Source organism: Mucilaginibacter gossypii (genome assembly GCF_900100945.1).
GTDB lineage: Bacteria > Bacteroidota > Bacteroidia > Sphingobacteriales > Sphingobacteriaceae > Mucilaginibacter > Mucilaginibacter gossypii.
The window spans coordinates 1-57,671 of the sequence record NZ_FNCG01000024.1; the positions used below are offsets into that span (position 1 = coordinate 1).

Genomic DNA, 57,671 nt, shown 5'->3' on the forward strand with positions numbered 1-57,671 from the left:
CCATTTCTTAAAAGAACTTGCTCGCTTCATCATCCGAATCAGCTATTATGTCGTCGCAATTTTCATCGCTTAACTTGTCAGTTTGTTTCCCCGAAAATCGCTTTCGGCTCTTTTGTTTTACTCATTAACTATTGTTAACTTTCTTCCTTCTCTTATTGACTGAACTCGCTCAGCCTCAACTTCTTTCGCTCTTTCAAGCTCCCTTCCGTTTGGGTCTGCAAAGGTAGAAAACCTTTTCTTATTTCCAAAACTTTTTTATTTTTTATTTTTCAAAGTTTCAGACCCGCTTCGCTCTCTCCTTTTCCTCTTTTGCGGGCTGCAAAGGTGTGGATTTCATTTTGATTTAGCAAGTGAAAATTTCACTTTTTTAATCTTTTTATTCGCTTTTAATTTTCAAAAAACAACGCCTCTTTTTCTAAAGCGGTCACAAATGTACACAGAAAACCAGCTACCAACCAAGATATATTTTCAAATAATTAAACCTATTTTACAACTACCTGTAAATTAAGGCAAAATACATCCCCAAACACCTTCATAATTAAGTAAAGACGGGCATTTAGCTAATGTGTATATTTGAAATGTATATGAACGAGCATAATTTCCCTCCGCATTTCATCGCATCATTGAGCGCGGAAAACGGCTTCGATGAAGAAAATTTTGTAAAAGCGCACCGGTTTGAGGAGGCTCCAACCTCTATAAGGGTTAATCCTTTTAAACCATCTGCCTTAAAAATTACACAAAATGTACCCTGGTGCGCCAACGGATATTATCTTGAAAGCCGCCCGTCGTTCACATTCGATCCTCTTTTTCATGCCGGCTGCTATTATGTACAGGAAGCATCATCAATGTTTATTGATCATATTTTTAAAACCATCAACCAAAATAATGATGATACGGTAAAAGTACTTGACCTTTGCGCGGCACCCGGAGGTAAAAGCACCTTGCTTAATTCGGCCCTGCAACCTGCCGATTTATTAGTGGCAAACGAAATCATTAAAACGCGTGTACCTATATTAACAGATAATTTGAACCGGTGGGGTACAGCCAATACCATTGTCACCAATAATGACCCTAAAGATTTCGGGAGGTTGAAAAGCTTTTTTGATATCATACTCGTTGATGCCCCCTGCTCGGGCTCGGGCATGTTCCGAAAAGATCCGGACGCGATGAGCGAATGGTCGGAAGGGAACGTGAACCTTTGCCATCAGCGACAGGAACGCATACTAGCTGATATTTACCCAGCCTTAAAAGAAGATGGTTACCTTATATATAGTACTTGCTCCTACTCACATCAGGAAAATGAAGATATCCTGGACTGGCTTTGCACCGAGTTTGAGCTGGAAAGCATCCGCATACCTATTAATAAGGAGTGGGGCATTGTTGAAACCCAGTCGCCGGAGAAAAAAGCCTGGGGCTACCGTTTTTACCCGGGTAAGATAAAAGGCGAAGGCTTATTTGCCGCCTGCCTGCAAAAAAAAGAAAACAGCGGCGATCTGGCCTCCTTTAAAAATAACACCCAGCAAAAATTGCCAGGCAAGGAACTTGACCAGGTTCGCTCATATATTAATAACCCCGACGAGTTTTATTATTTTAAAGTAAATGACGACTGGATGGCTATTAACCGCTCCCATAAAGAAAGCCTCAATATACTACAGCGACACCTCTATATTAAAAAATCGGGAGTAATTATTGGTAAACTTGCCGGTAAGGACCTGATCCCTGATCATGAACTGGCGCTAAGCCTTATAATTAATAAAGATGCAGTTTTGGAAACGCCCCTTAATAAAGATCAGGCTATCCAATACCTGCGGCGGGATAATATCGAACTATCCACAACAGATAAGGGCTGGACGCTCATGACCTTTGAGGGGCATCCGCTTGGCTGGGCCAAATTATTGCCAAACCGGATCAATAATTATTATCCTAAAGAAATAAGGATTCTCTCGGCACATCCCCCGAGAGAATGGTAATATTATGCCTTTGTGTTAGATTGAAGCGGGTACCGGCCAATGTGGCTAAGGCCCTGCGCAGTATGAGCGGAAAGCCCGGCCGAAGGCAACGCCTAAATAAATAAAGATCGAACTTAAACTCACAAAAAAAGCTAAGCCGTAAAGTTTTGGAATCTCTTCCCCTTTGCGGCTTAGCATATTTGCATAAAAGTAAATGCTACATTAAAGTAGCTGTGATCAATTACCGTACTCCATTATTTATTATTGAAATTTAAACCCTAAACCAATTTGCCAAACCTGGTTACGGTAATCGGGCAGGTTTTGATCAGCATAAGGACGATTTTCGCCAAGGTCGATATTATAACGGCCGCGGATCTCCACATTGCGGTTAATATCAAAGCTTACACCAACTACGCCGGCTACGTAGCTATGACTGGCATCGTTATCAATATGATCGACACTGGTGCCCAAAGCGCTTTCGTAAGTATTTTTGGTTGAAGTTAAAAAGGTAAGCTGTGGACCAATCAGCAGGTTAAAGCCCCGTACCACCCTAAATTTAGCCAGCAAAGGCACATCAATATAATTGGTGCGCTGTGTAAATTTCCCGTCCCGGTCATTCACCTCATATCCTTTTTGCGAAAACAATACTTCGGGAGCAAATGACAGCGGGTAGATAATAGGCACATCAAAGGTTAAACCTGCGTGCCAGCCCGCAAGTGAACTCGAACTATAATTGCTGTTATAAGCATCAACCGTGTTTGAAACGTTTAAACCAACCGCCAAACCAACTTTGGGGGTGTAAAAATCATCATAACGGTGTTGGGGCTGAGACCTTTCAACGACCCGGCGGGGCGGGCGGCGATGACGCGGTCCATAGTAATACCCCTGCGCACTAACTGTCCCTACGGTAAAGAGGCACATTGCCAAGAAAAGTAATTTTTTCATCGTATTTGTCTGTTTTAAATAAGTGGCGGAAAAGTCGTTAGCCCGTTAGTTACCGGTTACCGCCGGCTTTTCCTCGTATGTATGTTAATAACGTGATAGATTAATAAAAAACACAAAGGTTTATTAGCGGTTTGATTTTTATAATAGTTATAACATCATTTTCATCAAAAATTCAGAATAACGCTACATTTGGCCTATGCAAGCTTCTAAAAACCGCATTTTCTACCCGCTGATTATCATCTTCACATTTTTCACCGCCGATGTTTTTGCACAAAAAGAAAGTTATATCCAATTGTTAGGCAAACAAAACCGCTGGGTAGATTCGGTGTATCATAAAATGAGCCGCAAGCAGCGGGTTGCACAATTATTATTTGTACGGGCGCATACCAATAAAGGAAAAGCCTATGAAGATTCGGTTGGGCAGGTGATTAAAGAGCAGCAATTGGGGGGCGTTGTGTTTTTTCAGGGCGGACCGGTGCGCCAGGCCAACCTAATCAATAAATACCAGAAACTGGCCAAAGTACCTTTAATTATAACTATGGACGGCGAATGGGGCCTGGGTATGCGCCTGGATTCTACGATATCATACCCATACCAAATGACCCTCGGTGCCATACAGGATGATAACCTGATTTATAAAATGGGCCAACAGGTAGCTTATGATTTTAAACGCCTGGGCATGCAAATGAACCTTGGCCCCGATATGGATGTGAACAACAATCCTAATAACCCGGTTATCAATTACCGCTCTTTTGGCGATAATATGTATAACGTGGCCAAAAAAGGTATTGTTTATTTTAAAGGCATGCAGGATGCAGGCTTGCTTACTTCGGCCAAGCATTTTCCGGGGCATGGGGATACCAATGTCGATTCGCATTTTGATTTACCGCTGCTGCCTTATAGTCGTAGTCGATTAGATTCTTTAGAGATGTATCCCTTCCGGGAAGCCATCAATGCGGGTATCAGCGGGGTAATGATCGCTCATATGGGGATCCCTTCTTTAGATAATACGCCAAAACTACCCTCAACCCTTTCGCGCCCTATTATTACCGGAATCCTGAAAGATTCGTTAAACTTTAAAGGCCTGGTGATATCCGATGCGATGGAAATGAAAGGGGTAACCAAATATTTCCCCAACGGTGAAGCCGATGTAAAGGCATTTATTGCCGGCAATGATATCATTGAACTATCTGAAAACTCAGACCGGGCTATACTCTTGATCCGTAAAGCTGTGAGGCATGGCAGCGTTAGTGCTGTTGAGTTTGAAGCGCGGATCAAAAAGATCTTAGTTGCCAAATACTGGGCAGGGCTTAATCAATACAAGCCAACTACTTTAACCAATTTAAGCCAGGACATTAACAGCGATGCCGCCAAAGCACTGGTACAACAACTAAGCGATGCCGCGGTAACCCAATTGAAGAACAATAATGTAAAGCTTAATCCATTTTTAAAAACAGCCATCGTGAGTATAGGCGTAAGCTCGCCAACGCTTTTCCAGATGGAGGTTGTAAAAAGTTTCCCGAACAGTCGCATTTTTATAATTAATAAAGATGCACCGGCGATTGCAGTTACCAATATCCTGAACTGGCTTAAACAGTACCAGCAGATTATTGTAGGCATACATGATACCCGCCTCCGCCCGCAGAGCAAGCTTGATTACAGCAGCGATGTAAAACTGATGATTGCCGACCTGGCATCACGCAAAAACACAGCATTCAGTGTGTTTGCCAATGCTTATACCATAGCGGGTTTGCCGGGACTTGAAAACGCTGGCAGTTTATTGGTTTGTTACCAGATGTCGCCCGAACTGCAACAGTCGGCAGCCAAAGTACTTGCGGGACGCTTAAAACCTACGGGTAAGTTACCTGTAAGCGTGAATGCTTTTTTTATTACAGGGATGGGGTTGTAGTCGCCCCCCGGCCCCCTAAAGGGGGAGTTCAAGTATAATATTAACGGGAGGCAATCAATTTCCATTTTAAGTCCTAATTTTGATATCGGTGGTTTTGGGGTTCAGATAAGTATCCTAAGAACGCCCGACTATCAAGCATCAGAATACTAAGAATTTTAATAACCAAATTAGAAGTCTTCCCCTTCAGGGGGAGATTTAGAGGGGGCTTATGCAATCTACATTCAATAAATATAACGCTAAATTCCAGGAAGCCTTAGCCGGTTTAAACCCCGAGCAATTGGCCGCGGTTAACAAAATGGATGGCCCTGTACTTGTAGTAGCGGGCCCCGGTACAGGCAAAACGCAGATCCTGGCAGCGCGGATAGGTAAAATCCTGACTGATACAGACGCTTTACCCAGCGAAATCCTGTGCTTAACGTATACCGATGCCGGTGCAGTGGCCATGCGTAAACGTCTGTTCGAATTTATCGGCCCCGATGCTTACCGTATTAATATATATACGTTCCATGCGTTTTGTAATGAGATCATCCAGGAAAACCTGGAATATTTCGGCAAGCTGAATTTGGAGTCGCTTTCAGACCTGGAATCGGCTATGCTATTCCGGGAACTGGTTGATGAGTTCCCGAACGATCACCTGCTGAAGCGTTTTACGGGCGATATTTATTATGATGTTCCCCGGCTTAAAAACCTGTTCAGCACTATGAAGCGGGAAAACTGGAACGCCGAAATGATTGAGCAGGCGGTAAATGACTATCTTGAAGACTTGCCTAACCGCGAGGAGTTTATTTATAAACGGGCTAATGCCAAAGCGGGCATCAAGATTGGTGATCCGAAACAAAAAGATATTGACGCCGCGCATGATGTGATGAAAAAACTGCTGGCGGCTGTTGGAGAGTATCAAAACTATACAGAAAAAATGAAAACGCGCGGCCGCTATGATTATGACGACATGATTATTTGGGTGTTGCGCGCTTTCCGCGATAATGAAGAAATACTTCGTAAATACCAGGAACGTTATCAGTATATTCTGGTAGATGAGTTCCAGGATACCAGCGGATCGCAAAACGAGTTGCTGCGCTTTTTGCTTAATTATTGGGATACCCCGAATGTTTTTGTGGTAGGCGATGATGATCAGTCGATCTTTAAATTTCAGGGAGCCAACATGAAAAACATCCTTGATTTTGCCAATGACTATGTAGATACACTATACACCGTAGTGCTAAAACATAACTATCGCTCCAGTCAGCAGATCCTCGATATTTCAAAAGCGCTTATCGACAACAATTTTGAGCGATTAACAAGTCAGCTCAATTTAGATAAAGCTTTAAAATCATCTCATCCGCGTTTTAATAACCTGTTGGTTGAGCCGGTGATCCGGGAGTACGAGAACCCTGATAAAGAACTGGTTGATGTATCGCTGCAGATAAAACAACTGGTTACTGACGGTGTACCTCCGGGCGAGATAGCGGTAATTTACCGCAACCACAACCAGGTTGAGGAGATGATCAAATTTTTGGATGTGCAAAAGATCCAGGTAAACACCAAACGCAAGATAGACGTGCTTACCCAACCCTTTGGTGAAAAGATCATTAATATCTTGCGTTACCTTGCCATGGAGCTCGATTCGCCATACAGCGGGGATGAATTGTTGTTTGAGATCATGCACTATGATTTCTTTAACATCCCCCCTATTGAAATTGCCAAGGCAAGCGTTGCAGTGTTTAAAGAAAACTTTGGTACCCTGGCTTACAATCAGCCTAAAACTTCTATCCGCCGTTACGTAAGCGAGATGAGGCCACCCAAACAAGCAGACCTTTTTCACCCCGACCAGCAGCAAGAGATGCGCTACCTCATCAGCAATATTGATTACCTGCTCAAAGAGGCGGTAAGTGTTACACTGCAGCAGCTTTTTCAAAGTGTGATAGCCAAAATGGGCATCCTGAAATATATTATGCAGCAACAGGATAAGGGCAGCTACATGCAAATGCTTACCAGTTTTTTCGACTTCCTGAAAGATGAAAGCCGCAAAAGGCCCGACATCAGCCTGGATGATTTGATCTCGACCATCGAAATGATGAAGAAACATCAGATCCGCCTGGAGCTTAACCAAAGCATCTTTTCGGAGAATGGTGTCAACTTCCTCACGGCACACGGCTCAAAAGGCCTTGAGTTTGAATATGTGTATTTTATTGGCTGCGACAAACGTACCTGGGACAGCAAAGGCCGTAACAGCGGTTTCAGCTATCCCGACACACTTACCCGTTCCGCCGCTGATGAAATTGCACAGAAAGAGGAAGCGCGCCGCCTGTTTTATGTGGCAGTAACACGTGCCAAGCAGCACCTTATGATCTCATACGCCGCTAAGGACAGGAAGGACAAAGACCAGGAGGCAAGCCAATTTATAGGCGAGATATTAGCCAGCACCAATATGCAGGTACAATACCCTAAAGTGGATGCCATGGATATGATCGAGTTCCAGGCAACCCAATTCAGCGAAGCCGAAAAACCAAAGGTTGAGTTGCTGGATAAAAACTACATCAACCAGCTGCTGCAAAATTACACGCTATCGGTAACCCACCTGAGCAGTTACCTGGACTGCCCGCTGCGGTTTTATTTTCAGTGTTTGATCAGGGTGCCATCGGGTAAAAGTCCGGCGGCTACTTTTGGACAGGCGGTACACTGGGCACTCAACAAAACTTACAGGCAGTTGAAGGATAATGACAACGAGTTTTTGAGTACGGAAAATTTCATGCGCGAGTTTAGATGGTATATGGCCCGCAATCGCGATTCATTTACTAAAGATGAGTTTAAGCTGCGCTCAGCCTACGGCGAAAAGATCCTGCCGCCATATTATGAACAAAACGTACCGCATTGGAACAAGATAGCTGTTACCGAACGATCTATAAAAAACATTGAAGTAGCAGGTGTTCCTATTAAAGGTAACCTGGATAAAATAGAGTTTGACGGCAAGCAGGCTACCGTTGTTGATTACAAAACTGGTAAGCCTAAAAATGCAAAAGATAAACTACTGCGCCCAACCAATGATTTGCCCAACGGCGGCGATTACTGGCGACAGGCTGTTTTCTATAAAATACTGATAGATCATGACCGCACTACCGACTGGCAGGTGATCAGCACCATTTTCGATTTTGTTGAACCCATAAGCGATGGTGAATATTACCGCGAAAAATTTGTGATAACACCGGAAGACGTAGAGACAGTAACCGGGCAGATCACCGAAACTTACGCCAAAATCATGGCGCACGATTTCAGCACAGGCTGCGGCAAAAAAGAATGCGATTGGTGCCATTTTGTAAAAAGCAATTTTAAACAAGCTGATGAGATTTTAGGGATTGTTGCGGAGGAGGAAGGAGAATAAAAGATGCTGATGTAGAGACGCATAATTGCGTCTCTCGCAGGACAGAAACAATTGCATTATAATCCTCACAATATAAATGGAAGAAAAATATCAAAATAAATATCGCACGTCATCACCTCGTTTAGCTGGATGGGATTATGGGGCTCATGGTTTATATTTTGTAACCATCTGTACCCTTAACCGTGTACCATATTTTGGAGATATCCTCCCAAATGAAAATAATGAAGCTCTATTTCTACAATCCTCAATTATGGGTGAATTCGCTCATATCAACTGGTTAAAAATTCCAGAAATTAATCCATTTGTCGAATTGGATGAATTTGTGGTAATGCCAGACCATTTGCATGGGATATTGTTTTTTAACAAGCCTGATAAAAATCAATTGGGAAGCAAATAAATTCGGTGTTCAAAAAGATAACGTGGCTTCTGTATTGCGTGGCTATAAATCATCCGTTAAGAAATATGCGAATGACAACAACATCGATTTTGCTTGGCAGCCTCGTTATTATGATCGGGTAATTAGAAATGATCGTGAGTACAATAACATAAAGCAATACATTCATAACAATCCCAACAACTGGTTTACTGAAAGAGATAGGTTTGAAAATTTATATATCTGACCCAAATCATCAAGGTTGACCTGTATGGTCGGAGACGCAATTATGCGTCTCTACGGGAAAAAACATCATCATCATATGAAACACATCTTCTTATTCCTCCTCCTTATCCTTACCCTCCCGGCCTCCGCTCAAACCATCGTAAAGCAGGACACGGGCATTAAGCAAATGGTTGATGAGGTATCAGCCAAAAACATTGAGGCTACCATCCGCAAACTGGTTAGCTTTAAAAGCAGGCACACGCTGAGCGATACCACCAGCAAAACCACCGGCAGCGGTGCAGCACGCAACTGGATCAAGGCCGAAATGGAAAAATATGCGACTGAGTCAAACGGGAAGATGACCGTGCAGTTTGATACGTTCACACAGCCTAAAGGTACACGTATCGATAAACCCATCAAACTCAAAAATGTACTGGCTATATTAAAAGGTACCGATCCGAATGATACCCGGGTGTATCTGGTATCGGGACATTATGATTCACGCATCAATGATGTGATGGACGCCAACGGGGTTGAACCCGGTGCCAATGATGATGCTTCAGGCACTGCACTTTCGATGGAACTGGCCAGGGTGATGGCTAAAAGATCGTTCCCTGCCACTATTATTTTCATGACAGTGGTTGGTGAAGAGCAGGGTTTGTATGGATCTGCCAACGTAGCCAAACGGGCCAAAGCCGAAAACTGGAATGTGGATGCCATGCTGAATAATGATATCGTTGGCAATACTTACGGCATAGAAACCGACCTGAAAGATAACCGTAGCGTACGTGTTTTTAGCGATGGTGTACCTACCGCAGCTACCGATAAACAAGTGGCAGCTTTGAAATCATTAGGAGGGGAAAATGATAGTCCGTCGAGGCAGTTGGCAAGGTATACCAAAGAAATTGGAGAGCGTTATGTTGATCAATTAGACGTAAAGCTTATTTACCGGCGAGATCGCTATTTGCGCGGCGGCGATCACCTGCCATTTTTAGAACAGGGCTTTACGGCTGTAAGGTTTACCGAAATGAACGAGAATTTTAACCGTCAGCATCAGAATATCTGCGCCGAAAACGGTGTTGAGTACGGCGACCTGCCTGACTTTGTTGATTTTAATTATGTGCAAAAAGTAGCCCGCATGAACCTTGCAGTATTGGCTAATCTCGCTTCAGCCCCGGCCGGGCCTCAGAATGTAGGCGTGATCACCAGCGACTTAACCAATAAAACTAAACTGAAATGGGAAGTACCTTCCACGGGTAAAAAGCCCGCCGGCTATTATGTACTGATGCGCGAAACCATCAGCCCCTATTGGGAAAAGAAATTCTATGTAACCGATACTATAGCTACGTTGAATTACTCAAAGGATAATTATTTCTTCGCGGTACAGTCTGTTGATGCTGAAGGGCACGAAAGTTTACCGGTGTTTCCGAAGCCTGTTAGATAGTCTGATAAACATGTCAAATATTTCGTCATTCATCGATGCAATTTTCATGGGCTTAGGGCTTTTTATTCCTTTGCTTTTCCTGTTGAAATTCACAAGCCTTTTTCACAAGAAAATAGATATTAAAACGCTGATCATCTCAACAAACTTATTGCTGCCTATAGCTGCAACAATCAATCTGATATTCTTTGTTTCGGAAATATTTGCAACGTATTATTCACAAACAACTATGAACAGATTAGGGTAAATAACCGCATACTTGGCCCGTATTGGTTTGCATTTGCTATGCAAGCTTTTATTTATTTCTTGCTTCCGCAAATGATGTGGATTAAAAAGGTGCGGACATCGATCATTGCAACTATAGTTTGGGGATTGTTTGCATACGCTTTAGCAGCTTTTATTTTTTACGCCGAACATTATTCCGATTATATCACAAGCTTCAAATCTTCAATAAATTTTTAGCTGATTTAAAATCGCTGATGATTTTCATGCTGCTGCTTGTAACCATTTATTTTGGGGAATCTAAAAAGGGCTCGTAATCCGATCAAAACAACAGGCTCAACCTAACTAATCCGATCATTGATATGCGACAATGTTTTTTTGACTAATAAGAGATTTATTGTCATCTTTATAGCTAAAAAAGTCCTAACCTTATGGCATTTAGCTTTACCCCTTCATTTAAGAAACAAATTGATACAAACAACGCCGACCCAAAACATATCCTGGTAATTGCACTCGAAACCGCCCGGCAACTGGATTGGAGAATAATTTATACCGGAAAAAATGGGCTTATAACAATTATAGGCGGAGGCCTTTTTTCACCCATGCAGGAGTTCAGGCTTGTTATTAATCAGTCTGATATTTTGCTGATAAGTAAAAACGCCGACGGAAAAATTACTGATTGGTCGGAAATGAACGAAGAGAATGTAAATACTTTCATCGAAAAATATGATCAGCTTAAAACATCTCTGAACAGCGAATTTATCGAGGAAAAATTGGTCGAACTCACTCCCATATTTGAATCTGAAGAAGAAGATATCTTAAACGCCCCTCCACCAACCCCAAAAGAAAAGTTACTGGGATTCCTTAGTTTCTTTATACCACGGCCTGAATACTTCATAACACCAATAATTATAAATGTTAACATCGCGATTTTTATTATTATGGTTATTCGTGGTGTATCGACGTTCGAACCTACAGTAAGCGACCTCATTAGCTGGGGAGCAAACTTTGGGCCACTCACTTTAGATAATCAATATTGGAGACTAATAACGGCAATTTTTCTTCATATCGGCATCATGCACTTGCTTTTAAACATGTATGCCCTGATGTATATAGGTATGCTACTTGAACCCTGGCTTGGCAAACTAAAATTTGCAGCTGCCTATTTATTGACAGGTTTATCTGCCAGCATAGTTAGTGTTACAACGCATGGGTTTATTGTTAGTGCAGGTGCATCCGGGGCTATATTTGGCATGTATGGTGTATTTCTTTCCATGCTCACAACAAATATTATCGAAAAAAACGTACGAAAGCAACTTTTGGTCAGCATAGGCTTTTTTGTCGCTTTTAATTTATTATATGGTACTAAAGAAGGGATTGACAACGCGGCTCACGTTGGTGGACTGGTAAGCGGATTCATTATAGGATACCTTTACTATCCAAGTCTTAGCAAACCGGATAATACAGGATTAGAAGTTCTCTCTGTAATGTCCATTGCCGTTTTAACACTACTATGCTGTACCGTTACCTACTATCAAACACCTAATCCATTTGCGATGTACCAGAAAAAGATGAAGGATTTTGCCGTTAAGGAGTCAATGGCATTAGAGGTAATGCAAATGCCAAAAAATACGGCTAAAGATGTTTTAATGTCCGAACTGAAGGATAGGGGTATATACTATTGGAATGAAAATATCCAGGTTATCAACTCTGCTGATTCACTCGACCTTCCCGAACCTTATAAGGTTCGCGACAATATGCTTAAAAAGTACTGCCAGCTACGCATCAATAGTTATAATTTATTATATAAGAGGTTACAGGACAGCACGACAGTTAGGCTTCCGTCCATAGATTCGGTTAATCGCGAAATTGCTGAGATCATTGATGACTTGAGTAAACATAACAAATAATCTACTTCACGCTCTTACGCTGCACAATAAAATATCCTGCCACAAATACAACAACTGCTATAGCCATACTTACAAATACATCTTTAGTAAAAACATCTATTTGTAACCGGTTGGATGGATCGCCATGATTGTTTTTCAGCATGCTACTGATAGCTGCCATTGGGTGTGCATATGGAAACAGGTAGCTATACTCCCAGCCTTTTGAAGCCGCCACAACGCCGGCTATAGTACATATAAAACCAATCCCCATCGGCTTTAAAAAATCTGCCCAAAATAAACTGAGTAAAAACTGAATGGAAAGGATACCTAATGATGATAAAAACAGTTTGAAATAGATCTGTGCCAGTTCTTTCTCCATGTGGAAATCGTCGAACCGTAACTCTGGTTTTACTATGCTTAACAAATTGCCGAAACCAATGGTAAACAGCACAAACAACGCAAGGCAAACAAATACAAGGAAAACCGCATAAAAAAATTTAGCCGCATAAACCGACCAGCGGGGGATTGGCAGATTAAACAAGGTTTTCCAGGTATCGGCCCGGTGTTCGATACTGTTTACGGAGTATGCTATAAATATGATATACATTGGCAGCACCAATGAGCCCATGATACCCAAAATAGCACCAGCAAACTGTAGCCAAAGCATCATCGGCGGCATTGACACCAACTTTTCACTTTTGGTATAAAACCCTACGAACAACAAAACACCTATAAATAAAGGAAGCATTACCGAAGCCCAAAAGCCAAGTGTTTTACGGCTTTTGTAAAACTCCGAACGGAATGACAGTATAAATCCTTTCATGGCTTAGGCTCTTTGGGTGATATCTAAAAATAGTTTTTCCAGGTCTTTTTGCTGTTTACTGATGCTGTAAACCATTTGCCCGTTTTTATTAAGCAGGGCGTTGATCTCGCCCATTTGTTGTTTGGAGATGTAGGGTACCAGTAAATGCTCGTCGGTTACTTCGGTAACGTTAATATGGTGGCGGGTTAACAGGTTGGCGGCGTCAACGGTATTTTCGGCATCAACGCGCACCAGTGGTTTGCTGATGGCCTGCAGGTCGGCAATACTGCCCTGAAAAAGCATTACGCCATTATTTATAATCCCCACATGCGTGGCCATCCGTTCAATCTCGCCAAGCAAATGGCTTGATATAAAAACAGTTTTACCATGTTTGGACACAAGCTTTTTCAACAGCTCGCGGATCTCGATGATACCGTTTGGGTCGAGGCCGTTGGTAGGCTCATCTAAAATCAACAATTTAGGATCGGCCAGCAGGGCCAGCGCAATACCCAGGCGCTGCTTCATCCCTAATGAATATTGCCCCGCTTTTTTATTGGCGGCGGCAGTTAGCTGTACCAGGTCGAGCATATCTTCTACGCGCTGAGCAGGCGCCTGCAATAATAAGGCCCTGTTCAATAAATTTTCCCTCCCGGTTAAGTGCTGGTATAAAGCAGGCTGCTCAATAAGCGAACCTATTTGCGAAAGTATGCTGATGCGGCTTGTTTTGATATCCTGCTCAAAAATGTGAATGTTACCTGCATCGGGTTTTAGCAGGTTAAGCAGGAGTTTGATAGTAGTGGTTTTCCCGGCACCGTTGGGACCGAGAAAACCATATATACTTCCTTCTGGAACTTGCAGCGCGAGTGATTTAACTACCTGCTGCTTACCAAAGGTGAAGGAAAGGCCTTCGGTAGTAATTACCATATGTTATTGTTTTTTGCTATTGAGCAAACAGTTTTAACCATTACAAAACCTTTGTGAAACAATGAGGTAGCATGTACTGCTGTGCGGCCAATTATTGCTGTTTCCTTTTTTTGCTCGAACTGGTAACTTACACCCAAAATAAGGGCAAACATTACCGGGATCAATAACATGATAAAAGGATTTGAATTTTTGATAAGCGTTTTCATTGTGAGTGTTGATTTTATACAACAAAGGAATATTAAAAAAATAACCTGCTAAAATGATTTAGACCAACACACTTTGTTTATAGATGAACGCTTTTCTGCACCTTTTAACCAGTTCATCGATAATAAAAGCCAGTTCATCGAAAAAATGAGCGGCTATATATAAATAACAGGCCGATATCATTATCAAAATATTAAATTAGATGCCACACCCGTAAACATAAAAGGGATTTAAAAACAGCGAATGGAGGCTTCATTACCATTACCGAAATCCAGAACCGGAATAAAAACCGCCTGGATAATTTTTTGGCACCTGTTTTTTTGGACGGGCATTATATCCTTTTTTGTTTTTTTGGCAAGGCTAAACGACGCGCAGCTCAGTACCAAAGAGCTACTGGTGATCTTTTTGCTTTATCCTACTATTAATATCAGCTTATTTTATCTTAACTACCTGGTTTTTATACCTAATTTCCTTAATAAAAAACGGTATTGGCAATATGCCACAGCTGTACTGGTAAGCATAATAATATATGGCATAGGTAAATATGGAGTAGGGTTAATATTTAAGGATATTGTGTTAGTACATCAAAAAGGGCATGTAACCAGTTTTGCCACCTATTTTTACAGCAGTATTTTTACCAGTCTGATATTTGTTTTCCTGAGCACAGCGCTAAAGTTCAGTACAGACTGGTTCCTGAACGAACGCATTCAGCGCGACCTTGAAAATCAGCGCCTTATTGCCGAGCTGGCTTTTCTAAAATCGCAGATCAACCCGCATTTTTTATTCAACTCCTTAAACAGTATTTATTCACTGGCCTATCAGCGTTCGGAAACTACGCCCGAAGCTATCTTAAAGCTGTCGGAAATTATGCGTTACATGCTCTATGAATGTAACGAAAACAAAGTTGACCTGAGTAAAGAACTCCAGTACCTGCAAAACTACATCGATCTGCAAAAGATCCGCTTTGGCAGCAAGGCATTTATTGATTTTAAGGTAGATGGCAATATCACCGATCAAAAAATAGAACCTCTGTTACTGATCGCTTTTATCGAAAACGCTTTTAAGCATGGCGTTGCAAATGATATCAACTCCCCTATAAAGCTACTTATTAACGTAGCGGATGGTAAACTGCATTTTTACATCCAAAACAAAAAACATAACAATAACCGTGATGCTGTAGGTGGAATTGGTTTGATAAACGTGCAGCGCCGGCTCAACCTGCTTTACCCCAACAGGTACTCTTTAAAAATAAGGGATGAAGAATATACCTACACCTGCGAATTATCAATAGATTTATAGTTATAACCTATTATAACCATGACCTGTTTGAAAAAATTGCTCCTAGCCCTGTTTCTTGCAGCATCGGCCATTACCGCATGTGCACAAACCGACCCTAAGGCAACCGAAGTTTGGGACCCTGAGCCTGAAGTAGTTTTACCGGGCGCCGGTAACAAGCCGCCATCCGATGCTATCATTTTGTTTGATGGCAAAAATTTGGACAAATGGACAGATCAGAAAGGCAACAAACCGGGCTGGATAGTAAAAGATGGTATTGTAACCGTTAAGCCGGGCAGCGGCTCTATCATCACCAAACAAAACTTTGCCGATTGCCAGCTGCATATCGAGTGGCGCACCCCTGCCATTGTTAAAGGCAACGGCCAGGAACGTGGCAACAGCGGCGTAATTATGCAAAGCCGCTACGAACTGCAGATCCTCGACAGTTATAAAAACCGTACCTACTCAAACGGGCAGGCCGGTTCTGTTTATAAACAATACCTGCCGCTGGTAAATGCCTCGCTTAAACCGGGCCAGTGGCAAAAGTATGATATCATTTATACTGCCCCGCGCTTCAATATCGACAGCTCGGTTAAATCACCGGCTTACATTACCGTATTACACAATGGCATACTGATACAAAACCATGTAGCTATAAAAGGAACAGTGGCGCATGTTGGTCAGCCCAAATATCAAAAACACGCCTTCGCCTTACCCCTGTTGCTGCAGGAGCATGAGTTTCCGGTATCGTTCCGCAATATCTGGATCAGGGAGATTGGGGTTCAAAAATTGTTAAACGGCAAGGATAAAAAGGATTGGTATACCTACCTGGATACTTTAGGCAAGGATAATGATGTACATAACAACTTTGCCATTGAAAATGGTATGGTGCATGTAATGGGCAAGTATTTCGGTTATATGGCCACCAAAAAATCGTACGATAATTATTACCTGAAAGTAGTATTTAAATGGGGGAGCAAACAATATCACCCGCGCGAAAAGGGCGTACGCGATGCAGGTGTTTTATATCATTTTGGGGAGGGTGATAAAGATATTGTATGGCCAAGATCGATAGAATGCCAGATTCAGGAGGGTGATTGCGGCGATATTTGGTGCGTACAACATACTAATGTGGTTACGCCCAATAAATCGGCCATTGAGTGGGACCAGCAGCGTGTTTACCGCACCGCCAATTTTGAAAATCCGCGCGGCGAATGGAACATCATCGAAATCATTTGCAATGGCAACCAGATTGAACATTATGTTAACGGACATTTGGTAAACTGGGGAATAGCCTCATTATCGCACGGTCGCATCCTTTTGCAATCTGAAGGGGCCGAAATCTGGTATAAATCTGTTGAATTGACGCCGTTATAACAAAACAGCATATTAAAAAATTTAGAATAACCATTATTACATTATTTTTACGCTATGATCAGATGTTTGGTAGTTGACGATGAGCCTTTGGCGCTGCATATTTTGGAAGACTATATTTCCAAGATGCCTTTTTTGCAATTGGTTAAAGCCACAACTAACCCCATCGAGGCGCTTACCATGGTACAGGCCGCCGAAGCCGATCTTGTATTTTTAGATGTTCAGATGCCCGAGCTTACCGGCATCCAGTTTTTGAAAATTGCTAACGGTAAAGCCAAGGTTATTTTAACTACAGCCTACCCGCAGTACGCGCTTGAAGGTTACGAACTTGATGTGGTTGATTACCTGTTAAAGCCAATCGCATTTGATCGCTTTTTTAAATCGGTACAAAAAGCACAAAGCATTATCCAGCCTGTTGCAGCCAAACCACAGGTAGTGATGCAGGCCGAACCCGTGCAGCAGGATGATTTTTCAACCGATTTTATCTTTGTAAAAACCGAACATAAGATTCAAAAGGTATACCTGCATGATATTATGTTTATTGAGGGTTTAAAGGATTATATAAGCATTTTTACCTCTGCCGAGCGGATTATTACCCTGCAGGGCATGAAAAAAATGGAAGATGCCTTGCCCGAAAAACATTTTGTACGTGTACATAAATCATACATTGTAGCTCTCAATAAAATAGACAGTATTGAACGGAGCCGCATCCAGATCGGCGACAAGATCATCCCTGTAGGCGACACCTATCGCGATGAGTTTTTCAGGATGATTGAGAATAAAAATATTTAGGGGTATGTTTTATTTATTCGGAAAGTACCTTCTCCCCACATTTGCTCGTGGTCGGTATTTCCATCGCACCACTTCCCTAATTAACACGGTACTGTGATAATACCAGGCATGGGCTTAATGATATAGTTTTATTAACAATCACCTTTCCTCTCAATCCTTACAACTTACCTATTTAAAAAATATATTTCATAAAAGTGTATTTTTTGTATTTTACGCGGTCATTCATCCTATCAAAAAACTATGAGCTACCAGGTAGACCTGACCAATTGCGACAGAGAACCAATACATATCCCGGGAAAGATCCAATCGCACGGTTTCTTGATCGCTGTAAACAGCAAATCTTACAATATTTCCTACATCAGTCAAAACGTTGAAAGCTATACCGGTATCAACGCAATCGGACTCTTAGGCAAAAATATTAGCGAACTGGAAGAACAATTAGCCATAGCAAATGATACCGCGTCATTGCAGCAGTTGTTAAAGTTGGCTAAGGGTGCAAAAAGTTCAGACACCATCAATCCGCTGGCTATTGATGTAAAGGGAACTAATTACAATCTTATCATCAGTCACTCGGTAAATGATCTGGTACTGGAGTTTGAGCCAACCGAATCAGATCTGGGTGGTGACATTCAAAAAACTATAGGCCGTTCGGTAGCCGAGATCCTGAGTGGTAAAAGCTTATCCCTTCTACTGCAAAAGGCTGCTTCTGAAATAAAAAAGATCATCAATTATGACCGGGTAATGATCTATAAATTTAACGAGGATGGTCACGGCGAAGTAACCGCCGAAGTGAAGAACGATGACCTGGAGCCGTTTTTAGGCCTGCATTACCCGGCTTCGGATATTCCTAAGCAAGCCCGCGAGCTTTATAAGATCAATCTTACCCGTATTATAGCCGATGTAAATTCAGAAAGCTCGGCTATTATTACCTATGAGGAGGGAGCCGCACCGCTTGACCTTACCCATTCGGTATTGAGGGCTGTGTCGCCTATCCATATCCAATATTTAAAAAATATGGGCGTCGACTCTAGCTTCAGTATCTCGCTTATTGCCCATGGCGAACTTTGGGGACTTATCGCCTGCCATAATTATTCGCCAAGGTTTATCGACTATAAATCGCGTGATGCATCGAAACTGATCGGTCAGATCCTTTCATCAGCATTAGAGTACCGCCAGGATGAGGAAGAATTGGCAAAACTTCATGAACTGGGCGAAGCTGCCAATACCATTGCCGATTATATCAAAAAGGACACTGATTTTACTTTCGCCTTAACCCGCAATAAAGTTACTATCAAAGATGTTACCACGGCTACGGGTGTGGCGCTGGTGTACGATGGAGAGATAACTACCATTGGCCAGACACCCACCGAAGAACAAATAGCCGAGATAGTTGATTGGCTTAAGGTAAATATGGTTGATACCATTTACAGCACTTACCGTTTCCCGGAAATATATCTGGCGGCCAAAAATTACAGCGATGTTGCCAGCGGTATTTTATCTTGCAGCCTATCGCGCGAGCTTGGGGAGATGATCATTTGGTTTAAACCCGAGCAGGTAAAAGCTATCAACTGGGCGGGCAATCCGGAAAAGCCTGTTGAAGAAACTGCCGACGGCCTGTTGCAGCTCTCGCCACGAAAATCGTTTGACAGCTGGACACAAATTGTTAAAAACACATCCGAAAAGTGGAAGCATGATGAGATCGCCGCGGTTTTAAAGGTTCGTGAAGATGTTATTTATGCCATCAACCGCAAAGCCAACGAAATCAGGATCCTGAACGAACGTTTGCAATTGGCCTATGATGAGCTGGATACCTTCAGCTATACCATATCGCATGATCTGCGCACCCCGCTATCATCAATAAAAAATTACTCGGAGCTATTGCTGGCCAGTAATAAAAGCCTGGATGATTCGGCAAAAAAAATGCTCGAAAGGATCGTCAAGGGCACCGATAAAATGCACATGCTCATTAAAGAGATCCTGCATTATTCGCGCGTGGGCCGTACTGACATAGAGGCCGCCCCAATTGATATGGGCCTGTTACTAAATGAAATTAAAAGGGAAGTACTATCGGCCCTTAAGCCCGAAAGCATTGAATTTACCATTGGAGATACCCCAGGTATTGACGGCGACAGTGTAATGATAACGCAGGTTTTCACCAACCTGATTAACAATGCTGTTAAATACTCTTCAAAATCAACGCCATCAAAAGTTAAAGTTGAGGGGATAGTTAGAAACAACGAGATCGTTTATTCGGTATCCGACAATGGTGTTGGTATCGACGTAAATTATTATAACCGCGTGTTTGAACTATTTAAACGCATGGATAACGCGCTCGAATTTGAGGGCACAGGCGTTGGCCTGGCCATTGTAAAACGCATTGTTGAAAAACACAAAGCGCGAATTTGGTTTGAGAGCAAATTAGGATTTGGCACAGTTTTTTATATATCTTTTAAAATTAGTTAGTTGTGAGTTCGCCTGATATTTTTTATGTTGAAGATGACGAAGATTTTGCATTTATAATGCAGCATGCCGTACGCGAAGTGAAAGACGGGCTTACGGTAAAGATCATTGATAATGGGAAGGATGCGCTTGAGCAGTTAAAACAGCTTACCGAAGCAAGAGTAAAACCGAAACTTATACTGCTCGACCTTAACCTGCCCGGGCTTTCGGGGCTCGACCTGGTAAAACGCATTCGTGAAATATCGTTTTTAAAATATGTTCCGGTGATATTCTTTTCAACGTCCGACAATCCAAAAGACGTTAAAGCATCACTTGAATTTGGCGCTAATGCTTATTTAACCAAGCCTGCGGGCTATTTAAACCTGGTAAATTGCGTTGAATCACTTTATAATTTTTGGTTCACTAAAAATCTGAATGTCAATTAAAACGCTGAAAAAAATATTAGTCATCGAGGATGATGGGGATATAGCCGATATTATGGGCATCGCATTATGCGATAAATATGAGGTTGAAGTAAAACGCGACGGCTACGAGGTTGTAGCGCAAATTGAACGCTTCTCTCCTGATTTGATCATACTCGATAACTATATTGGCCAGCGCCAGGCCCGTGAAATAATCAAAGAGATCCATGAGGTTGATGACCACAGAACTATACCTTTTGTATTATTTTCAGGCCATGACAACATTATGCAGCTTGCTGAAAATCTTAATGCTACATCTTACCTCGCAAAACCATTTGCACTTGACGAACTTTATAAGTGTATTGACGGTATTTTAGCGGCGTAGAAAAACGCATACTTTATGCTTCATGAAAAAATAAAACAAGCTACTGCATATCTGCATGATCAGCTTGAGCAAAAAATGTTTGTAGGGCAAATTATGGATGGCTCGCTTACGTTTGAGCAGTATCATAATATATTAATGGTTAACTACACTACTCACGCGGCGGTAGAAGATTTTTTATTTACCCATCTTAGTGATGAACTACGTAGAAAACTGGATATTGAAAACAGGGTAAAACTGCCAGCTCTATTACGCGATTTTGAAGAGATTAATTCGACAGTAAGCAACAATTCTGCGGAGGCTCCTGAATATATTGACTTAAGCAGTGATGCAGCAATCCTCGGGGCAATGTATGTACTGGAAGGCTCAACGCTTGGCGGCAATGTGATAGCGAAACGCCTGAAAACTAATGAACAGCTATTGCCTTACAATTTAAACTACCACTATTACCAGGTTTACGGTGATCAGCTTGGTTTAAAATGGAAACAGTTTTTAGAGGTGCTTAACGCGATACCGGAGAATGAACATGAAGCAGCCATAAAAAATGCGGTGAACTTGTTTGAACACATGGCAACTACTGAAGTAGCAAGTACTACAGTAATACTTGTACCGCCGGAAGTATAGTTAAAACATGTCATTGCGAGGAGAGACGACGAAGCAATCGCATGGAAGCAAGGTCGCCCTGTATAGCAAGCGATTGCCGCGCTTCGCTCGCAATGACATAAAATATTCGAATATCTTAATCCAGCGCATCTGCTGTATCCTTCTCTCCAATCTGCTGACGCCACATGGCGTAATACAAACCTTTTTGGGCTATCAGATCGGCATGTTTACCGCCTTCAATAATGCGGCCTTTTTCCAGCACATAAATACTATCAGCATGCATAATGGTTGATAGACGGTGAGCGATCAGGATGGTAATATGGTTTTCCTTTTCGGATACATTACGGATGGTTTCTGTAATCTCCTCTTCGGTGATAGAATCGAGGGATGATGTTGCTTCGTCAAATACCAGGATATCCGGTCTGCGTAATAGAGCTCGCGCTATAGAAAGACGCTGTTTTTCACCACCCGATACTTTTACACCGCCCTCACCAATTACAGTGCTCAAACCTTTATCGGCCCGGGCCAGTAAGGTTTGGCAGGCTGCACGCTGTAACACATCCATACATTCTTCATCAGTAGCTCCGGGGCGAACGAACTGCAGGTTCTCGCGGATGGTACCTGAAAACAGTTGTGTATCCTGGGTTACAAAACCAATTTTCTCACGGAGCTGATCAAGGTCTATTTCTTTACTTAATGTGCCGTTGTATAAAATATCTCCCTGCAAAGGCTGATATAAACCAACCAATAATTTAACCAGTGTAGTTTTACCCGAACCTGACGGACCAACAAACGCTATCGTTTCGCCCGAATTAGTTTCGAAGCTGATATGGTTAAGGGCATTACGATTGGCTGTTAAATGCTTAAAGGTAACATCGTTAAAAGTGAGGGTTTCTACCTTTTCAAGCAGCACCGGTTTTTCTGGCTTTTTATCGATAGGAATGCTTAATATCCTGTTGAAGTTACCAAGGGAAACCTCAGCTTCACGCCAGGAAAGGATTACGTTGCCTAACTCCTGCAAAGGATTAAATAAAAAGAATGAGTAAAATAAAAAGCTGAAATATTGGCCCGGAGAGATAGTGCTTTTAAAAATGAGCATCAGCAGAACCACCACCATCACACTGCGCACAAAGTTTACTGTAGTGCCCTGTACAAAGCTCATGCTGCGTACATACTTCACTTTTTTCAGTTCCAGATCGAGGATTTTGTAAGTGGTATTATTCAACCTTGCTATTTCCTGTTTTGCCAAACCCAAACTTTTTACAAGCTCGATATTCCTTAACGACTCGGTTGTTGAACCTGCCAGCGCCGTTGTTTCGGCCACAATTGTCTTTTGGATTTTCTTAATTCTCCGGCTCATGGCCATACTCACAAAAGTGATGATGGGTATCGCGGCGAAATATACCAGGGTAACTTTATAGCTTACGCTCACTGAGTAAACGATAACAAATACCATCCCGATGAGCGACACAAAAAGGATCCCGATAAAGGAGGTAATAAACTTTTCGCAATCTAAACGCACCTTTTGCAATATGCCTAAAGTTTCGCCGCTCCGCTGGTCTTCAAATACCTGGTAAGGCAACTCAAGCGAGTGCTTTAAACCATCGGCATACATCTCTGCACCTACCTTTTGGGTAATGATATTGGTAAAATAATCCTGGAAGTTTTTAGCTATACGCGATACCATGGCAACACCAATAGCAGCGCCAACCAGCATCAGCACCTGATTAAGGTATGCGTCATATTGTAGCTTACTGCGTTGTTCGATAACACGGTCAACAATACGCCCGGTTATCCATGGGTCGAGCAGGGAGAAGCCTATATTCATCGCCGCCAGGAAAAGTGCAAATACAACTATCCAGCGGTGTTTTTTTAAGTAAGAGATTAATACATTCATGTTTCGACAGCAAACATAAAAAAAGGGAATGGCTAAGTAGCTCATTCCCTTTTAATTTGACACAAGGTTAATATTAAACCGTCATGATATCTTTTTCTTTAGCTTCTGAAAGCTGATCAACTTTAGCAATGTAAGCATCAGTAAGTTTTTGAACTTCAGCTTCGCCTGTCTTTATTTCGTCTTCAGAAACACCTTCTGATTTTAATTTTTTGATCTTTTCGTTGGCATCTTTACGGATGTTACGAACAGCCACCTTACCGGTCTCAGCCTCGGCTTTAGCTTTTTTAACCAAATCACGACGGCGCTCTTCGGTAAGCGGAGGTACATTGATACGGATGATGATACCGTCGTTTTGAGGGTTAACACCTAAATTAGCTTCTTTAATAGCTTTTTCAATAGGGTTTAACAATGATTTTTCCCAGGGCTGAACAACAATGGTACGGGCATCAGGGGTGTTAACACTACCTATCTGGCTTAATGGTGTTGGGGTGCCATAGTAATCAACCCTGATATCGTCAAGTAATGAAGGGCTTGCCTTACCTGCACGTATTTTATTTAATTCGCTATCTGCATGGTCAATGGCCTTTTCCATCAAGGCCTTTGCATCGTTCACTTGTTTTTTAATGAGTTCGCTCATCGGTTTTTAAATTTTCCACAAAAGTAATAAAATCTATCAGTTTATGGCTTTGGTATTTGGGTTCAATTCAAAAGCATTTAACATTTAATAACATTATTTAACATTTAAATATTATTAATTGATAGGTATATTAGTATAAAATAGTATCGCCATGAAAAAAACCTTAATCCTTGCTGCTATCATAGCCTGTGCAGGCCAGCTTAAAGCACAAAACCTCAATAAGACACCTAAAAACAATGACGCTGTCGATAAACTTTTTAATTTGAAACCATTAAAGGTTGACAGCAACTTGTCTAAACTAATGCCGGTACTTCCGAAAAACGGACTTTTAAATGATAACAGGACATTGCTAAATACCCGTGAACTTGTTGATAATGTGACCGTTTACAGCCGGATGCCTGTTGTTAAAAATTACCCGAACGACAATATGCCCGTTGTTAAAACTGACGAACCCGGGATAAAATACCATATGCTCATTAAAAGAATAGATGTTGTTAATCCGGATACTGCCGGGGTAAAAAAGGAAAAAGTTACTCCGTAGCCAGTTCGTCTGACAATAGTCCCGGGTCTCCTTTACACTTCACTTTTTCGCGCTTTTCAACCACCTGTTCAAAGCTCTTTTCATAATCGGGGTGATTAGTGCCCATCAGCCTGTCCCATATGTTGAAATATAAACCATAATTGCATTTAATTAATCGGTGGTGCATATTATGATGCGTTGAAGTATTGTGCCATTTAAACAGTTTATGCGTAGTAAACCCCTGGGGAAAAAGTTCATAGCCCAGATGACCGGTCACGTTTAATAGCAACGAATACAAAGAAAATATAGTGAGCGCAGTGCCGTGATAGGGAATAGTAAAGGCGATGAGTGGTACAATACCAATCTCCACTACGGCCTCCAGCGGATGGAAAGCATAAGCGGCAAATGGTGTCGGATTAGTTGACAAATGATGCGTTTTGTGCATCAGCTTAAACAAAGGCTTCCAGTGCATAACCCTGTGTGTCCAGTAAAAGTAGGTGTCGTGCATCAGGATCATCAGCCCTATACTCAAAAAATAATAAGGATATCCTTTATCGCTGATGTTTGGATAGATCCCTGTTAAATGCTGCTTACTGGCGTAGATCACCAACAGGATCACCGCACCAAATATCAGTATAGTAAAAAACGAATAAACGATTTCGCGAAGGATATGTTTGCTTTCGGGATAGCGTTGCTGAATTTTTGAATACCAATATGTTCGTCTTCTCCACACGTAAAAAAACAAGTATAATGCGCCGGCAAATACCAGATAACGCCCTGCTATCGAAAGCAGGACCCGGGAGATTTCTGTTATTTTATCGATGGAGGGTTGCAGTGGCATTGTTAATTTAACACTGATTATTTTGATTCACAATATAGCAATCCTTTATTAGCTTAGAGGGCACAAGTACGCCCCGCTCTTGCAACCACACAATACTTGCGCCAGTTAAAGGCGCATCCTGTCTTATTTTTATCCGATTAAAAATCCTTATTTAAAACTTTTTCCAGCTCTGCGAAGCTGATATTCATTTTAATCCGGCCTTGTTTGGCATACGAGATCTCACCGGTTTCTTCAGATACAATGATCGCCGTGGCCTCATTTGCCTCTGTAACACCAATCCCTGCCCTGTGGCGCAGGCCGAACTGCGCCGGCAGATCAGTTTTTTCGGTAAGCGGCAAAATACAACTTGCCGATTTAATCTTATTCTCCGAAATCACCACCGCACCATCATGCAGCGGACTGGTTTTCTGAAAAATACTTTCCAACAATCGCTTTGAAATTTTGGCCTCCACCACCTCGCAACTGTTTTGATAAAACTGTTCGTCATAATACTTGGCGAAAACAATGAGCGCCCCTGTGCGGGTTTGCTTCAGGCTTTTGCAGGCATCAATTATTGGCTTGATCCTGGCGTAATTATTTTTCTCCACTTCTGATTTTCCGAAGAAATATTGCCACCAGGCTTTATTGCGTTGGAGTGAAGCATTTTTACCTACCAATAATAGAAATCGCCTTACTTCCTGTTGAAAAACCACGATAATGGCAATGATCCCCACATCAACAAATTTGCCCAGGATAATGGTAAGCAGCTTCATATCCAAAGCCTTCACCACAAAATTGAGGGCAAAGATCACTGCAAACCCAATAAAGATATTAGCTGCAATGGTTCCCCTGATAAGATTATACAACTGGTAAATGATCAAAGCCACCAGCAATACATCAAGAATAGAGAAGAAACCTATTTTGGGGAAGAGGGATTGTATGGACTGCATTTACGAAGTTAATAAGTTTACCCGAACATAAACGCCAAAAGAGCAGTAATTATGATGTGCTGCCCTTGAACACCGGTCATTTTACATACGTGTTTTATTATTTCAGGGAATGTATGGTCCCCCCGGCACGCCCCAGCCCCATTTCGGCATAGGCGTATCCGGGCTTTCTGTAGTATTATCTGTTTGGGAGTTCAGCACTGCTATCCGCGTACCCCACTCAAGGTAAGCCATAAAAGCTGAGCGAAATTCCGGATCATCGGGCAGTGAAAGTTCATCAGCAGTTTGCAGCAACAGTTCAATCCAGCGCTTGCGGTGCGCTTCGGTTAAATGCTTTTGCAAATGTTTATTGATCATGGCATAATGGCTGCCTTCAGTTTCGCTATAGGTTTTTGGGCCGCCAAAAACTTCACTTACAAAATGCGCCACATGCATCCGGTGCAGGGGCGACATATGCTTAAATACGGGTTCCAGCAGCTCATCGGCCAAAACCTTATCATAAAACTTGTTGAAAAGCAGTTCAAAAGCAGGTGTACCACCCGCCCATTCAAACAGTGTAGGAATTGTTGCTGTCATAAGTGTAAAAACCGGCTGTGATAAAGATAGGGAGTGCATCTTTAAAAAACCAGTTATTTATACGCAGCAATAAAATTGATTATTTGTCCCGTTCGGTAGTAAACCTAACCAGTTGCTCCAGCCCGCGGTGCGAATCACTGTCGGGGAAAGTGTTCAGGATTTCGAAAGCCTCCTCCTGGTACTTTTTCATCTGGGTTTCGGCGTATTGTAAGCCACCGATATCCTTCACAAATTTGATGATCTCAGCAATTTTTTTAGGGTCTTCATTATGGTTCTTCACCAGGTTGATCACCCTCTTTTTTTCTGAACTGCTGCAATTGGCCAGGGCGTAAATAAGCGGCAAGGTGACTTTTTTTTCTTTGATATCGATACCTAACGGCTTACCCACATCATCAGTGCCGAAATCAAACATATCATCCTTGATCTGGAACGCGATGCCTATCTTCTCGCCAAAGAGGCGCATTTTTTCAATCACCTCGTCACTGGCCCCTGCCGACGCAGCACCGCAGGCACAGCAGGATGCAATAAGCGAAGCGGTTTTCTGCCTGATCACTTCATAATAAACAGGTTCACCAATATCCATGCGGCGCACCTTTTCAATTTGCATCAGTTCGCCCTCGCTCATTTGCTTAACAGCATCTGAAACAATACGCAATAATTGAAAATCGTTGTTATCGATAGAAAGCAGCAAGCCTTTTGAAAGCAGGTAATCACCCACCAAAACGGCTATCTTATTTTTCCATAAAGCATTGATAGAGAAAAACCCGCGGCGCTGATAAGAGTTATCAACCACATCATCGTGCACAAGAGATGCTGTATGCAACAGCTCAACCAGTGCCGCCCCGCGGTGCGTAGCCTCATTGATGCCCCCGCAAATACTGGCCGAAAAGAATACGAACATAGGACGGATCTGCTTGCCTTTACGCTTTACAATATAATGCGTGATGCGATCAAGCAGCGGAACGGAACTTTTCATTGAGTTCCTGAATTTCTCCTCAAACGCATCAATATCAGCAGCAATAGGTTTTTTAATGTCGTTGATGCTCAGCATTGCAACCAAAACAGTATTTTATGTTAACCACCGCCATGTGACAGTGCGGAGCAAACATAAGCTAAAATTATGTATCTGCATTGCAGCCTAATATTTTTTACTCAAATTAAACCAAAGCACGCCATAACTGTCATACTTGTGCGAGTGCAATTTTTATAAGTAGAGTTAAGTTTTTGTGAAAGCGAAGCCGGTTAAAACGGGCTTCGCTTTTTTATTGATAGTAAGGGCAAATATTTTACCTTTGCAATCCGCATTTACTCGGAGAGGTGTCTGAGTGGTCGAAAGAGCACGCCTGGAAAGTGTGTATACTCCAAAAGGGTATCGAGGGTTCGAATCCCTCCCTCTCCGCTGATTTTGATATTAAATTATTCAAAAGCCTGAAAATCAAACGATTGAAGGCTTTTGCTTTTATTTAAAATACTCCAAATTGCCATCAATTCGCATCAAAAGCAGAGCGATAAGGTGAGTAAATCTGATATTTTTATTCACTCACCAGATAAAATACATCATATTGAATATCAAAACATTAAATAATTAACCTCTTTGTGATTAGTTGCAAACTTAGTTTTGTTTCACTTTTTAATGTTATCTAACATGAAAACTAATTTCAGCTTGCTCTTCTATTTGAAGAAACCAAAGAACTACAAAGAAGGCCCAGGACCAATTTACCTGCGCGTTACAGTGAACTGAAAACGGGCGGAAACCACATCATCAAGAACCTCTGAACTCTCGCAATGGAACAGTAAAGCAGGTCGCTTAAAAGGCATAAAAGAATCTGTCCGGGTATTCAACGCATATCTGGACACATTGCAGGCAAATGGTTTATGCAGCTCACGAAAGCCTGACAGCCCAGAAAGCAGCGATCACTGCCGAACGCTTAAAAAATGGGTTAAATGGTAAGCCAGAAAAACTCTACACCTTAGGCAACAGAATGAATAGACGCTATTTTATGCATGATATGTATTAATAAGTGAACCTGTGATCCGAATATGGAAATTCAAAATTCCGATAGCTGGGGTGATTCACGCTGCCTTAAAGCTATCACGTTCTGTCTTTTCGCTCGGATTAAACCGGCAGAAAGTTTTTAAGTTAGGCGCCAGTTTTCCTTGTGCTGATCTTGAAGGGGTAATACAATGGACAAAAACTGACAAACCCTGTTAAAATGAAGATAGCGGCAAGGGCCAGCAGAATAATTGCAAGCGTCCCTGACAGAACACCCTTATAGTATAAGATCGCTATTGCAAGCGCCGCAAGGATCCGTAAAGAACGGTCAAGCGTACCCATGTTCTTTTTCATTGCATTAATTTTTTAATAAAATTAACCTATATAAAAGTATTGGTTGGTGACAAATGTTACATAGAAAGATGATCCTGGTCTTATTTAAATAAAATGTCGGGATCTTTATTAAGAACAATGTTGGGCTGGAATAATTAAGCGTCGAAATTATTTAATAACTTGATCTCGTTGCGATATAGTAAAATCTTCCCGTTATTTTCAAGGATTTTTAGGAGGCGTGAAATAACTACCCTGGAAGTGGCCAGCTCATCGGCAATCTGGTAGTGGGAGGCTTTAATCAGATTGGAACCTGATAATCTCTTCTTTTCTTTCAAATAAGCGATCAGTCTGTCGTCCAGCTTATGAAACGCGATACTTTCTATAGATTTTAACAATTCTGAAAAACGCTCATTAAAGCTCCGCATGATATAATTTTTCCAGCTGGGGTATTTGCATAGCCATTCATCCAACTTGTTATGCGGAATGGCTATGATCTGAAGGTCCCCTTCAGCGATGGCTTTAACTTCGCTCTTTTTTTCTTCCAGGCAACAACTGTATGCCATAGAGCAGGTTTCGCTGCTGGATAGATAATATAGCAATATCTCGTTGCCATTATCATCCTTTTTCAATACCTTTAATGTACCTTTTACTACGAGGGGCATCATACGGATGTATTTTCCGTAATCCATAATGATATCACCGTCTTTGAATGAGCGTAATTCACCAAACGTCTCAATTTCTTCTATCAGCGCGGGTTCAAACTGAAAAGCAAAATTGGCAGATTCATCCATGTAGCTAAGTTAACAGTATTGCGCTACATTATTCCAGTTTCCGCCATTGATGACATTGGTTATCCCGTTTTTTTCCAGTATTCCTTTTGCCTGCCCGCTCCTGCCTCCGCTTTGACAGCAAACAATGATGCTTTTCTTATTCCTTAACCTGGAAAGTTGTTGCGGTAACTGGTCTAAAGGAATATTGACAGACCCTTTAGCGTGGCCACCTGCAAACTCACCGGGAGTGCGTACATCAACTAAAAATGCGCCATCTTTGATTAGACTTTCCAGGTCAACAGACGGCGAGCCGCCAAATAACTGCTTAAATAAATTCATATTAATTTTCTATTTGTTTGGTGCCATTGTCGTCGGTTGGAGTTTCTATTATTTTAAGAGAAAACGAACACAAGCCGGTTGAACACAGCGTTTTGTTAAATACCCCTATCCCGGTATAAATCAAGCCTCCGATAAAGCTTACTAAATCTTTTTTGAAAATCCCTTCCGTAATGATCACTAAGCCGATAATGACCCAAAGCCTGCGGCCCAAGGTCCAATTGTACAGTATCGTATTTTTCATAACCTCATATTAATGACCGGCACTTAAATCCGGATGATAATGGAGGCCTGGAGTCAACCAATGGAGCAGGATAACCCTTGAGTATCTCATGTTGAAAGGGGCAAGCAGGCCAACAACACCCAATAAAACGATAATGTACAACCAGGGGTTATCGCTTCCTGTTATGATGGATGTACCAATGGCCAGGGCTACCAGTTCGGCCACGATAAAAGCGTAACTTACATACATAGCACCATAGAAATATCCCGGTTCCCGTTCATAGGTCATCCCGCAATGCGGGCAATTGATGTGCATTTTCTGGCCGCTTAAACTATATAAAGGGCTGGTATAAATATCTCCGATCCGACATTTAGGGCATTTGGCTTTGACAATGGCCGGCCACATCGCCAGCGCCTTTTCTTGCTTCTCTTCCATTTTAATGATGGTTAAGTATCTAATGATCACACAAAGATCCCTCGAATCAGCTTTAGCAACGGTAACAAATGTTACATTCGATTTTCAACGACTGCCTTTTTAATATCTACTTCATAGTTAAAGGCATTATTATATCTTTATAGAACAGTATGATCCCCAATCATTTCACTTAATGCCAGCCCCCATTGCGGAATTTTCCCGCCCAGGGTATAATACATTTGCTTAAAGCCCATTTTCAGGGCGTAAGGTGTAATGCCCATCTCCAGGTGGCTTTCCTTACCGCCCCACCATTCATTGGTACGCATGTAAAAACCTTTTATGCCACCCATATCACCCATGCACAGCAGTTCAAATTCCATAGGTTCAATATCTCCCTTAATGGCGCCTAATTCTTTCGCTATAGCGTTAGCCAATACCTCGGCTTCCATGTGGCCCAGTGACCCGATCTTAGGAACGGTAATTGCAGCGGCGTCACCAACCGCGAAAATATTCTGATAATCGGGATTGCGCATATACAGATCGGTGACGACAAAACCCATATCATCGGTAAAAGGCAATTCCTTTAAAAAGGAATGTGCCTGCCAGTCGGGGAAAATGATAGATACCTCTGCTTCCTGTGACGAACCATCGTTAAACTCGATACCGCCGTTATAAACCTTTTTGATACCATTTGTATTTGCTTGGTAATGGTAGCCCATTTTTGCCATCATGGGTAATAGCTGATGCAATATCGTTTCTCCTGCATCTTCCGCAATTACTTTTGCAGGAGTTGATAGATAAATTGTTTCGGCATTGCCTTTTTGATTTTTTTCCAACCAGTGTGCCAATGAAAATGCAAGTTCAACAGGCGGGCCTTCGCATGCAGTCATGGCTATAGGCAAGCCGGATGGCAGCTTCCAGCTCTTACCCTGGTGAAAAATATCAGAGGTGAGCGCTATAGGCCCCCCTTTGTATTCCTTATGCAGGTAATTTCTCAGCCGGTTACCCAAAAAAGCGTCCGTAACGCTATGTCCGTTCTCATTAAAACCGTCCACCGCATCGTAAGCCAGGCGGTTACCCAGCGCAACAACCAGGTAATCATACTTTATTTTTCTTACTGGGTGACCGGGCCGCTCGTTCGGCTGGTAAAATACGGTGTTGGTATCGGCATCAATAGTAGTAACCTCCGCCTGGATAAATTCACTTCCGTCATGTTCCAGGTACGACATGAATTTATATTGCAGGTCGATTGCCGGGTTGATATTGGCCAAAACCTGCATAGGGATATTGGGAACAAAGGTGAGCAATGCTTTACGATCAATGATGGTAATGTTCGCCTTGTCCTTTACAGCAGCATGAATATATCTGGCTGTTGTAAGCCCGGCAAAATTGCAGCCGAGGATAATGATATGAGGTTTTGACATACAAATTAATTTAAATGTTGAGAACTTTGATTAATGGGGTCATGATGATCTTTGACCTGACTGAATTGGAGATGAGACAGGCCGTTTCTGATTTTTGCAACACCCTTTCGGCTCTTTCCCTGTCTTTTTCATCAGCGATGGTTACCGTGGGCTCAAGAATAACCTCGGTCATCATGAATTTCCCGTCCACCTGTTCGAGTTTCCCTTTCGAATTGCAGCTGAAGCTCACAAATGAGAGTTTCGAATTTTCTGCAATGGCTAAGAAGGTGGTCATTAAACAGCTACTCACGGCGGCCGTGAACAAATGCTCGGGCGACCAGATCCCGGGAACCCCTTTCGGAAACTCGGGGGGTGTCGCAACTTCAATGCAACTGCCGGCATCCCGGTTTAACTCGGGGGAACACATCATGCCTTTGCGTTCTGTATTCCAGTTAACTTCTACGTTATAATAATGTGCTTCCATCGGTTGTTTCCATTTTGTATTGATCAGAAAGCCAATTTACCTTTGTTATAATAAACAAATAATGACCGTCAATAGCCTCATTCATGATGTTCATCACTTATCGGATGATTAGCACTAACAGGGGACAGATTTGAACGATCCATTACAAACCATCCCGTTATCAATCTTTGACGCCTACTGCCTTTAAGATCAATTCCAAAGGACAAAACCTCGTAAAAGCGGACTGGACTAAATTAAGTCCGACAAAAACACCCAGCCATAACCACTGGATATTTATTGTGTAGGCCAATATGATACTGGTTAACACCATAGTGCCGGCAACGGCACGTACAATTCTTTCTTTCATGTTCTTTTAGGTTATAGAAATTTCTCTACCGGCATGATGAATGTCCTGACGGGGGAATTATTATCATGCGTTTTGTTATAAATTTTAATGAGTTCCATCCCCTGTTTCGCATTTGCCGACGGCGTAAACGTGAAGATCATCATTGACTCAACTTTTTCATCGCCGCTGGCAAACCAATCTTCCAAAAAATTAGTCCCTTTACCTTGCTTCTGTCCTATGATTTCGCTGGTACTAAAAACATCAATGTTTGCCTCTTTAAATATTTTTGAAATGTCGCCCAGACATTCTTTTAGACAGGTTACGACCAATAGTTTCATGACGCAGATTTTTTAGGATTAAGATGAGTTTTACGCATCATTTTGAAATATAATAAGGGCACCACGATCAGGGTTAGGAAGGTGGAAGTGATCGTACCGCCCATCAGCGAGATAGCAAGCCCCTGAAAGATCGGGTCGAACAGAATGATCACTGCGCCTAAGGCCACTGCGCCGGCTGTTAGTAATATAGGCGTAGTCCGTACCGCACCAGCTTCGATAATGGCTTGTTTGAGCGGGATGCCCTCATCCAGCCTGATATTGATAAAGTCGATCAGTAAGATAGAGTTACGCACCATCACACCGGCGAGGGCTATAAAACCAATCATGGAGGTTGCGGTAAAATAAGCGTGCAGCATCCAGTGGCCTAACACGATACCTATCAATGAAAGCGGTATCGCAGCAAGCATCACCAGCGGCACCGTAAAATTCTGGAACCAACCTACGATCAGGATATAGATCATGATGATTACTACGGCGAAAGCGATACCCAGGTCGCGAAATACTTCAAAAGTGATCTGCCATTCTCCATCCCATTTCAGGCTGTAATTATCCTCCAGTTCCGGCTGATGAGTGTATTCCTCTTTTAGCGAAAAGCCTTTGGGAACGGTCACCGACTTCAGGTGGTCAGAAATATCCGAAATAGCATAAGATGGACTTTCCAGGTCACCGGCCATATCACCCAGTACATAAACTACTTCTTTTTGATTTTTACGGTATATGCTTTTCGGTTTGGTCTGCCGCGTTACGGTAACCAGGTCCTTTACGGGTACTGCGTTCCCCTGCATCCCAATCACCTTTAGGTTCAGCACATCATCTATATTGCTCTTATCGGCGTCGCTCAACTGTAGCTTAATTGCGGTTTGGTTATAAGCAGCGGGCTGGGCTGTATTGCCAACCGGCATACCCGACAGCCCGGCGTTAACCGTTGCAGCTATTTGTGCCGTAGCGATACCATAACGCATTGCTTTTTCCTTATTCACTTCAATATGATATTCCGGCTGGTCGTCTTCGACCATCCAGTCCACGTCTACCACATTGGAGGTTTTATTCATTAAAGTTGTTACCTGCCTGGCCACTTTGATCTGCTCCTTATAATCAGGCCCGTAAATTTCAGCCACCAAGGTTGACAACACCGGCGGACCCGGGGGAACTTCCACGATCTTCACATTGGCATTATATTTTTTGGCAATTTCCTGTATTGGACCACGCATTTCTTTGGCGATGTCGTGACTTTGGATGCTGCGGTCATTTTTATCAACCAGGTTAACCTGTATATCGGCAACATTGTCTCCCCGGCGCAGATCATAATGGCGCACCAACCCGTTGAAGCTGATCGGGGCAGAAGTGCCGATGTAGGTTTCATAATTCCTGACAAGTACTTGTCTGGATACATAGGATCCTATATCTTTTGCTACGGCCTGTGTCTTTTCGAGAGTGGTTCCTTCCGGCATATCAACCACTACCTGAAATTCATTCTTATTATCAAATGGCAGCATTTTAACGGCCACCGCCTTGGTGTAGAACATCGATAACGATGCGAACAGGATCACCACGATGCTTAGTATAAATGCCCAGCGTTTCCAGCGGGTTTCGAGTAAAGGCCGTATAAATGAGCGGTATATTTTATAGATGCGGGTTTCTTCCAGTAATTTTGGTTTGCTTTCTTCGTCAGCGATACCATGCTTCTCTTTCTCGCGTAAAAAGATGTAACCCAGGTAGGGGGTTAATGTCAAAGCAACTATCAGCGATAAGATCATAGCGATTGAGGCTCCTATAGGCATTGGGCTCATATAAGGCCCCATCATACCGGATACAAAAGCCATTGGCAATACAGCTGCAATTACAGTGAAGGTTGCCAGTATGGTAGGATTACCCACCTCGTTAATGGCATAGATGGCGGCCTGCAATGGCGGCAATTTTTTCATTTTAAAGTGCCGGTGCATATTTTCGGCGACGATAATAGAATCATCTACAACGATACCCGTAATAAACACCAAAGCGAACAAGGTAATTCGGTTAAGCGTGTAATGCATAAGGTAGTAGGCAAACAACGTAAGCGCGAAGGTTACCGGCACAGAAAGAAATACAACTAATCCACCTCGCCAGCCCATCGCCAGCATTACAAATACGGTTACCACCACGATGGCGATAAACAGGTGAAGCAGTAATTCCCCCACCTTGTCTGACGCGCTTTCGCCATAATTACGGGTGACGGTTAGATGCACATCATCAGGCAATAAACTTGCTTTTAAATGCTCCACCTTACCAAGGATCTGTTCAGACAATTTCATGGCATCCGCGCCTTTCTTTTTGGCGACAGATAGGGTGACAGCCGGGTAATTCGATTTAAAGGCTTGAACATTTTTAGTATCCGCTTTCCCATAACCAAACAGCACATACTGATTCGGCGTTTCCGCACCCTCATCAACTTTGGCTATCTGTTTCAGATAAACCGGCTGCTGCTGGTTAATACCTACCACCAAATTGCCAACATCATCTGATGAAGTGAGAAAATTCCCGGTTTCGACGGAAAAGGCAGTATCTTTTTGCAGCAGTGTGCCACCTGGTAATTGCATATTACTACCCTGAATTTGTTTGCTCAACGACAAAAAGTCCACATGGCTTTCGGCCATCTTACTTTTATCCAGCAATACTTTTACCTCGCGGTTACGGCCGCCGATGATATTGACATCAGATACATCGTTGATTTTCTTGATCTCGTTAGCCAACTCCTGTCCCATCTGTTTCAGCTGGTAATCGTCATATTTATCACTCCATAACGTTAACCCTAATACCGGCACATCATCAATGGCCCTGGTCTTGATCAATGGCAGCGTAACGCCTTGCGGCATTTTATCCATATTCTTCAATAGCTCGCTGTAAAGCTTTACTAATGAACGCTCCACATCTTCGCCCACGTTAAACTGCACGATCACCATGGCTTGTCCCTGCATAGAAGTTGAATAAACGTATTCTACGCCTTTGATATTCGAGATCATTTTTTCAATTGGTGCCGCAACTTTGGTTTCCACATCTTTGGGGGAGGCACCGGGGTACCCGATAAAAATATCGGCCATCGGTACCTGTATCTGTGGCTCTTCCTCGCGCGGAATTAAGAAGGTGCTGTAACCACCAATGAGTAAAAAGGCGATCATCAACAGTATGGTCAATTTCGACTGTATAAATGCCTTAGCAATATTTCCTGCAAATCCGTCTTTCATGTTCTTATTTTATTTTAACAGCTACACCGTTATACAATCTGCCTTCTGCGCTGACAATAAATTGCTCATTTGAAGCCATTCCGCTTAATACTTCTACCTGGTTACCCTGCGCTTTGCCCAGCCTTACCCAGCGAAGCAAGGCGGTATGGTTACTGCCAATGGTGTATAAGCCAGTTAATTGGTCCCTATATTCGATAGCCGATACCGGAACCATCAACTGACTACCAGTATTGTCGGTTTTTATTGGCGATGGTAACGGGATGGCCACATTGGCGTACATGCCGGCAAACAAGCCTTGCTTTTCGTTATCTGGGATATTTACTTTGATCATATACTGGCCGCCGCTGTTTTCAGAAGACTGGTTGATTTGCGTTATTTTGCCATTAATCACTTTATGAATCGCATCGACATTTATCGTTACCTGCGCATCTTTTTTTATTAGGCTGATCTCGCTTTCAGGCACAGTTGCGCTCACCTGGTAGCTCCCGCTTTGTTCAATGGTCAATAGTGGCATTCCGGGGGTGGCCATGCTACCGGCATCCATCATTTTCTGAGTTACGGTTCCTGAAAAAGGAGCGGTCAGGCTGGTGTAACTGAGCGTGGCGTTTACCTCATTACGTTGTTGTTTTGCTGCTTCCAATCGTGCTTTTGCCGAACTGTATTGCAGTGTAATATTGTCGAGTTCCTTAGCTGAAGCACTTTGCTGTTTATACAATGCGTTAAAGCGGTCATAGTCCTTTTGTGCGTTCTTAAAACCAGCTTCAGCTTCTGTTATCATCGCATCGGCCTGGGCCCGTTTCGCCAGGATATCGTCATTGCTGATAGTCGCCAGCGTTTGCCCTTTATTCACCCGGTCGCCCACTTTAACATTGATCTTCGTGATATAGCCCATGACCCTGGTGCTGATATTGGCTGTTTGACTGGCTTCTACTTGTCCGCTTACCGTCAATCCCTGGTTGGCATCGGCCGAAGGTTGGCTTACCGTAACAAAAATGGCGGTATCTGCACCGGCGTATGTGTCTTTTTTTTCGTTGGAAGAACAGGAGCTAATAAGCAGCAAACCTATCGTTGCAAATAGCTGTAAAGTCCTGTTTTTATGGATCGGCAAGTTCATATCTGATGGTTTATTTGGTGGTCGTTGTTGTTAATAATGTGATATAGGCGTTAGTCACATCTGCAGTAAACCGCGCCTGTGCAAGCGAAAATTTCAATTGGGACAACTGCGTATCTGAAGTCAATATATCTGTGGTATTGACCAGCCCTTGCTGGTAACGGTTCTGTAAGATTCTCAGGGCCTCGGCTGCCTGTTCTATCGCGGCCTGGTCCTGGCCCATTTCAAATTGTGCATCGGACAGGTCGCGGTAAGCTTTGTCAAGCTCCAATTGGCTCTGGTCTTTTTGCTGAGCTAACTGCATGGTAAGTTTGTCACGCTCCAGTTTTTGTGCGGCAATAACATGTTTGGTCTTATTCCCGTTAAAAACGTTCCACGATAACTGTATACCGACCAGGTAAGCTTTAGCACCGAACCCGGTTAAACGGCTGTCGTTATACTGGTAATTGCCAAAGGCATTCAGCTTTGGCAGGTAACTCATCTGGCTCGATTTGATCATCAGGCCGGATGCATCAATTGCTTTCTGCATGGCCATAAAGTCTGACCGGTTAGCGAATATCTTTTGCGTGCTGTCGATAACTGACAAGTTTGTTTGCGGCTCATCAGCGATGCTGTAAATTTTCCCGGTCGGCTGCCCCATTAACAGGCTGAGGTAATCAGAAGCGTTAAGGATACTGCTTCTTGCTTTTGCCAGGTTACTTTCAACCGAGGTTACATGCACTTGGGCATTCAATAAGTCCGACTTTTGGATCAACCCTTGTTTAAAGTGATTTTCGGTGAAGGTATATACAGACTTTGCTGTTTGTCTTGCTTCCGTCAAAACTTTCTCCGCCTGGTAGGCCAGTTGCAGCTGCAAAAACGCTTTCGTGATTTCGAAAGTAGTGTACTCCTGGGTGCGCTGTGTCTTATACCGGTAAATTTCGGTTTGTTTTTCAGCACCTTTACGCATGTATAGCATATCAATGTTGAGCAGGGGTTGTTTGACCTCCACTTGTGCCATATAATCTGGTGTTGCAGAAGGATGGTTTAAAAAAGCAGGATTAAAATCGTTTTGAGTAATGCTGCGCTGCTGCAGTTTAAAACCAAAAGCGCTGAGCGGATTGTTTGTGCTCATAGCTGTATAAGAGAGATCAACCTGCGGCAGAAAGATCGCCTGGGTCTGGTTGAAATTTGACTCCGCAATACGCTCGTCCAGACCAGCCACTCGAATAGCTTTGTTATTGGCTAAAGCTGCCAAAATGGCTTCATTCAGGCTTAGCTTTTGGTGGATGTCCTGCGCTTGCGCTATTGCGAGGAAGCCTGGTATTCCTATATAGAGCATCAGTGCCCATTTGATCAATTGCTTTATTTTGTTCATCAATTTAGTTTTTAACAAAAGTAGTTTCAGCAAAAAAGTTAAACGGTAACATTTGTTACCTACGCTGCCAGGTACAAGTATTTACGTCCCAGCGGACTCTCATCTCGTTTTGACCGGTAATGCTAAATCAAAAAATAGGATTGGAAATAGCATTCACCCTGGTGTACTCATTCTCTCCAGCATCTGGCAAAAACCAATGATTTAGTTAATCTGATTATAAAGTTCAGGGCGATTAACTATTAAATAAATGCTCATTATCAGGAATTAAGATGATTTTTGTCTTTAGTTGAACTATGGACGTTAGGATTGAGGCAGGGTGGTATAAAGCTGTGTAGCGCTCATCTGCCATCCGATTGCTGTCAAAACGAGGCAATATACCCTGCATGCTGGCTGTGATCATACTGAGCTACTGATCGGGATGATTATAATACAGCAGGATGACCGTTTTTTACAACAAGTTATACAGGTTATGGGCATCGGTTTTATCCCGTTGAAATTCATGTTCACTAATTTGAGTGTTAGGAACAACAAAACCATTCACCCTATCCACAACGAATTCCGGAAACCAGCCATCAGGAATCGAAACATTAATACATCCGTTCTTTGCCACCGACATCCCGCTCGTACCTGAAACTTCATGGGTCAGCCGCGGCCTATTGAGCCAGACATCTGCCCCTTGTTTAAGCAGTCGTGATAAACGCAATTCATAACCGGCTAAAATCGCGCAGTTTGGGTAATACTTACCTAAGTTTACGATCTTATCAAAACTGGCTATTGCCTCATAATCGAAGGGATAGGGTTTTCCTGCCCATATCATTTGAATCGGTATTTTGTTGTCGGTCAGCGGTTGCCATCAATTCGTATCAAAAGGAAAGCGATGGGGGGAGTAAATTAAAGTTTTATCTTACCCACCGAATAGCCGCCTTAAGAACCAATGCGGGCTATTCACATCGCTCCACAATTCTGAAAGTCAGATAGAGTGTTTATTGATGATTACTATCCGGGCGGGGCACATGATTTGCTTTTGCACGTATCGCGCATAGAAAAAAATATTTATACATAAAAAAAGCCGCCCACAAACGCGGGCGGCTCCTCAATCAACTATTATCTGGCATCTCATTTCACATCCCAGAAGATCTTTGTTGTACGGGTATCTTTTGCCTTTACATCATTATAATGACTGTTAAAGCCAGTTTCGATACTTGGATATACTAACCGGGTTGGCGGCGTAGTATAGTTAGAAAGTTTACCTGTAGTTGGGAAATTCAATACCGGATATTTTGTACGCCTGTATTCGCTCCAGGCCTGGGTGCCTTGCATAAAGCCGAAATGCGCCCATTTCTGTGTCCATATTTTTGCCAGTTTTTGGGTTTGTGTACCTGTATAAGATACTGAAGCCGAACTTAATAAAGTGGAAATATCAGCTGCGTTTAAAGTTGGTTTACTACCGGTGCCCAAGCTGTTCAAATAAAAATAATAGTAAACAGACTGGCTAACCGCAGTTTCGTATGCTGCTTTAGCATCACCACCACCCCAACGCTCAAAAGCCTCAGCTTTCAGGAAGTTAACCTCAGGTGCGGTTATTACGATACCCGGAAGTTTGTTATTGGTTAAGAAAGTGGTTGAATCAACTACCGAATATTTTGCAGCTTCAGAAGATGCCTGTTCGCTTGTAAAAGTTACCGGCATAGCCTGGTAGGTTTTATTACCGTTTTTATCGTACAATACTGGGATCCTTGGATCATTAGCCGGTAACAATACGGTATTTAACAGGTAATCTGGCGCATAGTTACTGCCACCTTCGGTAAGCGCATTTTGCAACGATCCAGTGTAAGTAGTTAACGGTGTTAGTAAAACGTCGGTAGCTGCCGGGCTGTAAGCCGCAGTATTACCTCCATCAATCAATGGATATGATGTTGGATCAGCCAGCATTTTGGCTACCTCAGCTTTTGAACCAGCTTCGTCATAAAAAGACATACGCATCAGCATACGCAAACGGATGGAGTTAGCATACCTCCTCCATTTATCAACACTGCCACCTAACAAGATATCCTGTTGTGTAAATGCTTTGCTTGACTGGCCAGATAAAGTAGCAGTTTTAAAATATGTTGAAGCAGCTTCCAAACCAGCGATGAAGCTTTTGTAAAGCGCTATCTGGTCATCAAATTTAGGGTTTTTCACAGCAGCGCTTGTTTCAAGGCTTCCTGCCTCGCTGAATGGGATATCACCCCAGCAATCAACCATTTCTGATGCCTGATCATATAAAACCACCCGGGCAGCATTCATGATCACATCATTATTTGCCTTATCTGTAGCCGACATTTGGTTGTAGGTAACTTCCATGGTGCGGTATAAAGCCATTACACCATTGGCCGAACCATTTGGATGATAAAAATCCTCCCAGCGGTTACCCATATAGCCATCATTAGGCTGATAAACGGTATTGGTATTAGGCAGGAAACAGGTTTGTGAAAAATCAGCTGTAGCAGTTAGTACAAACGTTCTGTAGTGCCAGTATTCGGCCCTTACCCTGGTATTATTTAACATCCCGGTAAACATGTACGGGATAGTTACAACAGCCGTTTTTTCCGGGTTGTTAAATTTTTCGTCGATGCTTTTTTTGCAGCTTCCCAATGATAAAGCAAGCAAAAACGCGTATCCTATATGTTTAAAATTCTTTTTCATAATTTAATGACTTGTGCTATTAAAAGTTCGCGTTTAATGAGAATCCAAAGCTTCTTGTAGCTGGTGATGAACCTTCATCAACACCTTGCCTGTACCACTTGTCGCCAATCGGAGCTTCAGGATCAAGGTTTTTAAGCGTGCGGTATACATACAATAAGTTTCTTCCTACTAAAGAGAACCTTAAATTATTAAGGTGCAGTGCTTTGTTCACGCTTGCAGGCAATCTGTATCCCAACACAACTTCGCGCAATTTCACATAGTTGTTTTTAAATACTGCATTCTCGTTTACAGAGTTTTCACCCCAGTCATAAGTATTCAGGTAGTATGAAGCAGCGTCAACAATCGTAGTGTTTTTCTCTCCGTTTTCATTTACACCCGGTAATATAACACCGTCGTTATAGGTTTTGCCACCGTTTGGAGCAGTTCCTAAATGTTTACCGCCATTGCCATCAATGTAATAAGCTAAACCGCCATGAGCAGCATCACGATACTGTAAAGTACTTTCGTACATACCTGCAGCAGTACCATATTTTAATGGGTTTGACACCATTTTACCGCCAAAACGGTAATCAACCAATACATCAAGAGAGAAACCTTTGTAATTGAAAGTGTTGGCAATACCACCTACAATTTTAGGCTGTATATTACCTACGTTCACATATTTCGATTTATCAATAGTGTATAAACCATCACTGTTTACAATCTTGTTACCATTAGCGTCTTTGGCTATCGGGTAAACCAATATATTACCTATAGGTTGGTTTGGCTGGGCAACAACCAATAATGCAGATTGATCGCCTGTGTAGAAGGTAAGCCTATCAAAACCTGGTGCGAGGTTATTTACTTTAGAGTGGTTAATAGCAAAGTTTAAACGCACATCCCAGTTAAATTTCCCGGTTATCGGTTTACCGCTGAAACCAACTTCCAAACCATCGCTGTGTAAGGTTGCAGCATTGGCTAATAAGCTCGAAGCACCTGTTGTTGGCGCAACGTTAAGCGCCATAATTACATTTTTAACCTGGTTGTTGTAGTAAGTGAAATCCAAACCTAAGCGGTCTTTCAGGAAACGAGCCTCCAGGCCATATTCCTGTTCGTATTTCATCTCTGGTTTTAACTGCAGGTTACCATAAGTAGCATCAAAAGTAAGCTGCGTTACTGAACCATTTTGTGTTTGTAATGATGATTGGTTATACAACACGTTAGGAACATATCTTGGTGCTTTGTTACCAACCACACCATATGAAGCCCTTAATTTTCCATAGCTGATAAACTCAGGCATTTTAAATGCGTCTGTAAATATGAAGCCCGCATTTACCGATGGATAAAAATAGGTATTGTTTTGTGTTGGAAGTGTTGAAGCCGACTCATTACGTGCGGTACCTTCTAAAAACAAATAGTTTTTGTAATTAAAGTTCAAGATTCCGAAAAATGCCTGGCTTTTCAGGTAACCACGGGTTGCACTTGTATTTGGCACACCGTATGAGTTAGAGATAGAAAAGAAATTTTCGGTAACCAAACCACCATTAGTACCAGAAGATTGGTCACGGTAAGTTTCGCTGCGTGAAGTATAACCACCACTAACAGACATGCTCAGGTCTTTGGTCAATTTTGGCGAATAGGTTAACAATAAGTCACCGTAAGTAACAGAATACTGACCCTTGGTAACACCGTAATAACCTGTGCTTGATGAACCGTTAAATGCAGTAGGATACTCATTATATTGTTGTGACTCAGTATTGCGGCCGGTATAATCACTGCCGATACGGCCTCTGAACTTCACATTTTTAAGCACATCCCAGTTTAAAGTAGCGCTGGTGATTAAACGGTTTTCGGTTTCATCCTCACTGTTCTTTAACTGTGTCCAGAAAAAGTCCATAATATCCGCACCGCTCATATTGTATTTAAAAGCCTCAGCCGGGTTTCTGGCAGCGTTACCAAGCGTTACGTATTTATAACCTAATGATGTCTGATAGTTATCCAGCAACACATCTGCTTTTTCCGAACGGTTTAAGAAGCCACCAAAGTTGGCTAAAACACGGCCTAACTGATACGGACGGTTATGAGTTAAGGTATTTACATAGCTCGCAACGATATCCGCGCTAATTTTATTACTTAACTTAACAGTAGTGTTTAAGTTAAATGAGTTTTTTTGTTGTTTTTGACCACGCTGTATACCGGTATAATCCAAACGGGTTGCCGACAAACGGTAATTAACGTTGTCTGTTTGGTTTGATATAGCGATGTTGGCGTTTGAGCTATAGCCTGTTTGAAATAGATCTTTGTAGTTATTTGGCTGCGGAGTGTAATCCCTGATCTCGCCATCCCACCACCTGATCTTCTGGCCTTCCATTTTAGGGCCAAATTGCGCGTATGAGCTAAAACGTGGTCTGTATCCTGATGGTGAATTAGCATCGGCTAACCAGCCATCTTCGGTAAAACCACCTGCAAGGTTGGTAGCACGGTCATAACCAGGACCGTAAACGTTTTGAAAATTTGGAGTGAAAGCCACTTGCTCTGCAGTACCTACATAGTTGAAATCAACACCAAGGCCTCTTGATTTTGAACCTTTTTTAGTGGTGATCACGATAGCACCGCTCATAGCATCAGATCCGTAAAGCGCTGTAGCACTCGCGCCTTTTAATACGGTAAGCGTTTCGATATCCTGTGGGTTGATATCCAGGATACCGTTACCCCTGATCCGCTGATCAGACCAGTATCCGTCATTATTTGAACCACCGGCACCTGCCTCGCTGTTATTGCGGATAATAACACCGTCTACAACATACAGGGGTTGAGTGTTGTAGTTAAGTGAGTTGATACCGCGGATCTGCACGTTTACAGCGCTGCTTGAACCACCTGGAGCAGTAGTGATCTTAACACCAGGAGCTTTGCCGTACAATGCCGAAGCAAAGTTAGTATTACCGGCCTCTGTTAATTGCTTCGCTGTAATGGTGGTAGTAGCATAACCCAAGGATTTTTCCTGGCGTTTGATACCAAATGAGGTAACTACCACTTCATTTAATTCGCCTTTACCTGCAGCCAGAGTTACGTTGATCACAGCATTGTCGCCCACGGTAACTTCTTTTGGTGTATAGCCTACAGATGAAAATTTAAGCACTGCACCCTTAGCCACTTTAATGCTGTACGCACCGTTTATGTTGGTTTGTACACCGGTTGTTGTACCCACAACTAACACGGTTACACCCGGTAAAGGCCCGGCGTCATCGCGCACCACTCCCGTAACATTGGTTTGGGCAAATAAATTTGCCGAGATAAAAAGGGGCAGTAGCAGGACCACCCACCTTTTCAAGTTTAGATAAAATTGTTGCATGAAAATTGATTAATTGAGTTAAAAAAAGACCTTGAATATGTTTATGTAGGCTCGGAAATATTGGCCTGCGGATTAAGTTTATATAGATTTTCAATCACCGTGGTTACGCCTCCTAACAGTTGCGCGTTATTGCCCAGGTTTGAAACCGCCAATTGGGTGTAGGTGGTTAAGTGGGGAATGCAGTGCTCGTTCATGGCCTGCTGAATGGGGCTGAGCCATAATTTACCGATAACGCTCCCCTTTCCGCTTAAAATGATACTTTCGGGATTCATTAAATGCAGCAATATGGCCAAGCCCTGACCAATAAAATAAGCTGCCTCGGCAATGATTTTTATTGCAAAGGCATCACCTTTAAGTGCTTCATCAATGATATTATCTGCCGATACGGTATCGTATTTTAGGAGGCTGCTAACCTGCCCCTGTTTCAGGCCTTCAGCAGCTTTAGCTTCAATAGCCAGCAAAGAAGCTTCTGTTTCCAGGCAGCCCTGCTTACCGCATGAGCATAGCTTTCCGTTTTTATGAAGCGGCAAATGGCTAAACTCTCCCGCAAAACCGCTGTGTCCTTTAAATATCTCTTTATTGATAATCATCCCCAAACCAACACCCCAGCCCAGGTTAATGATCATGGAGTTATTACGGGCAATGGGAAGTCCAAATTTTTGCTCAGCCAAAGCTATGGCTGTCGAGTCATTTTCAATAAATACAGGTAGTCCGGCGTGTTTGGCAATGTAGGTTACCAATGTTTCGTCCGGGACTTTAAGAAAGCTCAGGTTATTACCCAAAAACGCGTCAATAAATCCAGGCATGGTAATCCCTATAGCTAAAAACTTATCTTGGGCTAATCCTGAATTAACAACTACAGCCTTGATACAGGCTATCAATGAATGGATAGCATCCTTGTTATCGCCCAGTTTTAATTCAAACTCCTGCACCTCTCCCACAAACTCATTATTCATATTGACAATTACAATTCTTGTCAAAAACTGGTTCATAGCTACCGAAATGATAAAACCGGTATCAGCTATCAATGAATAAGTTGCGGGCTTTCTGCCTCCGCTTGAGGCCCTTATACCTACTTCCTTTACAATATCTAACTTCATCAAGTCGGCTATCCCTTTGGTCACATAAGGAATGCTTCGGCCAGTATAAATACTCAGGTCGTTAAGGGAAGCTGTTTTACTGTAATAAAGTCCTTTAATAAGGTCAATATGCTTAAGAAACATGTAGCAGGGGTTTATATCTGCATATTTAAATAAATTAATTTAATAACAAAAGAAAACTTTTTATTTTTTTTAAAAAGTATGATATAGATTTATAAAATCAATAATTACTTTTGAAAATGAGAAGAAATCTATCACACCTTTTCATGGTATTTTATACCATGCTATACACCGGTTACGCACAAGCGCAACACCGTGTAAATCCTGATGAGATCAAAGAAAAAATGCAATGGTTTGCCAATGGTAAGCTGGGCATATTTATTCATTATGGCATTTATTCTGTAAAGGGGATAGATGAAAGCTGGAGTTTTCATAACAAAAAGATCAGCTACCCGGATTATATGAACCAGCTAAAAGGCTTTACGGCAAATCAATACAAACCGGATGAGCTGGCAGAGCTGATTAAAGAAAGCGGTGCCCGCTATGCGGTAATGACTACTAAGCACCATGATGGTGTAGCTTTATGGAACAGCAAATATGGCTCGCTGAATGTGGTGAAAAAGACACCTGCCAAAAAAGATTTGTTAAAACCATTATATGATGCCCTGCGTGCGCGTGGTATAAAAGCAGGAGCATACTTTTCACTTATTGATTGGAGCCATGCAGACTATCCCGGCTTTTTGAAAGACAGCAGCCGGTACAAGGTTGATGCGCAGCCGGCAAAATGGGCCAAATATTTAACCTTTATGAACGGTCAGCTGGATGAACTGGCCAAACAATACAACCCCGATCTTTGGTGGTTTGATGGTGATTGGGAACACAGCGCCGATGAATGGAAAGCATCAGCCATCAGACAAAAACTGTTAAGCTACAATCCCAACGCGATCATAAACGGGCGCCTGCAGGGATTCGGTGATTATGATACCCCTGAGCAAAACTTCCCGGTATCACGGCCTAATTACAAATGGTGGGAACTTTGCATGACTATCAATGACAACTGGGGCTATCAACCACAGGACACGAATTTTAAAACCCCTTATGAGATCATCAGCATTTTTACTGATGCCGTAAGCTACGGTGGAAATTTACTACTGGATATTGGCCCTAAGGGCGATGGCAGTATCCCTTCGCAAGAAGTGAACATGCTTAAAGAACTGGGTGCATGGAACAAGAAAAACGGCGAAGGTGTTTTTAATACGGTAGCCGGTATGCCACAAGGGCATTACTATGGTGCAAGTACCCTGTCAAAAGACTCAACAACTGTATACTTGTTTGTTCCGGCTAAAACAAGCGCACCGGTATTGGTGAAAGGTTTAAAAAACAGCATCAAAAAAATAACCGTTCTCGGCAGCGAAACACCGTTAAACTATAAAATCGTCGGCAAAATTTCATGGAGTGCGGTACCGGGCTTATTGTATATCCCAATTCCCGAAAGCCAGCAGGATAAATACATGTCGGTAATAAAAATTGAGCTTAACGGCAAGCTTGACCTTTATCGTGGCAAAGGAGGATTTCTCACCAATGAATAACGGGAAAGCTAAAGGCTGGAGGCCGATAGCTATACTGCCAGCACAACTCCTACTTTCATGATATCAGTTTACCAAAGCCTGCAATCAATTGCAGGCTTTGGTTTTTATGTTGATCTCTACTCTTAATCGGGCTCCAACCCGCCATTTATTATGCGGATAAACCGTATCAGGGAAAAAAAATTTAATTTTTTTTCCCATTAAAACAGCTCCCCCAATCACGAAGTACTATTGCGAATCAAGCGTATCGAAATAATTACATCTTGCTTTTAATCAATACTTTACAATAATTTTGTTTCATCAAACCAATTATCTGGCATCTTCTTAAAACAACGGTATAACCTAATTCAAGGCAATAGCGCGCCTCGGTAACGTTAAGCTCTTTGTTTTATAAGCTATGCCGGTGAAACCAATTGCAAACTAAAAACCAATTTATGAACAACAAACCAAAAACTACCTTTGCAACTCTATTGGGCCTGGCCCTTTTTGTGGCGTTATTTTTTACTTATTGCACTAAAAAACAAGTCTCGCCGGCGGCGGCAAGCAATGATGCTACCGCACGGGCATTAAAAACCCAGGCTACCGGCTTTACCCATCCCGGCATCCTCAACACGAAGCAAACGCTTGATTATGTGGGGCAGCAAGCCAATTCAAATGATGCCAACCGGCTTGCGGCTTACCAGTTTGTACTAAACTATTGCAACAACCACAGCCCCAGCGGCGCCTACAAAGCCACTGTACAGGTTGCCGGCGGAGTTACCACACCCGATGAAATTGCTTTTAAAGGCGATGCCCTGCTGAGCTATGCCCTGGCGCTGCGCTGGGCTAAAACCGGTAACGCGGCATATGCTACTACTGTAAAACAAATACTCGATGGCTGGGCCAATAGTTTTCAGAATTTCAGCGTAACCGGCTCACAACCAAACCAGGCTTCGCTTGAGGCTTCGTGGGCTGCGCCTACCTTCGCCGCGGCTGCCGAAATTATCAAATACTATATTCCGGCCGGTGGTGTTGGCGGCGGCTGGACCACGGCCGAAAACACCCAGTTTGTAAACTTTCTGAACAACATGAAAGATAATTACATCAATAACGTGCCCAACTTTAACAACAACTGGAACGTATCTGCCGGATATGCAAAAATGGCTATCGGTGTGTTTGAAGATAGCCAAACTGTATACCAAAACGGCATTACTGTTGTAAAAACTGTATTGCCCAATGTAATTGCATCAGATGGCTCGATGGACGGCGAGATCTGCGGCTCGCACAATGATTATGTGCATTACCAGTACTCTCTTACCGGTTTAAGCTATGCGGCAAACATCGCAGGTATACAGGGGGATTTGTCAATTTACTCGGCCAGCAGCAGTCGCCTGTTAACCGGGTTTAATTACCAATACAAGCTGATGCACGGCACCGTGTCGCCGCCATGCTCACCTAACGGTAATGTAAACAACCCTATCTGGCCGGGAATTGAAGTGGCTAATCGTCATTACGGCACTACCGAAACCAGTTACATCGCCAGCAATTATGTATGCGACAGTAACGGCCTGCCCAATGGCGATATCGGTTTTCTATGCTGGACAAACTATACGCATAACAACGTGCCAACTACTTTTTAACAAAGTATTCGCTTAATAAAAATTCTATCCCGGCTGCTCCGTTTATGACTGACCTCATTTAACGGAGCGGCTTTTTAGCGACGAATTCAAAAAGAGCTTACAAGAATATCAAGGCATTATAAAAATGAATAATGACAATTTGAAACATATTTGGCCTTGTACCTATTATCCATTAGATGCAACAGAACAGCATAACACTTATATTCCCACATCAGTTATTCAAACACAATCCCCAGATAACCCAATTAAGACCGGCTTATTTGGTGGAGGAAATACTGTTTTTCAATCAATATAGTTTTAATAAAAAAAAGCTGGTACTTCACCGGGCGTCGATGAAGTTTTATGCGCATCATCTTGCCAGCCAAAATATTGCGGTTAACTATATTGGTGCTCAGGATCCACTTGCCGATGTTCGCCGGCTGATTACTTCATTAGCCAAAAAGGGCATCAAAAACATTTATTACACCGATACCGCCGATAACTGGCTCGAAAGCAGATTAAACAAGGCCTGTGTTGAGAATGAGATCCAGCTCATCAAACATCGAAGTCCCAATTTTCTTAATAGTCCTCACGAGGTTGCCGATTTCTTTGACAAAAAGAAAACCTACTTCCAAACCGATTTTTACATAAGCCAGCGCCGACAGCGAAATATTTTGCTCGAACCAGATGGAACACCCATTGGTGGTAAATGGACCTATGATAGTGAAAACCGGCTCAGGTTTCCGAAGAATGAGGTAGTGCCTCTGCTGAACATATCGCCGGAAAACGATTATCTGAAAGAAGCCCGGCTGTATGTAGATACCCATTTCGCCGATAATTATGGTAACACCACATCGCCGTTTGGCAACCTGGGCGGTTTTTATCCAACTACCCATGAGGAAGCAGAGCACTGGCTGGATGATTTCTTGCAACAACGCTTTCGGGATTTTGGTATTTACGAAGATGCTATGGTGGCAAACGAAAGTTTTTTATATCATTCGGTGCTAAGCCCTACGCTCAACATTGGCCTGCTTAATCCGCAACAGGTTATTGATAAAGCCCTTGATGTGGCCGCAGATATGGATATTCCGCTAAACTCTTTAGAAGGATTTGTAAGGCAGATAATGGGCTGGCGCGAATTTATCCATATTGTATATGAGCGCGAAGGAACCAGGCAGCGCACTAAAAACTACTGGGGATTTAAACGCCGCATTCCTCATTCGTTTTGGAAAGGCAATACAGGCATTCACCCCGTCGACGTTGTGATAAAAAAGGTGCTGGCTACCGGGTATACCCATCACATTGAGCGCCTGATGGTGATGGGTAATTTTTTTTTGCTGTGCGAATTTCATCCCGACGATGTGTATCAGTGGTTTATGGAAATGTATATAGATGCCTATGATTGGGTTATGGTGCCCAATACCTACGGTATGACCCAATTTGCCGATGGCGGTCTTATGATGACCAAGCCCTACATCAGCGGCAGCAACTATTTGCTAAAAATGGGCGACTGGAAAAAAGGCGATTGGCAAGATACCTGGGATGGCCTGTTTTGGCGTTTCATTCATGTACACCGCAATTTCTTTTCACAAAACCCGCGTTTGGGCATGCTGGTGAAAACTTTTGATAAAATGCCCGCCGAAAAACGAAGAATACATTTAAATAATGCGGAACAATTTCTCGAAAACCTTGACAAACATGCAGTCCGGATATAATTGAACCTCTCATTTTTTAGATCCCTACATTCGTTAATACTATCGAAAGACCGGGCGATACTGGCGCTTACGGAAGAAGTTACGTTAATCAGTAACCAACTAAAAGATGAAACATATCAACAGGCGGCCAAAGTACTGGAAGAAAAATATCTGGCACAGGTTATCTTAGCTATTATAACCATTAACGCCTGGAACAGGATCGGCATTACAACCAATTTGATGCCCGCATAACATTAGTTGAGTGCTTAAAGGCTCTAAACCGCGGAAGGTGCTTAAAAAACATTTTCCTCGGTTTTTAACCTCTGATCATTTATAATTATAAAGCTTAATACGCTGTATCCCGTATTCCCCTACGGGGATTCTCAAATGTCTTCCCTGGTGATCCTCATCCCCGTTTAAACGACGCCCGGGTTGCCATTTGCCGTTTACAAATACCCCTTCATCCACCTGCAAAATACCAGCACGCTCCCCATCTTTAACAGATTTAAAGCTGATCACCAACCCTGTCCCCCCTACATAAAACTCATCATTACCTAAAGCAATGATAATTCCTCCGGTTAATGGCCAGCTTGCATCTTTAGCTTTTGGCGACCAGCCCAGGGTTAAATCATGCGAAACTATCAGGATATAATCACCCATTTGCAACCGAACCGTATCTGCATCCTTGCTTAACAGTACGCCATCTATAGTCCCCTTATGTTTGGCTTTACTGATTTCACCGGCTAACTGCTGAATGATACTGTAAGATTGGCCAAGCGGCTCACCTGCCGTTTTGTTATCTGTTTCGATAGAAAAGGGTGAAAAACCCAGCGCCTTGTAATGCCCAATGGCATAAAAAGCTTTCGCATCTACCCCATCTTCAAAACGATGTTCGGGGATAAACAACGCGTTATCAGGCCGCGTATAACGGTCATTCCAATACTTAAAATTTGGATTGTAAAAATCAGGCGATAGAAAGTCAATATCCGGTGCTGCCGCTTTCCAGATATCAATTAAATGCGGCAAGGGGCCTGCGGAAGGGTATTGTCCCGGCTTTTTACCTGGAGCGTTAAGGGCTGCGTTCACATACATCGGCAGCGGGTAAACGGCCTTACCTGCTTTAGCCACAGCGTTAGCGTATCCGGCAAAGTACCAGACCATAAACAGCTCGTCGGTAGCCGGGCTTTTGCCAAAAACTGATTCCCAGTTACCTGAAGTTTTATTCCCTCCATCCTGCCATATTTTTTGCATCTCGGGTACAAGCTTGTCTTTGTGCGAATTTAACCAGGAGATTAGCTTTGTCGGGACTGGCCGGTTAAAAGCTTCATCGGCCAGTTTCGAATGATCGCGGGCATCCGGCAGCATGCCTATTTCGTTTTCAACCTGTACCATTATCACAGTGTGAAACTTACTATCAGTTTCTTTAATATGCCTCATCAGCGAACTGAATGCTTTGCTATCGGCAAGTAAAGCCTCTTTGGAAAACGGCGTAATAATCTCTTCGGGGCCGCCGGTACTATTTGCCACACGCGGAAAATGTTTTTGATTGGTTTTAACCCAGCCCGGCGAATAACAACTCATACTGTTTTTCCAGGTACCAAACCAAAGCAACACCAGTTTCATATGATGTTGCCGGGCACTTTTTATCAGGTAATCAACCAGCGTAAAATTAAATTTACCCTCCTGTGGTTCCAATAACTCCCAATAAACCGGTGCAATCACGGTATTGAGGTGCATTTTTTGCAGTTTAGGCCAAATCGGGTTCATGTAGGGCGTGCTTGAGGCACTTGAGTTTCCTAACTCCCCACCTGTCATTAAATAGGGCGCTCCATCTACCAATAATTCTGTATTACTACCATAATATTTTACTTGTGGTATGCCCTGCGACAGGCTTTGCGATTTAACCTTAAACAATATCAAACAACAAAAAACAAATATTAATACCGGTGACTTCATAGCTATTTATTTTGATGTAAATAGAACCCTGTTATTTGCTCGCATATGCCCATGCCAAAGCCTTGAGCATAGTAACAGGTTTGCCTGATAAATGGGTAACATCCTCAATAATGATATGCTTAAAAACAAGGTTTTCATAATGACGGCTATCCAATAACGCCACCAGCTGTTTGTTAGGCACAACCTGTCCATGTGTTTCCAGTCCGCCTACTTCAATAAAAACATTTACAGGCAGGCTTTTATGTTTGGCAGCATATTGCTTTTCAGTTTCAAATACAGCTCCATTACCATAACCCAATGCAGGGCTGCCTATCAGGATATTTTTAAACAGCGTTGGCTTTTCAAACAAGGTATAAGTGGCAAACAGGCCCCCCATCGAATATCCGTACAGAGTACGGTTTGCAGGATCGGCCTTTAAACCGGCATCTATCGCTGGGATCAATTCCTTCTCAATAAAAGCAAGGAATGCCGGCGCACCACCGCTTTCGGCCACATTGGGAAATGCAACCGGTGTGAAATCACGGTTACGTTTGTTGCCGGGCGTACCAATCAGGCCGCCATCGCCAATAGCCACCAATATAGGTTCGGGAATATGATATTCGGCCATCAATAGTCCCAAATACTCCAGCGACGGTGAAAAGTCGTTATCACCATCAACCACATACAATACCGGAAATTTTTGTTTGGCGGTATCATAACCGGCCGGGTAATGAATATAAATATCATAATCATTACCGGCCAGTTTAGAGTGCATTTGTCGGTGTTCGGAGTTAGGGATAATAACTGGCTTAACCTGCTGCGCAAAACCACGCGCCCCCAGCAAATCAAGCAATAGCAATAACAGAGTTAAAGCTTTAAGGATTTTCATATCGATGAGATTACAAAAACGGATCGATCAGCTTGATAGAACCATCGGCATTATGCTGCAGTTCGGTTACCTTCACGTTGCGCAGGTGTGTTTTGCCCGATAGCTGGGTATCGTGGTAAAATATGTACCATTTGCCTTTTATTTCGATGATGGAATGGTGGGTTGTCCAGCCCTCTACTGGTTTCATAAATACGCCCTTATAAGTAAATGGCCCAAGCGGACTATCACCTATCGCATAGCAAAGCAAATGCGTATCGCCGGTTGAATAGGTAAAGTAATATTTACCGTTGTACTTATGCATCCATGAGCCCTCAAAAAAGCGGCGGTCATGATCTTTGGTCAACAGAGGTTTGCCAAGGCTGTCTAAAATAACAGCATCTTTTACAGCACCGTCAAAAGTTTTCATATCTGATTTAAGCAAAGCTACCTTACAGCTTATGGCTGGGGCATCTTCCTGTTTCGAATCGGTCTTTGATCCATCTGCCTCGTATTTACCGGAGATCCAGCGCTGAAGCTGACCACCCCAGATTCCACCGAAATACATGTAGGTTTTACCATCGGTATCCGTAAAAACGGCAGGGTCAATACTGTAACTTCCTGCTATTGGTTCAGGTTCGGCTTTGAACGGGCCTGCCGGGTTGGCAGAAGTTGCCACGCCGATATGGAACACATCTTTTTTATCTTTTACCGGGAAGTACAGGTAATAAGTACCGCTTTTAAAAGCTGCATCAGGCGCCCACAGCTGCCGACCAGCCCAGGGGATATCCTTGATATCAAGTGCCACACCATTATCTGTAACCTTGCCGCCAATGCTATCCATCGACAGGATGTGATAATCTTTCATGGCAAAATGGTCGCCGTTATCATTTTCGGGGATGCCCGCATCGATATCATGCGATGGATAGATATAAATTTTGCCGTTAAATACATGGGCCGATGGGTCCGCTGTGTAAATGGAACTGATGAGCGGCTCGGAAAGATATTTTACTTTTTTGCCGATATCTGTTTTTGTACTATCGCCTGCATTAGCTGTCTTTTTTGTTGATGAGTCACATGCACTCAAAATGCATAAGGATGCAAAAAGTGCGGGAACTAATTTTGCTGTGGTAAATTGCTTGCTCATTGACGTTTGGTTTATGGTGGTGATTAATTGGTCATGTAGTTATTGCCTCCTATGCCCGGCACATAATAAAACTTCATTTTTTTATAATAATCCAGCTGGTGCTGCGGCTTGGGGTAGATAGCCGGGACAGGCATTTTTGAAAATGTTTGGAAATATAAAACACAGGCATCGCGCCAGGTTGTAGCCTCATTTAACTGAACCTGCATTAATTGTTTTACCTCTGTAAAGCGTTCGGCATCTATCCTGCCCTGCATTTTATCCCAGGTAAGCCCCATTTGCTTAACAGAATCAGCCCCTACATAGTAATGATGAACGAGCTCATCCCACAATGACCTGCCCGAGCGCATTTTATAAGTCCAGCTTAAATGATGAAACCACAACAGGTATTCATCAGGGCAGGTTTGCAGGTTTTCCCACTGTGCCTTAACTTCAGGTGCATATTGCAAGAGTGCATCGCTGCCCGTACCTGTACGGTTAAAGCCTATCCCCGCCGAATCGGCTTTATGGTAATAAGTGGCATTCCAATCAGGACGACCGGCATTATCAACCCAGGGACCGGGGCCATAATGAGTTGATACCCCCATAATATGGTGCAGCCCGAGCGGCGTCATGTAATTAACTGTATTTTCCCTCGATTGCAGCATGAAGTTTTTTACCGGCGACACAAAGCTATCGTCATTACTAAAAGTCATTTTGAGCCAGTCGGCGGCAATTACACCTGGAGACTGGTCAGGGTTCCAGGCCATGCGACCGAAGGCATACCAGTTAGCCTGAGCAAAGGGATGACCGCACCAGTTTAAATCAGTGCCAATATTAGCCACGCCCGCCATGCCGGTTATCAGTTTTTTGTTAAAATCACCCTTGATCACCCGCGCAACGGTTGAACCTATGCCATGTGTATAAGTATCTGATTGCAGGCATTCGGCAAACAAAGGCGCTTCATAAACCAAATGGGTTGAAAAGCCAAGATATTCCTGGGTAAGCTGGAACTCCATCATCAGCGGGGTATTGGGCATAGCCCCAAACAATGGGTGAAATGGCTCTCTTGGCTGAAAATCTATCGGACCATTTTTTACCTGGATGATCACATTATCCCTAAACTTTCCATCAAAAGGTTTAAATTCATTATAGGCCTGCTTAAAGCGATCGTCGGGTACCTTATTATCATAAACAAAGGCACGCCACATCACTATGCCATGATGAGGAGCTAAAGCATCGGCCAGCATATTTGCTCCATCGGCATGGGTACGGCCATAGCTTTGCGGACCGGGCTGTCCCTCCGAATTAGCCTTCACTAAAAATCCGCCGAAATCTGGAATGTAGCGATAAATTTCATCAGCCTTATCGGCCCACCATTTTTTTACCGCGGGATCAAGCGGATCAGCAGTTTTTAGGCTTCCAAGCTCAACCGGGCTGCTGAATTTTACCGACAGGTAAATCCTGATACCATATGTTCTGAATACATTGGCCAAAGCCTGCACTTTTAACAAATATTGGGGCGAAAGGATCAGGGCATCTGCATTTACATTGTTTACAACTGAGCCATTGATCCCTACCGAAGCATTGGCCCGCGCATAATCAATATAACGTTGGTCAACCACACCTGGCAGCTTGTGCCAGTTCCAGATGGATGAGCCCGCGTAGCCCCGCTCCACGGTACGGTTCAGGTTATCCCAGTGATCCAGTACCCGGTACATCATCCTTGGGTGATCTGAAAGATCCAGTTTATTAATAGATTGATTGGTTTGGATCAGCTTTAAAAAATTAAAAACACCGTACATAACCCCTGCATCGGTGTTGGCCGTTATGATGATACATTTCTTTTGATTGACAAGGGCAGTTTTGATAAGATACCCTTCGCTGCCGATGCTATCGGGGGCAGTTATCGAAAAAGCCTTTAGTGATCGCGGCGTACCTATTATAATAGTTTGCCCATTGGTTGTCCTTTTAGTATCTCGTGGCTTTAGGGCCAACATTCCATCAAGGCCAGTTAAGAGCTCGGTCCTTGCAGCTTTAAGCTGGTCAGACTGTGCCGGGAAGATCATGTTTTGCAACTGTTGCCTGTAAATGTTTGCCAGTTGCTTGTTGCTCACCTTATTATATTCAAGCCATAATTTATAGCCGTCGTCTGCATATGCTTTATTTATCGCTGCCATGAAAAGCAGTACCAGTAAACACCTGTTTGTTAATGAATATTTGGCCATGACGTTATTAATTCCAGCTTTATAAACCCATCGGCGGTCTATAAAAAAACACAATTAATCTGTTGAAAAACTTATGAATGAAATGGGTTAAGCTCCCGCTTCATTTAGTATGGTTTATAAAGTTTTAGTTTTATGCAATCGATTGCAAGATAAAAACTTTTATGACTTTTAACAATAGGAATTTAATTATTGATTCCTTATTTAAGCTACCTTATTTATTGCAGCTCTTGCTGGTCGTACAGTATGCGTTTAAGCCCCATCTCCAACCCACG

49 protein-coding genes and 1 tRNA gene (1 of these 50 running past the window's edge) are annotated in these 57,671 nt (G+C 42.7%); 19 read left to right on the top strand and 31 right to left on the bottom strand.

What is annotated here, in order from left to right; all coding sequences use genetic code 11:
- The first annotated feature begins 584 nt into the window (after positions 1-584).
- Positions 585-1,970 carry a methyltransferase RsmF C-terminal domain-like protein gene (locus BLS28_RS27830; protein WP_091175481.1) on the top strand — a complete coding sequence of 462 codons (1,386 nt, stop codon included), beginning with the start codon at positions 585-587 and terminating at the stop codon, positions 1,968-1,970.
- 240 nt (positions 1,971-2,210) lie between these two features.
- Here the strand turns inward: BLS28_RS27830 and BLS28_RS27835 are convergent, their stop codons facing one another.
- Positions 2,211-2,894 (bottom strand): porin family protein, encoded by a 684-nt coding sequence (locus BLS28_RS27835; RefSeq protein WP_091175483.1) that lies wholly within the window; start codon positions 2,892-2,894, stop codon positions 2,211-2,213.
- Between the two features lie 196 nt (positions 2,895-3,090).
- On the opposite strand from BLS28_RS27835, the gene BLS28_RS27840 reads away from it, so the two are divergent.
- From BLS28_RS27840 to BLS28_RS27865, 5 genes are all read left to right on the top strand, one after another.
- Positions 3,091-4,803 (top strand): glycoside hydrolase family 3 protein, encoded by a 1,713-nt coding sequence (locus tag BLS28_RS27840; protein WP_091175486.1) that lies wholly within the window; start codon positions 3,091-3,093, stop codon positions 4,801-4,803.
- A 208-nt stretch (positions 4,804-5,011) separates the two neighbouring features.
- Positions 5,012-8,182, top strand: coding sequence for an ATP-dependent helicase (locus BLS28_RS27845; protein WP_091175489.1), 3,171 nt, complete (start codon positions 5,012-5,014; stop codon positions 8,180-8,182).
- Positions 8,183-8,258: 76 nt separating this feature from the next.
- A complete protein-coding gene (locus BLS28_RS30655; RefSeq protein ID WP_143020897.1) occupies positions 8,259-8,579 on the top strand; it encodes a glucose-6-phosphate dehydrogenase in 321 nt (106 codons plus the stop codon).
- A gap of 298 nt (positions 8,580-8,877) precedes the next feature.
- A complete protein-coding gene (locus BLS28_RS27855; RefSeq protein WP_091175493.1) occupies positions 8,878-10,224 on the top strand; it encodes a M28 family peptidase in 1,347 nt (448 codons plus the stop codon).
- Between the two features lie 650 nt (positions 10,225-10,874).
- Positions 10,875-12,353: a rhomboid family intramembrane serine protease gene (locus BLS28_RS27865; protein ID WP_091175498.1), complete on the top strand. Its 1,479-nt coding sequence runs from the start codon at positions 10,875-10,877 to the stop codon at positions 12,351-12,353.
- Between the two features lies 1 nt (position 12,354).
- Here BLS28_RS27865 and BLS28_RS27870 read toward each other — a convergent pair whose 3' ends face one another.
- From BLS28_RS27870 to BLS28_RS27880, 3 genes are read right to left on the bottom strand one after another with little or no spacing between them, the layout of a single operon-like run.
- On the bottom strand, positions 12,355-13,155 hold the full coding sequence (locus BLS28_RS27870; RefSeq protein WP_091175501.1) for an ABC transporter permease: 801 nt from the start codon (positions 13,153-13,155) through the stop codon (positions 12,355-12,357).
- A gap of 3 nt (positions 13,156-13,158) precedes the next feature.
- Positions 13,159-14,058 carry an ABC transporter ATP-binding protein gene (locus BLS28_RS27875; RefSeq protein WP_091175504.1) on the bottom strand — a complete coding sequence of 300 codons (900 nt, stop codon included), beginning with the start codon at positions 14,056-14,058 and terminating at the stop codon, positions 13,159-13,161.
- The gene (locus BLS28_RS27880; protein WP_090530816.1) at positions 14,052-14,264 is read right to left on the bottom strand and encodes a hypothetical protein; all 213 of its coding nucleotides are present in this window, start codon (positions 14,262-14,264) and stop codon (positions 14,052-14,054) included. The genes BLS28_RS27875 and BLS28_RS27880 overlap by 7 nt, the downstream gene beginning before the upstream one ends.
- Positions 14,265-14,505: 241 nt before the next feature.
- On the opposite strand from BLS28_RS27880, the gene BLS28_RS27885 reads away from it, so the two are divergent.
- From BLS28_RS27885 to BLS28_RS27915, 7 genes are all read left to right on the top strand, one after another.
- The gene (locus BLS28_RS27885) at positions 14,506-15,561 is read left to right on the top strand and encodes a sensor histidine kinase (protein ID WP_091175507.1); all 1,056 of its coding nucleotides are present in this window, start codon (positions 14,506-14,508) and stop codon (positions 15,559-15,561) included.
- A gap of 27 nt (positions 15,562-15,588) precedes the next feature.
- Positions 15,589-16,914 carry a 3-keto-disaccharide hydrolase gene (locus tag BLS28_RS31045; protein ID WP_256337563.1) on the top strand — a complete coding sequence of 442 codons (1,326 nt, stop codon included), beginning with the start codon at positions 15,589-15,591 and terminating at the stop codon, positions 16,912-16,914.
- Between the two features lie 54 nt (positions 16,915-16,968).
- Positions 16,969-17,703, top strand: coding sequence for a LytR/AlgR family response regulator transcription factor (locus tag BLS28_RS27895; protein ID WP_090530824.1), 735 nt, complete (start codon positions 16,969-16,971; stop codon positions 17,701-17,703).
- 240 nt (positions 17,704-17,943) lie between these two features.
- Positions 17,944-20,166, top strand: a complete 2,223-nt coding sequence (locus tag BLS28_RS27900) for an ATP-binding protein (RefSeq protein WP_091175510.1) — start codon at positions 17,944-17,946, stop codon at positions 20,164-20,166.
- A gap of 2 nt (positions 20,167-20,168) precedes the next feature.
- A complete protein-coding gene (locus BLS28_RS27905) occupies positions 20,169-20,588 on the top strand; it encodes a response regulator (protein WP_091175513.1) in 420 nt (139 codons plus the stop codon).
- The gene (locus BLS28_RS27910; protein ID WP_091175516.1) at positions 20,578-20,949 is read left to right on the top strand and encodes a response regulator; all 372 of its coding nucleotides are present in this window, start codon (positions 20,578-20,580) and stop codon (positions 20,947-20,949) included. Before BLS28_RS27905 ends, BLS28_RS27910 begins: the two co-directional genes overlap by 11 nt.
- Before the next feature lie 15 nt (positions 20,950-20,964).
- The gene (locus BLS28_RS27915) at positions 20,965-21,570 is read left to right on the top strand and encodes a biliverdin-producing heme oxygenase (RefSeq protein ID WP_091175519.1); all 606 of its coding nucleotides are present in this window, start codon (positions 20,965-20,967) and stop codon (positions 21,568-21,570) included.
- A 115-nt stretch (positions 21,571-21,685) separates the two neighbouring features.
- Here the strand turns inward: BLS28_RS27915 and BLS28_RS27920 are convergent, their stop codons facing one another.
- Both BLS28_RS27920 and frr read right to left on the bottom strand, forming a co-directional pair.
- Positions 21,686-23,446, bottom strand: coding sequence for an ABC transporter ATP-binding protein (locus tag BLS28_RS27920; RefSeq protein WP_091175522.1), 1,761 nt, complete (start codon positions 23,444-23,446; stop codon positions 21,686-21,688).
- 73 nt (positions 23,447-23,519) lie between these two features.
- Positions 23,520-24,083, bottom strand: coding sequence for a ribosome recycling factor (gene frr, locus BLS28_RS27925; RefSeq protein ID WP_090530830.1), 564 nt, complete (start codon positions 24,081-24,083; stop codon positions 23,520-23,522).
- Between the two features lie 151 nt (positions 24,084-24,234).
- Here frr and BLS28_RS27930 point away from each other — a divergent pair, with 151 nt between their 5' ends.
- Positions 24,235-24,624 (top strand): hypothetical protein, encoded by a 390-nt coding sequence (locus tag BLS28_RS27930; RefSeq protein WP_091175526.1) that lies wholly within the window; start codon positions 24,235-24,237, stop codon positions 24,622-24,624.
- Here BLS28_RS27930 and BLS28_RS27935 read toward each other — a convergent pair.
- From BLS28_RS27935 to BLS28_RS27950, 4 genes are all read right to left on the bottom strand, one after another.
- Positions 24,614-25,444, bottom strand: coding sequence for a sterol desaturase family protein (locus BLS28_RS27935; protein WP_091175528.1), 831 nt, complete (start codon positions 25,442-25,444; stop codon positions 24,614-24,616). The two genes, BLS28_RS27930 and BLS28_RS27935, sit on opposite strands and share 11 nt — an antisense overlap.
- A gap of 137 nt (positions 25,445-25,581) precedes the next feature.
- Entirely contained in the window at positions 25,582-26,373 is a 792-nt protein-coding gene (gene cdaA / locus BLS28_RS27940; protein WP_090530839.1) for a diadenylate cyclase CdaA, read from the bottom strand.
- 102 nt (positions 26,374-26,475) lie between these two features.
- A complete protein-coding gene (locus BLS28_RS27945) occupies positions 26,476-26,946 on the bottom strand; it encodes a group II truncated hemoglobin (RefSeq protein WP_091175532.1) in 471 nt (156 codons plus the stop codon).
- A 79-nt stretch (positions 26,947-27,025) separates the two neighbouring features.
- On the bottom strand, positions 27,026-27,997 hold the full coding sequence (locus BLS28_RS27950) for a polyprenyl synthetase family protein (RefSeq protein ID WP_091175534.1): 972 nt from the start codon (positions 27,995-27,997) through the stop codon (positions 27,026-27,028).
- Between the two features lie 260 nt (positions 27,998-28,257).
- On the opposite strand from BLS28_RS27950, the gene BLS28_RS27955 reads away from it, so the two are divergent.
- Positions 28,258-28,345 (top strand) — tRNA-Ser (locus tag BLS28_RS27955).
- Between the two features lie 741 nt (positions 28,346-29,086).
- On the opposite strand, the gene BLS28_RS27960 is transcribed toward BLS28_RS27955, so the two are convergent.
- The 16 genes from BLS28_RS27960 to BLS28_RS28035 all read right to left on the bottom strand — a co-directional run bounded on the left by BLS28_RS27960 (position 29,087) and on the right by BLS28_RS28035 (position 46,493).
- Entirely contained in the window at positions 29,087-29,293 is a 207-nt protein-coding gene (locus BLS28_RS27960) for a YgaP family membrane protein (protein ID WP_091175536.1), read from the bottom strand.
- A gap of 134 nt (positions 29,294-29,427) precedes the next feature.
- Positions 29,428-30,063, bottom strand: coding sequence for a Crp/Fnr family transcriptional regulator (locus BLS28_RS27965; protein WP_091175539.1), 636 nt, complete (start codon positions 30,061-30,063; stop codon positions 29,428-29,430).
- A 9-nt stretch (positions 30,064-30,072) separates the two neighbouring features.
- Positions 30,073-30,381, bottom strand: a complete 309-nt coding sequence (locus BLS28_RS27970) for a rhodanese-like domain-containing protein (protein ID WP_091175542.1) — start codon at positions 30,379-30,381, stop codon at positions 30,073-30,075.
- A gap of 1 nt (position 30,382) precedes the next feature.
- Positions 30,383-30,622, bottom strand: a complete 240-nt coding sequence (locus BLS28_RS27975) for a hypothetical protein (RefSeq protein WP_091175544.1) — start codon at positions 30,620-30,622, stop codon at positions 30,383-30,385.
- 9 nt (positions 30,623-30,631) lie between these two features.
- The gene (locus BLS28_RS27980; protein ID WP_091175547.1) at positions 30,632-31,036 is read right to left on the bottom strand and encodes a DUF983 domain-containing protein; all 405 of its coding nucleotides are present in this window, start codon (positions 31,034-31,036) and stop codon (positions 30,632-30,634) included.
- A gap of 137 nt (positions 31,037-31,173) precedes the next feature.
- The gene (locus BLS28_RS27985) at positions 31,174-32,439 is read right to left on the bottom strand and encodes an NAD(P)/FAD-dependent oxidoreductase (protein ID WP_091175550.1); all 1,266 of its coding nucleotides are present in this window, start codon (positions 32,437-32,439) and stop codon (positions 31,174-31,176) included.
- Positions 32,440-32,449: 10 nt separating this feature from the next.
- Positions 32,450-32,902 carry an OsmC family protein gene (locus tag BLS28_RS27990; RefSeq protein ID WP_091175553.1) on the bottom strand — a complete coding sequence of 151 codons (453 nt, stop codon included), beginning with the start codon at positions 32,900-32,902 and terminating at the stop codon, positions 32,450-32,452.
- 160 nt (positions 32,903-33,062) lie between these two features.
- Positions 33,063-33,248: a YgaP family membrane protein gene (locus BLS28_RS27995; RefSeq protein ID WP_091175555.1), complete on the bottom strand. Its 186-nt coding sequence runs from the start codon at positions 33,246-33,248 to the stop codon at positions 33,063-33,065.
- 11 nt (positions 33,249-33,259) lie between these two features.
- Positions 33,260-33,565: a hypothetical protein gene (locus BLS28_RS28000; RefSeq protein ID WP_091175557.1), complete on the bottom strand. Its 306-nt coding sequence runs from the start codon at positions 33,563-33,565 to the stop codon at positions 33,260-33,262.
- Positions 33,562-36,786, bottom strand: a complete 3,225-nt coding sequence (locus tag BLS28_RS28005; protein WP_091175559.1) for an efflux RND transporter permease subunit — start codon at positions 36,784-36,786, stop codon at positions 33,562-33,564. The genes BLS28_RS28000 and BLS28_RS28005 overlap by 4 nt, the downstream gene beginning before the upstream one ends.
- A gap of 4 nt (positions 36,787-36,790) precedes the next feature.
- Entirely contained in the window at positions 36,791-37,900 is a 1,110-nt protein-coding gene (locus tag BLS28_RS28010; protein WP_091175562.1) for an efflux RND transporter periplasmic adaptor subunit, read from the bottom strand.
- Positions 37,901-37,910: 10 nt separating this feature from the next.
- Positions 37,911-39,254 (bottom strand): TolC family protein, encoded by a 1,344-nt coding sequence (locus BLS28_RS28015; protein ID WP_091175565.1) that lies wholly within the window; start codon positions 39,252-39,254, stop codon positions 37,911-37,913.
- A 448-nt stretch (positions 39,255-39,702) separates the two neighbouring features.
- Entirely contained in the window at positions 39,703-40,071 is a 369-nt protein-coding gene (locus tag BLS28_RS28020) for a hypothetical protein (protein WP_091175568.1), read from the bottom strand.
- A gap of 299 nt (positions 40,072-40,370) precedes the next feature.
- Positions 40,371-41,939, bottom strand: a complete 1,569-nt coding sequence (locus tag BLS28_RS28025) for a SusD/RagB family nutrient-binding outer membrane lipoprotein (RefSeq protein ID WP_091175571.1) — start codon at positions 41,937-41,939, stop codon at positions 40,371-40,373.
- A gap of 19 nt (positions 41,940-41,958) precedes the next feature.
- Entirely contained in the window at positions 41,959-45,270 is a 3,312-nt protein-coding gene (locus tag BLS28_RS28030; protein WP_091175574.1) for a SusC/RagA family TonB-linked outer membrane protein, read from the bottom strand.
- Between the two features lie 41 nt (positions 45,271-45,311).
- On the bottom strand, positions 45,312-46,493 hold the full coding sequence (locus BLS28_RS28035) for an ROK family protein (protein WP_091175577.1): 1,182 nt from the start codon (positions 46,491-46,493) through the stop codon (positions 45,312-45,314).
- A 116-nt stretch (positions 46,494-46,609) separates the two neighbouring features.
- Here BLS28_RS28035 and BLS28_RS28040 point away from each other — a divergent pair, with 116 nt between their 5' ends.
- From BLS28_RS28040 to BLS28_RS28055, 4 genes are all read left to right on the top strand, one after another.
- Complete coding sequence (locus BLS28_RS28040) at positions 46,610-47,959, top strand: alpha-L-fucosidase (protein ID WP_091175580.1); 1,350 nt, start codon at positions 46,610-46,612, stop codon at positions 47,957-47,959.
- Between the two features lie 431 nt (positions 47,960-48,390).
- A complete protein-coding gene (locus tag BLS28_RS28045; RefSeq protein WP_091175583.1) occupies positions 48,391-49,575 on the top strand; it encodes an alginate lyase family protein in 1,185 nt (394 codons plus the stop codon).
- 176 nt (positions 49,576-49,751) lie between these two features.
- Positions 49,752-51,269 (top strand): cryptochrome/photolyase family protein, encoded by a 1,518-nt coding sequence (locus BLS28_RS28050; RefSeq protein WP_091175586.1) that lies wholly within the window; start codon positions 49,752-49,754, stop codon positions 51,267-51,269.
- Positions 51,270-51,500 (top strand): carboxymuconolactone decarboxylase family protein, encoded by a 231-nt coding sequence (locus BLS28_RS28055; RefSeq protein WP_091175589.1) that lies wholly within the window; start codon positions 51,270-51,272, stop codon positions 51,498-51,500.
- A gap of 75 nt (positions 51,501-51,575) precedes the next feature.
- Here the strand turns inward: BLS28_RS28055 and BLS28_RS28060 are convergent, their stop codons facing one another.
- The 5 genes from BLS28_RS28060 to uxuA form a co-directional block, all read right to left on the bottom strand.
- On the bottom strand, positions 51,576-53,204 hold the full coding sequence (locus BLS28_RS28060; RefSeq protein ID WP_091175592.1) for a GH35 family beta-galactosidase: 1,629 nt from the start codon (positions 53,202-53,204) through the stop codon (positions 51,576-51,578).
- A 31-nt stretch (positions 53,205-53,235) separates the two neighbouring features.
- Positions 53,236-54,072: an alpha/beta hydrolase gene (locus BLS28_RS28065; protein WP_091175595.1), complete on the bottom strand. Its 837-nt coding sequence runs from the start codon at positions 54,070-54,072 to the stop codon at positions 53,236-53,238.
- A 10-nt stretch (positions 54,073-54,082) separates the two neighbouring features.
- Positions 54,083-55,195, bottom strand: coding sequence for a glycoside hydrolase family 43 protein (locus tag BLS28_RS28070; RefSeq protein ID WP_091175597.1), 1,113 nt, complete (start codon positions 55,193-55,195; stop codon positions 54,083-54,085).
- A 23-nt stretch (positions 55,196-55,218) separates the two neighbouring features.
- A complete protein-coding gene (locus BLS28_RS28075; RefSeq protein ID WP_256337564.1) occupies positions 55,219-57,351 on the bottom strand; it encodes an alpha-glucuronidase family glycosyl hydrolase in 2,133 nt (710 codons plus the stop codon).
- Positions 57,352-57,614: 263 nt separating this feature from the next.
- Positions 57,615-57,671, bottom strand: the final stretch of a protein-coding gene (uxuA, locus tag BLS28_RS28080; RefSeq protein ID WP_091175601.1) for a mannonate dehydratase. It continues 1,152 nt past the right edge of the window; the window shows 57 of its 1,209 coding nt (coding positions 1,153-1,209); its start codon lies beyond the right edge, outside the window — the gene reads right to left on this strand; it ends in the stop codon at positions 57,615-57,617.

What these genes read in the sequence shown, in the direction of transcription:
- BLS28_RS28035 (WP_091175577.1), bottom strand. Translation starts at nt 46,493, where the DNA reads ATGTTTCTTAAGCATATTGACCTTATTAAAGGACTTTATTACAGTAAA.
- BLS28_RS27975 (WP_091175544.1), bottom strand. Translation starts at nt 30,622, where the DNA reads ATGAAAAATACGATACTGTACAATTGGACCTTGGGCCGCAGGCTTTGG.
- BLS28_RS28050 (WP_091175586.1), top strand. Translation starts at nt 49,752, where the DNA reads ATGCAACAGAACAGCATAACACTTATATTCCCACATCAGTTATTCAAA.
- BLS28_RS27865 (WP_091175498.1), top strand. Translation starts at nt 10,875, where the DNA reads ATGGCATTTAGCTTTACCCCTTCATTTAAGAAACAAATTGATACAAAC.
- BLS28_RS27950 (WP_091175534.1), bottom strand. Translation starts at nt 27,997, where the DNA reads ATGCTGAGCATCAACGACATTAAAAAACCTATTGCTGCTGATATTGAT.
- BLS28_RS27895 (WP_090530824.1), top strand. Translation starts at nt 16,969, where the DNA reads ATGATCAGATGTTTGGTAGTTGACGATGAGCCTTTGGCGCTGCATATT.
- BLS28_RS27830 (WP_091175481.1), top strand. Translation starts at nt 585, where the DNA reads ATGAACGAGCATAATTTCCCTCCGCATTTCATCGCATCATTGAGCGCG.
- BLS28_RS28005 (WP_091175559.1), bottom strand. Translation starts at nt 36,786, where the DNA reads ATGAAAGACGGATTTGCAGGAAATATTGCTAAGGCATTTATACAGTCG.
- BLS28_RS27985 (WP_091175550.1), bottom strand. Translation starts at nt 32,439, where the DNA reads ATGTCAAAACCTCATATCATTATCCTCGGCTGCAATTTTGCCGGGCTT.
- BLS28_RS28015 (WP_091175565.1), bottom strand. Translation starts at nt 39,254, where the DNA reads ATGAACAAAATAAAGCAATTGATCAAATGGGCACTGATGCTCTATATA.
- BLS28_RS28025 (WP_091175571.1), bottom strand. Translation starts at nt 41,939, where the DNA reads ATGAAAAAGAATTTTAAACATATAGGATACGCGTTTTTGCTTGCTTTA.
- BLS28_RS27835 (WP_091175483.1), bottom strand. Translation starts at nt 2,894, where the DNA reads ATGAAAAAATTACTTTTCTTGGCAATGTGCCTCTTTACCGTAGGGACA.
- BLS28_RS28040 (WP_091175580.1), top strand. Translation starts at nt 46,610, where the DNA reads ATGAGAAGAAATCTATCACACCTTTTCATGGTATTTTATACCATGCTA.
- BLS28_RS28065 (WP_091175595.1), bottom strand. Translation starts at nt 54,072, where the DNA reads ATGAAAATCCTTAAAGCTTTAACTCTGTTATTGCTATTGCTTGATTTG.
- BLS28_RS27915 (WP_091175519.1), top strand. Translation starts at nt 20,965, where the DNA reads ATGCTTCATGAAAAAATAAAACAAGCTACTGCATATCTGCATGATCAG.
- BLS28_RS27965 (WP_091175539.1), bottom strand. Translation starts at nt 30,063, where the DNA reads ATGGATGAATCTGCCAATTTTGCTTTTCAGTTTGAACCCGCGCTGATA.
- BLS28_RS27990 (WP_091175553.1), bottom strand. Translation starts at nt 32,902, where the DNA reads ATGGAAGCACATTATTATAACGTAGAAGTTAACTGGAATACAGAACGC.
- BLS28_RS27875 (WP_091175504.1), bottom strand. Translation starts at nt 14,058, where the DNA reads ATGGTAATTACTACCGAAGGCCTTTCCTTCACCTTTGGTAAGCAGCAG.
- BLS28_RS27845 (WP_091175489.1), top strand. Translation starts at nt 5,012, where the DNA reads ATGCAATCTACATTCAATAAATATAACGCTAAATTCCAGGAAGCCTTA.
- BLS28_RS27900 (WP_091175510.1), top strand. Translation starts at nt 17,944, where the DNA reads ATGAGCTACCAGGTAGACCTGACCAATTGCGACAGAGAACCAATACAT.
- BLS28_RS28060 (WP_091175592.1), bottom strand. Translation starts at nt 53,204, where the DNA reads ATGAAGTCACCGGTATTAATATTTGTTTTTTGTTGTTTGATATTGTTT.
- BLS28_RS27980 (WP_091175547.1), bottom strand. Translation starts at nt 31,036, where the DNA reads ATGGAAGAGAAGCAAGAAAAGGCGCTGGCGATGTGGCCGGCCATTGTC.
- BLS28_RS27855 (WP_091175493.1), top strand. Translation starts at nt 8,878, where the DNA reads ATGAAACACATCTTCTTATTCCTCCTCCTTATCCTTACCCTCCCGGCC.
- BLS28_RS28075 (WP_256337564.1), bottom strand. Translation starts at nt 57,351, where the DNA reads ATGGCAGCGATAAATAAAGCATATGCAGACGACGGCTATAAATTATGG.
- BLS28_RS28010 (WP_091175562.1), bottom strand. Translation starts at nt 37,900, where the DNA reads ATGAACTTGCCGATCCATAAAAACAGGACTTTACAGCTATTTGCAACG.
- BLS28_RS27970 (WP_091175542.1), bottom strand. Translation starts at nt 30,381, where the DNA reads ATGAATTTATTTAAGCAGTTATTTGGCGGCTCGCCGTCTGTTGACCTG.
- BLS28_RS28020 (WP_091175568.1), bottom strand. Translation starts at nt 40,071, where the DNA reads ATGATATGGGCAGGAAAACCCTATCCCTTCGATTATGAGGCAATAGCC.
- BLS28_RS27840 (WP_091175486.1), top strand. Translation starts at nt 3,091, where the DNA reads ATGCAAGCTTCTAAAAACCGCATTTTCTACCCGCTGATTATCATCTTC.
- BLS28_RS27945 (WP_091175532.1), bottom strand. Translation starts at nt 26,946, where the DNA reads ATGACAGCAACAATTCCTACACTGTTTGAATGGGCGGGTGGTACACCT.
- BLS28_RS27885 (WP_091175507.1), top strand. Translation starts at nt 14,506, where the DNA reads ATGGAGGCTTCATTACCATTACCGAAATCCAGAACCGGAATAAAAACC.
- BLS28_RS27920 (WP_091175522.1), bottom strand. Translation starts at nt 23,446, where the DNA reads ATGAATGTATTAATCTCTTACTTAAAAAAACACCGCTGGATAGTTGTA.
- BLS28_RS27930 (WP_091175526.1), top strand. Translation starts at nt 24,235, where the DNA reads ATGAAAAAAACCTTAATCCTTGCTGCTATCATAGCCTGTGCAGGCCAG.
- frr (WP_090530830.1), bottom strand. Translation starts at nt 24,083, where the DNA reads ATGAGCGAACTCATTAAAAAACAAGTGAACGATGCAAAGGCCTTGATG.
- BLS28_RS27995 (WP_091175555.1), bottom strand. Translation starts at nt 33,248, where the DNA reads ATGAAAGAAAGAATTGTACGTGCCGTTGCCGGCACTATGGTGTTAACC.
- BLS28_RS27870 (WP_091175501.1), bottom strand. Translation starts at nt 13,155, where the DNA reads ATGAAAGGATTTATACTGTCATTCCGTTCGGAGTTTTACAAAAGCCGT.
- BLS28_RS27910 (WP_091175516.1), top strand. Translation starts at nt 20,578, where the DNA reads ATGTCAATTAAAACGCTGAAAAAAATATTAGTCATCGAGGATGATGGG.
- BLS28_RS27935 (WP_091175528.1), bottom strand. Translation starts at nt 25,444, where the DNA reads ATGCCACTGCAACCCTCCATCGATAAAATAACAGAAATCTCCCGGGTC.
- BLS28_RS27880 (WP_090530816.1), bottom strand. Translation starts at nt 14,264, where the DNA reads ATGAAAACGCTTATCAAAAATTCAAATCCTTTTATCATGTTATTGATC.
- BLS28_RS28030 (WP_091175574.1), bottom strand. Translation starts at nt 45,270, where the DNA reads ATGCAACAATTTTATCTAAACTTGAAAAGGTGGGTGGTCCTGCTACTG.
- BLS28_RS27960 (WP_091175536.1), bottom strand. Translation starts at nt 29,293, where the DNA reads ATGAAAAAGAACATGGGTACGCTTGACCGTTCTTTACGGATCCTTGCG.
- BLS28_RS28070 (WP_091175597.1), bottom strand. Translation starts at nt 55,195, where the DNA reads ATGAGCAAGCAATTTACCACAGCAAAATTAGTTCCCGCACTTTTTGCA.
- cdaA (WP_090530839.1), bottom strand. Translation starts at nt 26,373, where the DNA reads ATGCAGTCCATACAATCCCTCTTCCCCAAAATAGGTTTCTTCTCTATT.
- BLS28_RS28045 (WP_091175583.1), top strand. Translation starts at nt 48,391, where the DNA reads ATGAACAACAAACCAAAAACTACCTTTGCAACTCTATTGGGCCTGGCC.
- BLS28_RS28000 (WP_091175557.1), bottom strand. Translation starts at nt 33,565, where the DNA reads ATGAAACTATTGGTCGTAACCTGTCTAAAAGAATGTCTGGGCGACATT.
- BLS28_RS30655 (WP_143020897.1), top strand. Translation starts at nt 8,259, where the DNA reads ATGGAAGAAAAATATCAAAATAAATATCGCACGTCATCACCTCGTTTA.